Origin of the sequence: Streptomyces specialis, assembly GCF_001493375.1 — a bacterium.
GTDB lineage: Bacteria > Actinomycetota > Actinomycetes > Streptomycetales > Streptomycetaceae > Streptomyces > Streptomyces specialis.
On the sequence record NZ_LN929764.1, the window covers coordinates 1 to 42,516 of the forward strand.

The window sequence follows — 42,516 nt, forward strand, 5'->3', positions numbered from 1 at the left end:
GGCTTTGCTGGATGCGGCGTTGCACGCCATCGGCTTGATGGATGAGGGCGATTCGGCTCGGGTGCCGTTCTCGTGTGCGGGTGTGCGGGTGTTCGCTTCGGGTGCGTCGGTGTTGCGGGTGCGTGTGGCGCAGACCGGCGAGGACACCTTCTCGCTGATCGGAATGGACGCTGACGGACAGCCGGTTGTCGCGGTGGAGTCGCTTGTACTGAGGCCCGTCTCCGCGGAGCAACTCGACGCTGCGCGGAGCGCCCAGACCAACTCGTTGTACCGGGTCGTGTGGCAGACGCTGCCGGAGCCCGAGGCATTGCCCGTGACCGTCGAGGTGCACGCGAATCTCGCGAGCCTGAACGGCAGTTCACCAGGTGCAGTGATCGTTCCCTGGCCTGGGACCGGCGATGGCGACCCCGAAACGGGTGTGTTGTGGGCGCTGGAGTTGGTGCAGTCGTGGCTGGCGGATGAGGAGCGTGCTGCGGCGCGGTTGGTGTTGGTGACGCGGGGTGCGGTGTCGGTGTCCGGTGAGGCGCCGGACGCAGCTCAGGCTGCGGTGTGGGGTCTGGTGCGCTCAGCGCAGTCGGAGCACCCGGGCCGGTTCGTCCTGCTGGACCTCGACGAGGACGGCGATGCCGCCTCGGTAGTCACTGCTGTTCTCGCGTCCGGCGAGTCGCAGGTTGCTGTGCGTGCGGAGGGGTTGTGGGTGCCGAGGCTGGCCCCTGCCCCCGCCCCTGCCCCTGTTCCTGTGGCGGGTGGTGGGTCGGTGTTCGGCGGGGGGACGGTGTTGGTGTCGGGAGCGTCCGGTGCGCTGGGCCGGCTGGTGGCGCGGCATCTGGTCGAAGCGCACGGGGTGGATGACCTGTTGCTGCTGAGCCGCCGGGGTGTCGATGAGGCTCTGGTCAGTGAGCTGCAGGGTGCCGGTGCGCGGGTGGTGTCGGTTGCGTGCGATGTCGCGGACCGTGAAGCGCTGGCCGAAGTCCTGTCCGGGCGGACCTTGGCTGGTGTCGTGCACGCGGCGGGGGTTCTGGATGACGGTGTGGTCACCGGTCTGACCCCCGAACAGGTAGGTAGGGTGTTGCGGCCGAAGGTCGCGGGGGCGTGGAATCTTCACGAACTCACCCTCGGCATGGACCTGTCGGCGTTTGTGGTGTTCTCCTCGGCCGCCGGGATCTTCGGCAGCCCGGGCCAGGCCGCGTACGCGGCGGGCAACGCCTACCTGGACGCCCTGGCCCAGTACCGGCACGCCCATCAGCTCCCCGCCACCTCCCTCGCGTGGGGGCCGTGGGCGAGCACGGAAGGGATGGCGGAGACGGAAGCGTTGGAGCGCATGGCCCGCAACGGCGTGACCGCACTGACCGACACCGAAGGACTCGCACTCTTCGACAACGCCACCAGGAGCGGTGGTGAGCCGTTGGTGGTGCCGGTCCGACTGGAGCTTGGCACGTTGCGAATGCGGGCTGGCAGTGGCGCGTTGCCAGGTGTGCTGAACGGGCTCGTACGCGTTCCGGCCCGTCGTCGGGCAGCGACCACCGCCACGGCGGCCGTCCCCGACCTGTCCCACCGGCTCGCCGCACTCCCCGACACCGAACAACACAAACTCCTCCTCGACATCGTCCGCGAGCAGGTCTCAGCAGTGCTCGGCATTGCGTCTTCGCGTTCCATCCGGCCGGGGCAGGCGTTGCGGGACATGGGCTTCGACTCTCTCACGGCCATCGAACTGCGCAACAGGCTGGCGAAGGGAACCGGGCTCCGGTTGCCGAGCAGCCTGATCTTCGACTACCCGACCCCCCGAGACCTGGTGGAGCATCTGCGCACGGAACTGGCCCCCGATCGCTCCGAAGTCGCGCGCGTTCTCAGCGAAATGGACCGGCTCGAATCGGCGCTCCTCGCCACCGCACCTGACGATGACGGCCGCACGGCCATCACCTCACGGCTTCGCCCGCTGATGACCCGGTGGGCACATACCTCTTCCTCCCCGGCACAGGCCGATGAATCCACGGCTCGCGACGTCGCCGAACTCGAATCCGCCAGCGACGACGAGGTATTCGAGTTCATCGGCAAGGAATTCGGCATCTCCTGACGGAACCGGTCGGGCATCAGCCGGCCCGGCCGTTCCCGCCCTCCCCACACTCACGACTTTTCGTAAGGGGCGACCCTCGTGGACAACGAGCAGAAACTGCGCTACTTCCTCCGGCGCGTGACGACGGAACTGCACGAAGCTCGGGAGCGACTTCAGGAGATGGACGAGGCGCAGCGCGAACCCATCGCCATCGTCGGGATGAGTTGTCGCTACCCCGGTGGCGTCCGCTCGCCCGAGGAATTGTGGGAGCTCCTCGTCAAGGGTGGCGACGCGATCTCGGGGTTCCCGGCCGACCGGGGATGGGACTTGGAGTCCCTGTACGACCCGGACCCAGACACCCGAGGAACAACCCACGTACGTGAGGGGGGATTTCTCGAAGGCAACGACATGTTCGACGCCGGCCTCTTCGAGATATCTCCGCGCGAGGCGCTGAGCATGGATCCGCAGCAGCGGCTGTTGCTGGAGGCTTCCTGGGAGGCGATCGAACGCGCCGGTATCGACCCGGCCTCGCTGAAGGGCAGCCGGACCGGTGTGTTCGCGGGGGTCATGTACCACGATCACACGACCGTTCTCCAGCATGCGGTGGAGGACGTCGAGGGCTACATCGGGACCGGCGGCGCCGCGAGCGTGGTCTCCGGGCGGGTGGCTTACACGTTCGGGCTGGAGGGCCCGGCGGTGACGGTGGACACGGCGTGTTCGTCGTCGCTGGTGGCGTTGCACCTCGCTGTCCAGGCGTTGCGGCAGGGGGAATGCTCCATGGCCCTCGCCGGCGGGGTCACCGCGATGACGACGCCAACGGCCTTTGTGGAGTTCAGCCGTCAGCGCGGGTTGGCGGCGGATGGCCGGTGCAAGGCGTTCGCGGCGGGGGCGGATGGGACGGCGTGGTCCGAGGGTGTGGGGATGCTGCTGGTGGAGCGGCTGTCGGACGCGGTGCGTAACGGTCATCCGGTGCTGGCGGTCGTGCGGGGTTCGGCGGTGAATCAGGACGGTGCGTCGAACGGTCTGACGGCTCCCAATGGTCCGTCGCAGCAGCGCGTCATCCGCCAGGCGCTGGCAAGTGCCGGTCTGTCGGCGGCCGATGTGGATGCGGTCGAGGGGCATGGGACGGGGACGTCGCTGGGTGATCCGATCGAGGCGCAGGCGTTGCTTGCCACGTACGGGCAGGACCGGTCGGAAGAACGTCCGTTGTGGTTGGGGTCGTTGAAGTCGAACATCGGGCATGCGCAGGCGGCTGCCGGTGTGGGTGGTGTGATCAAGATGGTGCTGGCGTTGCGGCATGGGTTATTGCCGCGCACGTTGCACGTGGACGAGCCCTCCCCGCACGTGGACTGGTCGGCGGGTGCGGTGCGTCTGCTGACCGAGCCCGTCACCTGGACGGAGAACGGCCACCCGCGCCGTGCGGCGGTGTCGTCGTTCGGGTTCAGCGGCACCAATGCCCACGTCATCGTTGAGCAAGCCCCGACGCCGACTTCCGCAGCGCTCGGTCCCGTTCGTGCCGGGATGGTGTCCCCCGTTCTGCCGCTCGTGCTGTCCGGAAAGGACGCGGCGGCACTCAAGGCCCAAGCCGAACGGCTGGTCGCACACGTCGAGAACCACCCCGAGGTCAACCTGGCCGACCTCGCGCTGTCCCTCGCCACGACCCGCAGTGCCCTGGACCACCGAGCCGCGGTGATCGCATCCGACCACGGCGACGTACGGCGCGTACTCACCGCTCTGGCCGCGGGTGAGCCAACGAAGGGGCTCGTCACCGGCGTTGCGACGTCGGGGCGTCGGGTCGGGTTCTTGTTCTCCGGCCAGGGGAGTCAGCGGTTGGGTATGGGCCGGGAGTTGTGTGAGGCGTTCCCTGTTTTCGCGGATGCCTTTGATGAGGTGTGTGCGGTGGTGGGTTTGCCGTTGCGGGATCTGTTGGGGTCGGAGGCGGTGAACGGGACGGTTGTTGCGCAGCCTGGGTTGTTCGCGGTTGAGGTGGCGTTGTTCCGGCTTCTTGAGTCGTGGGGTGTGCGGCCGGATGTGGTGGCGGGACACTCGGTGGGGGAGTTCGCCGCCGCGCACGTGGCGGGGGTGCTGTCGTTGGAGGATGCGGCCCGCTTGGTGGTGGCGCGTGGCCGGTTGATGGGTGGTCTGCCTGCGGGCGGTGTGATGGTCGCCGTCCGGCTCCCGGAAGAGGAAGTCCTGTCCCGTCTGGCCGGTTTCGAGGACCGGGTGGGGATCGCGGCGGTCAACGGCCCGTCGTCCCTGGTGGTCTCCGGGGAGGAAGCGGCCGTCGCTGAGGTCACGGCCGGGCTCAAGACCAAGCGGCTAGCGGTGTCGCACGCGTTCCACTCGCCGTTGATGGAGCCGATGCTCGCCGCGTTCGAGGAGGAACTCGCGGGTGTGGTGTTCAGCCCGCCGACACTGCCTGTTGTTCCGGCCTGCTCCGGTGGGGAGTTCACGGATCCGTCGTACGGGGTGCGGCAGATCCGCGAGCCGGTCCGCTTCGCCGACGCCGTGCAGGCGCTGGCGGGGCGGGAGGTGAGTGCGTTCGTCGAGGTTGGTCCGGGTGGGACGTTGGCGGCGCTGGCGCGTGAGCTGGTGGATGAGTCGGCTGTTGTCGTGCCCGTCCTGCGCAAGGACCGGCCCGAGGATGTTGCACTGTCGGCCGCTGTCGCTGAACTCCACGTCCACGGCGTAGAGGTCAACTGGCCGGGCATCTTCAACGGAACGGGCGCCCGCCACGTCGATCTGCCGACCTACGCCTTCCAACGGCAACGCTACTGGCTGGATGCACCACGCCTGCGAGGCGACCTCGCGGAAGCGGGTCTGAGCGCCACCGGTCACCCGTTGCTCGGCGCGGCAGTTGTCCTGCCCGATGGCGAAGGGGCGGTGCTGACAGGGCGGTTGTCGCTGGCCGACCAACCATGGCTGACCGACCACATGGTTCACGGAGCTGTCCTGGCGCCCGGCACGGCATTCCTCGAACTCGCGCTGCGAGCGGGCCGGGAAGTCGACTGTGGACAGGTCGATGAATTGATGATGCACGCCCCACTGGTGCTGCTGCCCGATGCACGAGCGCTGCACCTACGGGTCGCCGTGGGCCGTGCGGACGACTTCGGCCGGCGCACGATTCACATCAGCTCGCGACCCGAGAACGCCGACGCGGACGAGCCATGGACACGGCACGCCAGCGGAACCGTTCTGCCCGACGCCCTCGCCCCGGACAGCACCCCTTCCTCCTGGCCTTCCGCGGGCAACGAGCCCGAGGACATCGAGGCGTTGTACGAGCGTCTTGCGGGTTCGGGTTTGGTGTATGGGCCGGTGTTCCGTGGGGTGCGTGCGGCGTGGCGGGTGGGGGGGGATGTCTTCGCCGAGGTGGCGTTGCCGGAGGGGACGGATGTCTCTGGGTTCGGTGTGCATCCGGCTTTGCTGGATGCGGCGTTGCACGCCATCGGCTTGATGGATGAGGGCGATTCGGCTCGGGTGCCGTTCTCGTGTGCGGGTGTGCGGGTGTTCGCTTCGGGTGCGTCGGTGTTGCGGGTGCGTGTGTCGCGCACTGGCGAGTACTCGTTCTCGCTGGTCGGGGTGGATGCGGCTGGACTTCCGGTTGTTGCGGTGGAGTCGCTTGTTCTAAGGCCCGTTTCGGTGCAACAGCTCTCTGGCGATGCCCTGTACCGGGTGGTGTGGGAGAAGGCTGACCTGTCCGGTGTCAGTGAGGTCCCTTCCGCGGCTTCGGTCGTCTCCTGTCCTGGTGGGGTGGGTGCTGAGGCGGGTGTGTTGTGGGCGCTGGAGTTGGTGCAGTCGTGGCTGGCGGATGAGGAGCGTGCTGCGGCGCGGTTAATGTTGGTGACGCGGGGTGCGGTGTCGGTGTCCGGTGAGGCGCCGGACGCAGCTCAGGCTGGGGTGTGGGGTCTGGTGCGCTCAGCGCAGTCGGAGCACCCGGGCCGGTTCGTCCTGCTGGACCTCGATGAGACCACCGAGTGCGAGGTGGTGGTGTCTGCCGTGTTGGCGTCCGGTGAGTCGCAGGTTGCTGTGCGTGGGGAGGGGTTGTGGGTGCCGAGGCTGGCCCCTGCCCCTGCCCCTGTTCCGGTTCCTGCGGCGGGTGGTGGGTCGGTGTTCGGCGGGGGGACGGTGTTGGTGTCGGGTGCGTCCGGTGCGTTGGGCCGGCTGGTGGCGCGGCATCTGGTCGAAGCGCACGGGGTGGGTGACCTGTTGCTGTTGAGCCGTCGGGGTGTGGATGAGGCTCTGGTCGGTGAGCTGCAGGGTGCCGGTGCGCGGGTGGTGTCGGTTGCGTGTGATGTCGCGGACCGTGAAGCGCTGGCCGAGGTGCTGTCCGGGCGGTCGCTGTCGGGCGTGGTGCATGCCGCCGGAGTCGTCGATGACGGTGTGGTCACCGGTCTGACACCGGAGCGGGTCGAGGGCGTGTTGCGGCCGAAGGTCGCGGGGGCGTGGAATCTGCACGAACTCACCCTCGGCATGGGCCTGTCGGCGTTTGTGGTGTTCTCTTCGGCGGCCGGGATCTTCGGCAGCCCGGGCCAGGCCGCGTATGCGGCGGGCAACGCCTATCTGGACGCCCTGGCGCAGTACCGGCACGCTCACCAGCTTCCTGCCGCTTCCCTCGCCTGGGGTCCCTGGGCGAATGCCGAAGGGATGGCGGACACGGAAGCGTTGGAGCGCATGGCCCGCAACGGCGTGACCGCACTGACGGACTCTGAGGGCCTGGCGCTATTCGACTTGGCCACCAGGAGCGGTGGTGAGCCGTTGGTGGTGCCGGTCCGACTGGAGCTTGGCACGTTGCGAATGCGGGCTGGCAGTGGTGCGTTGCCAGGTGTGCTGAACGGGCTCGTACGCGTTCCGGCCCGTCGTCGGGCAGCGACCACCGCCACGGCGGCCGTCCCCGACCTGTCCCACCGGCTCGCCGCACTCCCCGACACCGAACAACACAAACTCCTCCTCGACATCGTCCGGACCCATGTGGCCGCCGTCCTGGGCCACGCGGTGGAAGGCGTGCAAGCGGGCCATAGTTTCCGTGAATTGGGCTTTGACTCACTGACATCGGTGGAACTGCGGAATCGACTCGGAGCGGTAACTGGCCTCCGGCTCCCGGCCAGCGTCGTGTTCGACTACCCGACTCCTGACGCTCTCAGTGGTCACCTTGAGGAACGGCTGATCGTCTCCGGACGAACTCGTCCGTCCCAGGCGGTCGTTGATACGCGGTCCGCGACCGACGAACCGATCGCGATCGTCGGGATGAGCTGCCGCTACCCCGGTGGAGTCCGGACGCCGGAGAATCTCTGGACATTGGTGACGTCCGGAAGCGACGCGATCTCCGAGTTCCCCACCGACCGGGGATGGGACTTGGCTGCGCTGCGGGGCGTCGGCACCGACAGTGGTCGCGCGAGCACGACCACTACGCGTGGTGGATTCCTCCACGACGCGGGGGACTTCGACCCTGCCCTTTTCGGGATCTCGCCGCGTGAGGCGCTGGCAATGGATCCGCAGCAGCGGCTGTTGCTGGAGACGGCGTGGGAGGCGTTCGAACGCGCCGGTATCGACCCCACATCTGTCAAGGGCACCCCGATCGGGGTGTTCGCCGGGGCGATGTACCACGAGTACGGCTCCTGGCTGCACTCGGCTCCCGAGGACGTCGAGGGCTTCATGGCGACCGGTAGTTCGGGAAGCGTCATGTCCGGGCGGGTGGCTTACACGTTCGGGTTGGAGGGCCCGGCGGTGACGGTGGACACGGCGTGTTCGTCGTCGCTGGTGGCGTTGCATCTCGCTGTCCAGGCGTTGCGGCAGGGGGAATGCTCCATGGCCCTGGCCGGTGGCGTCACCGTCATGGCCAGGCCGGCGGCCTTTGTGGAGTTCAGCCGCCAGGGCGGTCTGGCTCCGGATGGCCGGTGCAAGGCGTTCGCGGCGGGTGCGGATGGGACGGCGTGGTCCGAGGGCGCGGGGATGCTGCTGGTGGAGCGGCTGTCGGACGCGGTCCGCAACGGCCACCCCGTGCTGGCGGTGGTGCGGGGCTCGGCGGTGAATCAGGACGGTGCGTCGAACGGTCTGACAGCTCCCAACGGCCCATCGCAGCAACGCGTCATCCGCCAGGCCCTGGCGAACGCCGGTCTGTCGGCGGCGGACGTCGACGCGGTCGAAGCGCACGGCACGGGCACCACACTGGGCGACCCCATCGAGGCCGAAGCCTTGCTCGCCACCTACGGGCAGGACCGGTCGGAAGAACGGCCGTTGTGGTTGGGGTCGTTGAAGTCGAACATCGGGCACACGCAGGCGGCTGCCGGTGTGGGTGGCGTCATCAAGATGGTGCTGGCGTTGCGGCACAGGTTGTTGCCGCGCACGTTGCACGTGGACGAGCCCTCCCCGCACGTGGATTGGACTTCCGGAGCCGTCAGTCTCCTCACGCGGGACATCGCGTGGCCGGAGCATGGGCAGCCTCGTCGAGCCGCCGTCTCCTCGTTCGGGTTCAGCGGCACCAACGCTCACGTCATCGTTGAGGAGTACAACACCGAGGCCGCCGCCGAGCGGTCACACCGTGGAACGGGCACGGTCCCGTGGGTGCTGTCGGCCAAGGACCCGGCCGCGCTCAGGCAGCAAGCCCAACGGCTCGCCGCACACGTCGAGAACATCTCCTCCGACCGGGCTCTCGTAGACGTCGCGTACACCCTGGCAACGTCGCGTGCGTCGTTGGAGCATCGGGCGGCTGTGGTCGCAGGGGATGTGGACGGGATGCTCGGCGGCCTGCGGGCGCTGGTGCGGGGTGAGTCGGCGGCCGGTGTGGTGCGCGGCGTCGCGGCGTCCGGGCGTCGGGTCGGGTTCTTGTTCTCGGGGCAGGGGAGTCAGCGGCCGGGTATGGGCCGGGAGTTGTATCAGGCGTTCCCTGTTTTCGCGGATGCCTTTGATGAGGTGTGCGCGCATGTGGATGCCTATCTGACGTGTTCCCTACGTGACGTGCTCGGGTCGGAGTCTGTCGACGACACGGTTGTTGCGCAGCCTGGGTTGTTCGCGGTTGAGGTGGCGTTGTTCCGGCTTCTTGAGTCGTGGGGTGTGCGGCCGGGTGTGGTGGCGGGGCATTCGGTGGGGGAGTTCGCCGCCGCGCATGTGGCGGGGGGGCTGTCGTTGGAGGATGCGGCCCGTTTGGTGGTGGCGCGTGGCCGATTGATGGGTGGTCTGCCTGCGGGCGGTGTGATGGTCGCCGTTCCGCTTGCGGAGGAGCAGGTACGTGCGCGTCTTGCCGGTTTTGAGGACCGGGTGGGGATCGCGGCGGTCAACGGCCCGTCGTCCGTGGTGATCTCCGGGGAAGAAGCGGCAGTCGCTGAGGTCACGGCCGGGCTCAAGACCAAGCCGCTGGCGGTGTCGCACGCGTTCCACTCACCGCTGATGGAGCCGATGCTCGCCGCGTTCGAGGAAGAGTTGTCGGGCGTGGTGTTCAACCCACCGACGCTGCCGGTGGTCCCGGCCTCGTCCGGTGGGGAGTTCACCGATCCGTCGTACTGGGTGCGGCAGATCCGCGAGCCGGTCCGTTTCGCCGAGGTCGTCCAGGCTCTTGCGGGGCGGGAGGTGAGTGCGTTCGTCGAGGTCGGCCCGGGCGGGACGTTGGCGGCGCTGACCCGCGAGCTGGTGGATGAGTCGGCTGTTGTCGTGCCCGTCCTGCGCAAGGACCGGCCCGAGGATGTCGCACTGTCGGCCGCTGTCGCTGAACTCCACGTTCACGGCGTGCCAGTGGACTGGGCGAAGGTCTTCGCCGGAACCGGAGCCCGCCACGTCGATCTGCCGACCTACGCCTTTCAGCGACGTCGTTTCTGGCTGGCAGGCGAACCGCAGGCCGGTGACCTGTCGAGTATGGGCTTGGAGGTAGCCGGGCATCCGTTGCTCGGCGCGGCGGTCGCGCTCCCGGAAGGAGACGGTGCCGTTTTTACCGGGCGGTTGTCGCTGGCCGAGCACGCGTGGCTGGCGGATCACGCGGCCATGGGCTCGGTCTTGGTCCCCGGCATGGCTCTCGTGGACCTCGCTTTGAGGGCCGGGCGTGAGGTCGGGTGCGACCGCGTTGAGGAATTGACCTTTCAGAGTCCCATGGTTGTCCCTGAGCAGGAACCGCTGGACATTCGGGCGACTGTCGGCCATGCCGATGAGTCGGCGGCCCGGCCCGTGAAGGTGTTCTCGCGGCGTCCGGGCGGGGAGTGGCTGTGCCATGCCGTGGGCTCGGTGACCGCCGGATCCGGCCTAAGCGTTGATGCGGGTGACTGGCCGGAGGCGCCGGCGTCCGAGGACATCGAGGCGTTGTATGAGCGTCTTGCGGGTTCGGGTTTGGTGTATGGGCCGGTGTTTCGTGGGGTGCGTGCGGCGTGGCGGGTGGGTGGTGATGTCTGTGCCGAGGTGGCGCTGCCGGAGGGGGTGAGCACTGCTGGTTTTGGTGTGCATCCGGCTTTGCTGGATGCGGCGTTGCACGTCATCGGCTTGATGGATGAGGGCGATTCGGCTCGGGTGCCGTTCTCGTGTGCGGGTGTGCGGGTGTTCGCTTCGGGTGCGTCGGTGTTGCGGGTGCGTGTGTCGCGCACTGGCGAGGACTCGTTCTCGCTGGTCGGGGTGGATGCGGCTGGACTACCGGTCGTCGCGGTGGAGTCGCTCGTTCTGCGGCCGATATCAGCCGAACAACTCGCCGCCGTTGTCCAGGAGACGAACTCCGCGCTCTACCGGGTGGTGTGGGAGAAGGCTGACCTGTCCGGTGTCAGTGAGGTCTCTTCCGCAGCTTCGGTTGTCTCCTGTCCTGGTGGGGTGGGTGCTGAGGCGGGTGTGTTGTGGGCGCTGGAGTTGGTGCAGTCGTGGCTGGCGGATGAGGAGCGTGCTGCGGCGCGGTTGGTGTTGGTGACGCGGGGTGCGGTGTCGGTGTTCGGTGAGGCGCCGGACGCAGCTCAGGCTGGGGTGTGGGGTCTGGTGCGTTCGGCGCAGTCGGAGCATCCGGGCCGGTTCGTCCTGCTGGACCTCGACGAGGACGGCGATGCCGCCTCGGTAGTCACTGTTGTTCTCGCGTCCGGTGAGTCGCAGGTTGCTGTGCGTGGGGAGGGGTTGTGGGTGCCGAGGCTGGCCCCTGCCGCTGCCGCGGGTGGCGGGTCGGTGTTCGGCGGGGGGACGGTGTTGGTGTCGGGTGCGTCCGGTGCGCTGGGCCGGCTGGTGGCGCGGCATCTGGTCGAGGCCCACGGGGTGGATGACCTGTTGCTGCTGAGCCGCCGGGTTGTCGATGACGCTCTGGTCGGTGAACTTGAATCTTCAGGTGCGCGGGTGGTGTCGGTCGCGTGTGATGTCGCGGACCGCGAAGCGCTGACCGAAGTCCTGTCCGGGCGGACCCTGGCTGGTGTCGTGCACGCGGCGGGGGTTCTGGATGACGGGGTGGTCACCGGTCTGACACCCGAACAGGTAGGGAGGGTGTTGCGGCCGAAGGTCGCCGGGGCGTGGAATCTGCACGAACTCACTCTGGGTATGGACCTGTCGGCGTTTGTGGTGTTCTCTTCGGCGGCCGGGATCTTCGGCAGTCCGGGCCAGGCCGCGTACGCGGCCGGCAACGCCTACCTCGACGCCCTGGCCCAATACCGGCACGCTCACCAGCTCCCCGGCACCTCCCTCGCGTGGGGTCCGTGGGCGAGCACGGAAGGGATGGCGGACGCCGGGGTGTTGGAGCGCATGGCCCGCAACGGCGTGACCGCGCTGACCGACACCGAAGGACTCGAACTCTTCGACAACGCCACGCGTGAGAACGGCACCGGCGAACCTCTGCTGGTACCGATCCACCTGCATCTTCCGGCGCTCCGCAATCGCGCTGCCGGGGGTCCGCTGCCCGCCGTACTGCGCGGGCTTGTGCCGCGGCCGGTGCGACGCGTCGCGGTCGGCGGGGAGACGCCCGGGGCGCTGGCGGAGCAACTGGCGGACATGACGGGGAAGAAGCGGTTTCTTCTGCTCCAACGAGCCGTGCTGGCCGAGGTCGCCGCCGTGCTCGGGCATACGTCCGCCGACGCCGTCGGGCCCGGACAGGCGTTCCAGGATCTCGGCTTCGACTCCCTCACCGCCGTAGAGCTGCGCAACCGCCTGTCCCATGCCACCGGGCTGAAGCTGCCCACGAGTCTCCTCTTCGACTACCCGAACCCCGCGGCCCTCGCCGAACACCTCGACGCCGCGCTGCCGGTACGCGCGCGGGGGAGTGGCGCCTCGCTCCTGGCGGAGGTCGACCGGCTCGAAGCGGCCTTGTCGGCTCTGGCCCTCAAGGCCCGCGCCGACGAGGGGACGCGGGGAACGGTCGCGACGCGGCTGGAGAGCTTGCTCTCGAAGTGGCGGGCGGACGACGCCGATCCGCTGCCCGGCACTGAGCACGGAAGCAACGGCAACAACGGCAACAACGGTGATGGCGGTCCTGACGATGCCCGCACGTCCGCCAAGACCGTTGAGACGGCGACCGACGACGAACTCTTCGAACTGCTCGACAACGAACTCGGTAGCTGAACCGATCACCCGCCGCCGGAAGTTCACGGTCACGCACCGTGTGCCCCGGCAGGCCGACCCTCCGGCACGCCCTCGGCCCGATGAGGAACCGATCACGAATGACTGACGACAGCAAGCTCCGCGACTACCTCAAGCGTGCCACTGTCGATCTGCGGCAGGTGCGTCAGCGTCTGCGGGACGCGGAGAGCCGTAACCACGAGCCGATCGCGATCGTCGGCATGAGCTGCCGCTTCCCGGGCGGGGTCACGACGCCCGAGGAGTTGTGGCGTCTGGTCGCCGAGGGCCGGGACGCGATCTCCGGCTTCCCGACCGACCGGGGCTGGGACCTCGACGCGCTCTTCGCGGATCCCGAGGCACCGGGCACGAGTTACGCCCGTGAGGGCGGATTCCTCCACGACGCCGCCGAGTTCGACCCGGCCTTCTTCGGTGTCGGTCCACGCGAAGCACTGGCAATGGACCCGCAGCAGCGGTTGTTGCTGGAGGCGGCGTGGGAGTCGGTCGAGCGGGCGGCGATCGCGCCGACCGCGTTGCGGGGCACCCGGACGGGTGTGTTCGTGGGCGTGATGTACCACGACTACGTGTCACGCCTTCCCCGGCGGCCCGACGCCCTGGAGGGGTACATCGGCACGGGGAACTCCGGCAGTGTCGCCTCCGGCCGGATCGCCTACACCCTCGGCCTCGAAGGGCCGGCCGTCACCATCGACACGGCCTGCTCGGCCTCACTCGTCGCGATCCACCTCGCGGTGCAGGCGCTGCGGCAGAACGAGTGCGAACTCGCCCTGGCCGGTGGGGTGACGGTAATGGCGTCACCGAGCACCTTCATCGAGTTCAGCCGTCAGCGCGGACTTGCCCCGGATGGACGGTGTAAGGCGTTCGCGGAGGCGGCGGACGGAACCGGCTGGTCCGAGGGCGTCGGCATACTGCTCGTGGAACGTCTCGCGGACGCCCGCCGCAACGGGCATCCGGTGCTGGCCGTCATCCGGGGTTCGGCCGTCAACCAGGACGGCGCGTCCAACGGCCTCACCGCGCCCAACGGCCCGTCGCAGCAGCGCGTGATCCGCCAGGCCCTGGCCAACGCTCGCCTCACCGCGGCCGATATCGATGCCGTCGAGGCACACGGCACCGGTACCGCGCTCGGCGACCCGATCGAGGCGCAGGCGCTGCTGGCCACCTACGGACAGGAGCGTCCGGAGGAACAGCCCTTGTGGCTGGGCTCGTTGAAGTCGAACCTCGGGCATACCCAGGCCGCCGCCGGAGTCGGTGGTGTCATCAAGATGGTGATGGCCCTCCACAACGGCCTGCTGCCGCGCACGTTGCACGTCAACGAGCCGACGCCGCACGTCGATTGGGAGTCCGGCGCGGTCCGGCTGCTGACCGAACCCGTCCCCTGGCCGGAGGCGGGCGACGAACGGCCGCGTCGTGCCGCGGTGTCCGCGTTCGGCGTCAGCGGCACCAACGCTCATCTGGTCCTGGAGCAGCCCTTGGAGCGGCTTTCCGAACGGCCTGCGGCGCGGACACCGGAACGGCCGGAACGGGCACGGGGGCCGGAGGACGGCCAAGGGGCCGAGTCGCGGCCGGACATCGCCGACGAGGCGGCGGGGGAGGCCCGCCGACCGCTGCCGATCGTCCCATGGGTGCTGTCCGCCCGGGACGAGGACGCGCTCGCCGCCCAGGCCGGCCGGTTGCGGGAGCACTTGGCCGGGAATCCGGATCTCGACCCCGTCGACGTCGGGTTCTCCCTCGCCACGACGCGGTCCGCGTTCCAGCACCGCGCCGTGCTGTTCGTTCCGCCCGGCCCTGTTCCCGCGTCCGGCCCGGCGGATGCGCCCGGTCTGCCGGAACTGGCCGGCGGGTCCCCGGTGTCGGGTGCCGCGACCCTGGTCAGGGGCGCTGCCGAGAACGCCGCCGCACGTCAGGTCGCGTTCGTGTTTCCCGGGCAGGGCTCGCAGTGGCCGGGCATGGCGCTGCGGCTCCTGGACGACTCACCGGTGTTCCGCGACCGGCTGCACGCCTGTGCCGACGCGCTCACCCCGTATGTGGATTGGTCGTTGCCCGACGTGCTGCGGCAAGTGCCGGGCGCGCCGGGGCTGGACCGGGTGGATGTGGTGCAACCGGTCCTGTTCGCCGTCATGGTGTCCCTGGCCGAGCTGTGGCGTCATCATGGTGTCCATCCGGCCGCCGTCGCGGGTCACAGTCAGGGCGAGATCGCCGCCGCCTGCGTGGCGGGCGCGCTCTCTCTGGACGACGCGGCCCGGGTGGTCGCTCTGCGCAGCCGGGCCCTGATCGCGCTGGCCGGGCAGGGCGGCATGATGTCGGTCGCCCTGTCGCCCGAGCTGCTCGCTCCGCGCCTGGAGCCGTGGGGGGACCGGCTCTCCGTCGCTGCGGTCAACAGCCCCGCCTCGGTGGTGCTTTCCGGCGATCCCGACGCGCTGCGCCGGCTCCGCGACGAGCTGGCAGCCGACGAGGTGCGGGCCCGGCTCATCGCCGTCGACTACGCGTCGCACGGACCGCACGTCGAGGCGGTGCGTGACCGGGTCCTCGCCGACCTGGCGGGCATCGCGCCGCGTTCCGCCCCGGATGTGCTGTTCTACTCCGCGGTCACCGGGGGGCCGTTGGACACCACGGAGTTGGACGCCGACTACTGGTACCGGAATCTGCGGCGGACGGTCCGGTTCGAGGAGGTCACCCGGGCGCTGGTCGGTGACGGGCATGGCGCGCTCATCGAGATGAGTCCGCACCCGGTGCTGACCGTCGGTCTGCAGGAGACGTTGCACGCGATGGGCAGTTCGGCCGCCGCGCTGGGCACCCTGCGCCGGGACGAGGGCGGGCTGGACCGGTTCCTGCGGTCGGCGGCCGAGGCCCATGTGCACGGTGTGGAAGTCGACTGGAGCGCGGTGTTCGCGGGAACGGGCGCCCGCGTGGTGGCGTTGCCGACCTACCCGTTCCAGCGGCGGCGGTTCTGGCTGGACGCGCCGCCGGCCGCGGGGGATGCGGCCGGTCTGGGGCTGGGGGCGGCCCAACACCCCATGCTGGGAGCGGTCGTCACACCGGCGGACGCGGACGGCCTGCTGCTGTCCGGGCACTTGTCGGCGCGGACCCACCCGTGGCTCGCGGATCACGTGGTGCTGGACACGCTGATCCTGCCGGGCACCGCCTTCGTCGAACTGGCCGTCCAGGCGGGCGATCACGTCGGCTGCGAACGGCTGGAGGAGCTGACGCACCAGGCGCCGTTCGTCCTCCCGGGTCACGGCCAGGGCGGTGGGGTCGCCGTGCAGGTGTCGGTCGGTGCGGCCGACGCGGCGGGGCGGCGCGCGTTGGGCGTCTGGTCGCGTCCGGACGACGCGTTGCCGGACGCCGCCTGGACCTGCCACGGAACGGGCGTCCTGGCCCCCGGCGACGCGGAAACGGGCGGAGTGGCTCAGGCGGCGGAGCCGGAGGCGTTCACCGCGTGGCCGCCACCCGGCACGACGCCGCTGGACCTCACCGGCTTCTACGACCGGCTCGCGGAGCGGTCGTTCGACTACGGCCCGGCCTTCCGTGGGTTGCGGGCCGCATGGCGGCGCGGTGACGAGGTGTTCGCCGAAGTCGCCCTGCCGCAGGGGGTGGACCCGGCCGGTTTCGCCCTGCACCCCGCGCTGCTCGACGCGGCGCTGCACGCCGTCGGGTTCGGGCCGCTCGGTGATGCCCCGGACGGCCGGCTCGCGTTCGCCTGGGAGGACGTGTGCCTGCACGCCTCCGGCGCGACGGAGTTGCGGGTCAGGATTGCGGCGACCGGGCAGGACCGGGTGGCGGTGACGGCCGCCGACGTGACGGGCCGCGCGGTGCTGTCCGTGTCAGCCCTGACGTTCCGCTCGACGGCGCCCGAGGATCTGCGGGGCCCGGGCGCCGCGCGGCACGAGGCGCTGTACCGCGTCGACTGGACGCCGCTACGGCTGGACGCCACCGCGTCCGGCCCCCAGGACGCGCGCCGCTGGGCCGTTCTGACCGCCCCTGGCGATCAGGACGGTCCGCGAACGGCGGCGCGTGCGCTGCGCGCCCCGTCGTATCCCGATGTGGCGGCGCTGGCGGAGGCCGTCACCGCGTCGGGGACCACCCCGCCCGACGCGGTGATGGCTGAACTACCGCGCACGCACGGCGAGATCGACAGGGACGACAGCGGCAGGAACGGGGAGGGCGGCGGTGGTCCGCAGTCCGTGCGCGACACGGCCGCGCGGGCGCTCACCCTGGTCCGCGCCTGGCTCGCGGACGAACGGCTCGCGGCGTCCCGCCTGGTCCTGCTGACACGTGGCGCGACACCGCCCAACGCGGCGGCCGGGGGCGGCGATCTGGGGCACGCGGCCGTGTGGGGCCTGGTCCGCTCCGCGCAGACCGAACACCCGGACCGGCTCGTCCTCATCGACCTGGATGCACGGAACGACGACGGTGGCGCGTATGACGCCCTACCTGCGGCCGTCGCCACCGGCGAACCCCAACTCGCCCTCCGCGACGGCGATGACGGCGCCCCGCAGATGCTGGTGCCGCGCCTGGCGCACGTCCCCGCCGACGAACCCGGGGCGCCGACCGATGCGGTGCCAACGACGACACCACCGCTCGACCCGGACGGAACGGTGCTGATCACCGGCGGCACGGGAGCTCTCGGGCGCCTCGTGGCCCGTCATCTCGTCACCGCGCACGGCGTCCGCCACCTGCTCCTGACCAGTCGCCGGGGCCCGGACGCCGAGGGCGCGGACGCGTTGCGCGCGGAACTCGCCGCGCTGGGCACCGAGGTCACCGTCGCCGCCTGCGACGCCACCGAACGCGCGGCGCTGGCCGACACATTGAGCGGCATCCCGGCGGAGCGGCCCCTGACCGCGGTGGTGCACGCCGCGGCCGTGGTCGACGGGGGCCTCGTCGCGCCCCTCACCGCCGGCCAACTCGACCGCGTGCTGCGCGCCAAGGCCGACGCCGCGTGGCACCTGCACGAGTTGACCCGCCACCTGAACCTGTCGGCGTTCGTGCTGTTCTCGTCCCTCGCCGGGGTCGTGGGCGGCGCCGGACAAGGCGCGTACGCGGCGGGCAACGCGTGCCTCGACGCTCTCGCCCACCACCGGGCCGCCGCGGGGCTGCCCGCCGTGTCCCTCGCGTGGGGCGTGTGGGCCGAGCGGGGTGAGCAGACCCACCTGGCGGCAACCGACCTGGCCCGGATGGGCCGTTCGGGCATCGTCCCGCTGCCGGTGGACGAGGCGCTGGCGTTGTTCGACACGGCGCTGACCGCATCCGCGACCGACCCGGCCCTGGTGCCCGTCCGTCTCGACCCGGCCGCGCTGCGCGCCCGTTCCGACGCGGCGGGCGGGCCGCCCGCGCTGCTGCGGGGGTTGGTCCGTACGCCCGGGCGCCGCACGGTGGCCCGCTCCACGGCGGGCGACGGACGCGCCGACGCCGAGGCGAAGCGCCTGGCCGCCCTGCCTCCGGGTGAACTGCGCGATCACCTGCTGGATCTGGTCCGCACACACGTCGCCGCGATCCTCGGCCACGACACGCCGGACGCCACGGCCCGCACCATCGCGCCCGAACGAGCCTTCCGGGAGCTGGGCTTCGACTCGCTCGCCGCGATGGAGCTGCGGAACCGGATCGGCGCGGCGACGGCGCTCCGACTGCCGCCGACCGTCGTCTTCGACCACCCGACGCCCGCCGCTCTCGCCGCGCATCTGGCAACGGAGGTCGGCGGCCCGGGCGGTGACCTATCGGGCACCGAAGCAACGACAACGGCCGGGGAGCGGCGAACCGTTGACGACCCGATCGCGATCATCGGCATGGCCTGCCGTTTCCCCGGCGACGCGGACAGCCCCGAGGCGCTGTGGCGGTTGCTCGCCGACGGCCGGGAAGCCATCACCCCGTTCCCCGCCGACCGGGGATGGGATCTCGACGCGTTGTACGACCCCGCCCCGGGCACCCCGGGCCGCTGCTCGGTCCGCGAAGGGGGATTCCTGTACGGCGCGGGCGACTTCGACCCCGAGCCGTTCCGTATCTCGCCGCGTGAGGCCCTCGCCATGGACCCGCAGCAACGGCTGCTGCTGGAGGTCACCTGGGAGGCCGTCGAACGTGCCGGTATCGCTCCGACCGCGCTGCGCGCCACCCCGACCGGGGTGTTCGCCGGCACCAACGGCCAGGACTACGCGGCCGGTTCCGCTCAGTCGGGCGGGGACGACGACCGGGACGGGGTCGACGAGGGGCATCTGCTGACGGCCAACTCGGCGGCCGTGCTCTCCGGACGGATCGCGTACACGCTGGGTCTCGAAGGGCCCGCGATGACGGTGGACACGGCCTGCTCGTCGTCCCTCGTCGCGCTCCATCTGGCCGCGCAGGCGCTGCGGCGCGGTGAATGCGGCCTGGCTCTCGCGGGCGGGGTGACGGTGATGGCCACTCCGGGCGCGCTCATCGGGTTCAGCCGCCAGCGCGGGCTGTCCCCGGACGGCCGGTGCCGCGCTTTCGCCGCCGACGCCGACGGAACCGGACTGTCCGAGGGCGCCGGGATGTTGCTGCTGGAACGGCTGTCCGACGCCCGCCGCAACGGTCACCCGGTGCTCGCCGTGGTGCGCGGTTCGGCCGTCAACCAGGACGGCGCGTCCAACGGCATGACCGCGCCCAACGGCCCCGCCCAGCAGCGCGTCATCCGCCAGGCCCTCGCCAACGCCGGTCTCTCGCCTGCCGACATCGACGCGGTCGAGGCGCACGGCACCGGTACCCGGCTCGGGGATCCGATCGAGGCCGAGGCGCTGCTCGCGACCTACGGCCAGGACCGGCCCGCCGAACGCCCGCTGTGGCTGGGCTCGGTGAAGTCGAACCTCGGCCACACCCAGGCCGCCGCCGGGGTCGCCGGAATCATGAAGATGGTGCTGGCCCTCGGGCACGGGGAGTTGCCCCCCACCCTGCACGCCGGGGAGCCGTCCCCGCACGTCGACTGGGACTCCGGCCCGGTGAAGCTGCTGACGACACCACGGCCCTGGCCCGGACCGGAGACGAACGGATCGCCGCGCCGCGCCGGGGTGTCGTCGTTCGGGGTGAGCGGCACCAACGCCCACGTCATCATCGAGCAGGCCCCCGAACTTCCGGCTCCGCAGCGGCACTCCGGCACCGGCGACACGCCCGCGCCCCCCTCCGGAGCCGTGCCGTGGGTGCTGTCCGCGATGACGCCCGGCGCGCTGCGCGCCCAAGCTGCACGGCTGCACGCGCATCTCGCCACCGAGGTGCCGGGGCGGCCCGCGGTCGACATCGGCCACGCCCTGGCCACCACGCGGGCCGCGCTGCCGCACCGCGCCGCCGTTGTCGCCGCCGACCGTGACCAGCTCCTGGCCGGGCTCACCGCCCTCGCCCGGAGCGAGACACCGCCCGGCACCTTCACCGGAACGGCGGCGCCGGACGGGCGCGTCGCGTTCGTCTTCGCCGGCCAGGGCGGCCAGCGCACCGGCATGGGCGCCGAGCTGCACACCGCGCACCCCGTGTTCGCCGAGGCGTTCGACGAGGTCTGCGCCGCGCTGGACCCGTATCTGGACAGTGAACGACCCCTGCGCGATCTGGTGTTCGGGGACAGCGGTGGTGACAGCGGCACCGGTCAACGCGACGGCGGACCGCTGCACGACACGGGCTGGGCGCAGCCCGCGCTGTTCGCCCTCGAAATCGCGCTGTTCCGGCTGCTGGACTCGTGGGGGGTGCGCCCGTCGCTGCTCACCGGCCACTCCATCGGTGAACTGGCCGCGGTCCACGCCGCCGGAGCCCTTCAACTCCCGGACGCCGCCCGCCTCGTGGCGGCCCGGGGACGCCTCATGCGGGCGCTGCCGCCCGGTGGGGCGATGGTCGCCGTGCGGGCCGCCGAGGCCGACGTGCTGCCGCTGCTGGCCGGGCACGAGGACCGGGTGGGCATCGCGGCGGTCAACGGCCCCACGTCGGTGGTGCTTTCGGGCGAGGCGGAAACGGTCGCGGCGCTCGCCGCCCGCTTCCCCCGCGCCAAACGGCTCGCCGTGTCGCACGCGTTCCACTCGCCGCTGATGGACCCGATGCTCGCGGAGTTCCGCGCTGTCGCCACCGGGCTCACGTTCACCGAACCCCGCGTGCCCATCGTCTCCACCGTCACCGGCGGACAACTGACCGCCGCCGAACTGGCCGACCCCGACCACTGGGTGCGGCACACCCGGCAGACCGTCCGGTTCGCCGACGCGCTCGGCGCGGTCGCCGCCCGGTCCGTCGCGGCCTGCGTCGAACTCGGCCCGGACGGCACGCTCAGCTCCCTCGCCCGGGAAGTGCTGGGTGGGGACGTGGCCACCGTCCCCATGCTGCGTCCCGGTCGCCCCGAGGACCACTGCGCGACGGCGGCCCTCGCCCGGCTCCACATAGCCGGCGCGCACGTGGACTGGCCGCGGTACTTCGCGGAGCGCGGCAGCACCGCGACACATGTCGCCCTGCCCACCTACGCGTTCGACCACAAGACTTACTGGCTCGCCCCAACCGGGCCCGCCGCGGCGGGAACGCTCGGCGCCGGTCCCGCCGACCCGGCGGAGTCGGAGTTCTGGGAGTCTGTCGAACGGGCCGATGTGGCGGCGCTCACCGAACAACTCGACGTGCCCGGTGACACCCCGCTCGACGCGCTGCTTCCCGCCCTCTCCGACTGGCGGCGGCGGCAACGCGACCGCTCCACCGTCGACGCCCTGCGCTACCACGCCGTGTGGCGCCCCATCACGGGCGGCACCAACACCCCCGTGCTGCACGGAACATGGGTCATGGTGACACCGGACGGCAGCGGCCACGACACGGCAGCCGCCGACGCGGTGGCGGCGGCGCTCACCGCCCACGGCGCCGGCATCGTGCGGCTCACCGCCGCACGCGACGACACCCCCGCGACCCTGGCCGAGCGGCTGCGGCAGCACACCGCCGACACCGAAGTCCCCGGCGTGCTCTCGCTGCTCGCCCTGGACGAATCCGACCGGTTCCTCCTCCGCGGGAGCGCGAGATGCGTATAGGAGGCAGCCGCGGGGCTCGCGCTCACCACGGCCCTCGCCCGCGCACTCGACGGCACGCCCACCCGGCTATGGTGCGTCACACGCGGCGCCGTCACCATCGGCCGCTCGGACCGCGTGACCAGCCCGCGCCAGGCCATGACCTGGGGACTCGGCCGTTCCCTGGCTCTGGAACTACCCGCGGTGTGGGGCGGGTTGATCGACGTGCCGGAGGACCGCGAGCTGACCGGACGGGCCGCGGGCCGGCTCGCCGCCGCGCTGAGCGGCACCACCGGCGAAGACCAGATCGCCCTGCGCTCCTCCGCCACCTACGGCCGCAGGCTGGTGCGCGCACCGCGCGTCGCGCACCACCTCGGCCGCCGGGAGTGGCGCCCGCGCGGCACCGTCCTCATCACCGGCGGCACGGGCGCCCTCGGCGCTCGCGTCGCCCGCCTGCTGGCCAACAACGGCGCCCAGCACCTCATCCTGACGAGCCGACAGGGCACGAACGCGACGGGAGCCGGTGAACTGGCCGCCACCATCGAAGCGTTGGGTGCCCGCGTCACCATCACCGCCTGCGACGTGTCCGACCGCGACGCGCTCGCGGCCCTCCTCGACCGCGCCGACGGACTCACCGCGGTGGTACACGCGGCCGGCGCACCCCAGTTCAGCCCCGTCCGCGAGACCGGCCCGGACGAACTGGCCGCCGTGATCGGCGCCAAGGTCGCCGGGGCGGCGCACCTGGACGAACTGCTGGCCGACCGGCCGCTGGACGCGTTCGTCCTGTTCTCCTCCGTCGCCGGAGTGTGGGGCAGCGGCAACCAGGCGGCGTACGCCGCCGCCAACGCCTACCTCGACGCGCTCGCCGAACACCGGCGCGCACGCGGCCTGTCCGCCACCGCCGTCGCCTGGGGCCCGTGGGCCGACGGCGGTATGGCCGGCGGCGACGGCGCCGAGGCACCCCTGCGGCGCCGGGGCCTGCCCGCCATGCCGCCGGACACCGCGCTCGCCGCCCTGCGACAGGCTCTCGACCACGACGAGACGACAGTGACCGTCGCCGACGTCGACTGGACCCGGTTCGCGCCCTCGTTCCCCATCGCCCGGCCGAGTCCGCTGCGGGCCGACCTCCCCGCGCCCGCCACACGATCCGGGCGGCCGGACACCCACACCCCCGGCCGGGGACACCCGGAGGAGGCGACGGAGGAGTCGGCCGCCCTGCGCGAACGGCTCGCGGCGCTCCCCCAGCCGGCCCGCGACCGCGCGCTCCTCGATCTGGTGCGCGCCGGGGTCGCCGCCGTCCTCGGGCACCGCGACGCCCAAGCCGTCGCCCCGGCACGGGCGTTCCAGGAACTCGGCTTCGACTCCCTCACCGCTGTCGAACTGCGCGACCGGCTGACCGCCGCGACCGGCCTGACCCTGCCCACCACCCTCGTCTTCGACCACCCCAACGCCGCCGCTCTCGCCACCCACCTCTCCACCCGCACCGGCGACGACGCGCCCCCGCCGGGAGACGTCACCGCCCGCGCGACGGGCGCGGCCCCCACAGCGGCGCCCGCCGACGAGCCGTTGGCAATCGTCGCGATGAGCTGCCGCTTCCCCGGCGGAGTCCGCACCCCCGACGACCTGTGGCACCTGCTCGCCTCCGGCGCCGACGCCGTGACCGGGTTCCCCACCGACCGGGGCTGGGACCTCGACGCGCTCCACCACCCCGACCCCGAACACCCCGGCACCACCTACGTCACCGAGGGCGGATTCCTCCACGACGCGGGCGAGTTCGACGCCGCGTTCTTCGGGATCTCGCCCCGCGAGGCGCTCGCCATGGACCCGCAACAGCGGCTCCTGCTGGAGACCGCGTGGGAGACACTGGAGCGCGCCCGCCTCAACCCGGCCGACCTGCGCGGCAGTACGACCGGAGTCTTCGTCGGCTCCGGCCACCAGGGCTACGGAGCCGGGCTCGACACGCTGCCCGAAGGCGTCGAGGGCCATCTCCTGACCGGCAGTTCCAGCAGCGTCATGTCCGGCCGCATCGCCTACGCCCTCGGCCTCGAAGGCCCGGCCGTGACCATCGACACCGCCTGCTCCTCCTCCCTGGTCGCGCTCCACCTGGCGGCCCAGGCGCTCCGCCAGGGCGAATGCGCCATGGCCCTGGTCGGCGGCGCCTGCGTCATGTCGAGCCCCAACGCCTTCGTGGAGTTCAGCCGCCAGCGCGGCCTGGCACCCGACGGACGGTGCAAGCCGTTCGCCGCGGCGGCCGACGGCACCGGCTGGGGCGGGGGCGTCGGCATGCTGCTGCTGGAACGGCTCTCCGACGCCCTGCGCGACGGACACCCCGTGCTCGCCGTGGTGCGCGGTTCGGCCGTGAACCAGGACGGCGCCAGCAACGGCCTCACCGCGCCCAACGGCCCCGCCCAGCAGCGCGTCATCCGCCAGGCCCTCGCCAACGCCCGTCTCACGGCGGCCGATGTGGACGTGGTCGAGGCCCACCGCACGGGCACCGCGCTCGGCGACCCCATCGAGGCGCGGGCCCTGCTCGCCACCTACGGCCAGGACCGCCCGGACGAACGCCCTCTGTGGCTCGGCTCCTTGAAGTCCAACATCGGACACACCCAGGCGGCGGCCGGCGTCGCCGGAGTCATCAAGATGGTCCTCGCGCTGCGGAACGGACACCTTCCGCACACCCTCCACGTGGACGAACCCACGCCGCACGCCGACTGGACCTCCGGCGCGGTCCGGCTGCTGACCGAGCCCGTCCACTGGCCCGAAGGCCAACGGCCGCGCCGCGCCGCCGTCCCCGCGTTCGGCGTCAGCGGCACCAACAGCCACGTCATCATCGAAGAGGCACCCACCTGGACCCCCGTCCCCGCGCGGGGCGACGCGGCCGACCCGGGCACGCCGCAACCCGTCGTCGCCTGGCCGGTGTCGGGCTCGGACGCACCCGCACTCCGCGCACAGGCCCGGCGATTGCTGGCCCCCGCCCGCACCCACCCCGACCAGCAATCCGCCGACCTCGCGCACGCCCTCGCCCGCACCCGCACGGCACTGCACCACCGCGCCGTCGTCATCAGTCGCGACCGCGCCGGACTCCTCACCGGGCTGGACGCGTTGACGGCGGAACGGACCGGCGGCACGCCCTCCGGAGTGGTGCGCGGGACCGCCAACGGCGGGCGGATCGCACTGCTGTTCTCCGGGCAGGGCAGCCAGCGGGCGGGCATGGGACGCGTCCTGCGCGCAACGCACCCGGCGTTCGCCGACGCCTTCGACGAGGCGTGCGCCCACTTCGACACCCACCTGGAACGCCCCCTGCGGGACGCCGTGTTCGGCGACGACCAAGCCGTCCTCGACCAGACGCTCACCACACAGCCCGCCCTCTTCGCGATCGAGGTGGCGCTGTTCCGTCTCTTCACCTCATGGGGCGTCCAGCCCGATCTGCTCGCCGGCCACTCCATCGGGGAACTGGCCGCCGCCCACGCGGCGGGCGTGCTCCGCCTCCCCGACGCCGTCGCGATCGTCGCCGCCCGCGCCCGGCTGATGCCGCAACTGCCCGCCGACAAGGGCACGATGATCGCCGTCGAGGCGTCCGAGGCCGACCCCGCGCCCCTCCTCGCCGCCCACGCCGACACGGTGGCCATCGCCGCCGTCAACGGCCCGGCGTCCGTGGTGATCTCCGGCGCCGAAGACACCGTGACCCCGATCGCGCAGCTCCTCGCCGCCCAGGGACGGCGCGTGAAGCGGCTGCCCGTCTCGCACGCGTTCCACTCACCGCTGATGGAACCCATCCTGGACGAACTCCGCGCCCTGCTGCGCCACATCCCCTTCCACGCCCCGACCGTCCCCCTCGTGTCCACGGTCACCGGACGCCCGGCCACCGCGGCGGACCCCCGCGCCCCCGAGCACTGGATCAGGCCCGCCCGCCACACCGTTCGTTTCCACGACGCCGTCCGCGCCCTCGCGGCCGAGCGCGTGACGACGCTCCTGGAGCTGGGGCCGGGAGCCGTGCTCCCCGCCATGGCCGAAGAAGCCCTGGACGACCAGACACCCGCCGTCACCGCGCTCGCCACGCTGCGCCCCGACCGCCCGGAGGACGAGTCCGTCCTCACCGCGCTCGCCGCCCTCCACGTACGGGGACTCCCGTGCGACCTCGGACAAGCCCTTCCCCCCACCGCCCCGCACGGCCACGAGTCGGCGCTGTTCGTCACGCAACTCCTCCAGGCCATGGGCGACATCGGCATGAACGCCCGGCTGTGGTGCGTCACGCGCGGCGCCGTCTCCACCGGCCCCACAGACTCCCTGCATCACCCGGACGGCGCCCTCCTCTGGGGACTCGGCCGCGCCGCCGCCCTCGAAGAATCCCAGCGCTGGGGCGGCTTGATCGACCTGCCCGCCCCACGGCCCGACGCCGGAGCCAACACCGAGGCGCACACCGTGAATCCGCGCGTTCTCGGCCGCCTCGCCGCAGCGCTCGCCAACGGCGACACCGGGGACGACCAGTACGCGATCCGCGACGCCGGCGTGTTCGTACCGCGCCTGACCCGCGCCCGTGCCCGGACCACGCCCCGGCCGGTGGACCCGGACGGCGGATGGCGCCCCCACGGCACCGTGCTCATCACCGGCGGAACCGGCGCGCTCGGCGCCCACGCGGCCCGCTGGCTCGCCGACCAGGGCGCCGAACATCTGGTCCTCACCAGCAGGCGAGGCGCCACCGCGCCCGGCACCGCCGAACTCCGGACCGATCTCGAACAGCGCGGCGCCCGCGTCACCATCGCCGCCTGCGACATCGCCGACCGCGACGACCTCGCCCGGCTCCTCGCCGACCTCGGCCAGAAAGACGCCCCGACCGCCGTCGTCCACGCCGCCGGACTGCCCCAGTTCACGCCGCTCCGCGACACCAGCCCCGCCCAACTGGCCGCCGTGCTCGCCGCGAAGGCCACCGGCGCCGCCCACCTGGACCAACTCCTCGGCGACCAGCCGCTGGACGCGTTCATCATGTTCTCGTCCGTCGCCGGCGTCTGGGGCAGCGGCAACCAGGCGGCCTACTCGGCCGCCAACGCCTACCTCGACGCGCTCGCCCACCACCGACGCGCCCGTGGCCTGCGCGCCACCTCGCTCGCCTGGGGACCCTGGGCCGACGGCGGCATGGCAACCGACCACGCCGGAGCCGAAGAACACCTCCGGCGGCGCGGACTCAACACCCTCGCGCCCGCCCTGGCGATCACCGCGCTCCGCGACGCCCTCGACCAGGACGAAACCACCGAGATCGTCGCGGACATCGACTGGGCCCGCTTCGCCCCCGCTTTCACCCTGAGCCGTCCCAGCCCGCTCCTCGACGGCCTCCCCGACGTCCGCGCCGCGCTCACCCCCAGCACGAACGGCGACGGAACAGGCACGACAACCCCGGCCACCGACCACGAAGCAGCCCAACTGACCGAACAGCTCGCACGGATGACCCAGGCCGAACAGCACGAGACGCTCCTCGGCATCGTCCGCACCGAAGCCGCCGCAGCCCTCGGGCACCCCGAGGCCGACGCGATCGACCCCGAACGCGCCTTCCGCGACCTGGGATTCGACTCCCTCACCGCCGTCGAACTCCGCAACCGTCTTGCCACCACGACCGGCCTGCGGCTCCCCCCGCGAGGCGCTCGCCATGGACCCGCAACAGCGGCTCCTGCTGGAGACCGCGTGGGAGACACTGGAGCGCGCCCGCCTCAACCCGGCCGACCTGCGCGGCAGTACGACCGGAGTCTTCGTCGGCAAGATAGACAACTATGAGATGATGTGGATGTGAGGCATTGCTTATTTGGTTTTTTCAAGCGGAGGACGGCATTCGTGTTTCCTGCCTGGCTCGTGGGCTCGGAAATGTGTATAAGGGACAGCCACCTGCGCGCCCGGCTCGCGCCCCACACCGCCGACACACCACCCGGCCCCGACCACCCGACCGAGGCGGAGGAGAACGACATCCGCCGCGTCCTTGCGGCGATCCCCATCCGGCGCCTGAAGGAGGCCGGAATCATGCCCGCTCTGCTCCGGCTCGCGGACCCCGCACCCCGGCCGAACCGCTCCGACACCGAGGTCGACGCGGACTCCATCGCCGCGATGGACGTCGACGCACTCGTCCAACTCGCCCTCGGCGACAGCGAATCCTGAAGCACGCCCGAACAGGGAGCACACCTTGACCATGTCTGACGACCGCCTCATTCAGGCACTGCGGGCCTCGCTGAAGGAAACCGAACGCCTGCGACGCGAAAACCAGAACCTCACCGACGCCTCCCGCGAACCCATCGCCATCGTCGGCATGAGCTGCCGCTACCCCGGAGACGTCCGCACCCCGGACGACCTGTGGGACCTGGTGGCCAACGAACGGGACGCCATCGGCCCGTTCCCCGACAACCGCGGCTGGGACCTCGACGGGCTCTACGACCCCGACCCCGCCCGCCCGGGCACCTGCTACGTACGCGAGGGCGGATTCCTGTACGAACGGGCCAGCTGCGACCCCGACCCCGCCCGCCCGGGCACCTGCTACGTACGCGAGGGCGGATTCCTGTACGACGCCACCGAGTTCGACGCCGGTTTCTTCGGGATCTCACCACGCGAGGCCCTGGCCACCGACCCCCAGCAGCGACTCCTTCTCGAAGTGGCCTGGGAGGCGTTCGAACACGCCGGCATCGACCCGACGACGCTACGGGGCTCCCGCACCGGCGTGTTCGCCGGGAACAGCGGCCAGGACTACGCCCGGCTGTCCACCTCGCCGGACGACTGCGACGGCTACCTCGGCATCGGCAACATCGCCGCCGTCATCTCCGGCCGCATCGCCTACGTCTTCGGCCTCGAAGGCCCGGCCGTCACCGTCGACACCGCCTGCTCCTCGTCACTCGTCGCGCTGCACCTCGCCGTCCAGGCGCTGCGCCGTGACGAGTGCTCCATGGCCCTGGTCGGCGGCACCACCGTCATGTCGACACCCGGCGCCTTCATGGAGTTCAGCCGTCAGCGCGGCCTGGCACCGGACGGCCGCTGCAAGGCGTTCGCGGCCGGTGCCGACGGAACGGGCTGGTCCGAGGGGGTGGGCGTGCTCCTCGTCGAACGCCTCTCCGACGCCCGCCGCAACGGCCACCGCGTGCTGGCGATGGTCCGTGGCTCCGCCATCAACCAGGACGGCGCGTCCAACGGCATGACCGCGCCCAACGGCCCGGCCCAGCAGCGCGTCATCCGCCAAGCACTCGCCGACGCCGGCCTCTTGCCGACCGATGTGGATGCGGTCGAGGGGCATGGGACGGGGACGTCGCTGGGTGATCCGATCGAGGCGCAGGCGTTGCTTGCCACGTACGGGCGGGAGCGTGATGCGGATCGGCCGTTGTGGTTGGGGTCGTTGAAGTCGAACATCGGGCACGCGCAGGCGGCTGCCGGTGTGGGTGGTGTGATCAAGATGGTGCTGGCGTTGCGGCATGGGTTGTTGCCGCGCACGCTGCACGTGGACGAGCCCTCCCCGCACGTGGACTGGTCGGCGGGTGCGGTGCGTCTGCTGACCGAGCCCGTCACCTGGTCGGAGAACGGCCACCCGCGCCGCGCGGCCGTCTCCGCCTTCGGTGTCAGCGGCACCAACGCCCACGTCATCCTTGAGGAAGACCAACAGCCAGAACCCGAACGGGAATCACCCACGCCCTCCGACGTACCCGGGCCCGTCACCTGGCTGCTGTCGGCACACACCACCGACGCGCTGCGCGAACAAGCCGCCAGGCCCCGCGCGTTCGTAGTCGACCGGCCCGACCTCCGCCCCGCCGACATCGCCCGGTCACTGGCCACCGCCCGCGCGGCCCTTCCCCACCGCGCTGCGGTCATCGGCACCGACCGCGAGGAACTCCTGTCCGGACTCGACCACCTCGACATCCAGGGCGTGGCGAGGCGCAAAGGCAAGAAAACCGCCTTCTTGTTCTCGGGGCAGGGGAGTCAGCGGTTGGGTATGGGCCGGGAGTTGTGTGAGGCGTTCCCTGTTTTCGCGGATGCCTTTGATGAGGTGTGCGCGGTCGTCGGCTTGCCGTTGCGGGACTTGTTGGGGTCGGAGGCGGTGAACGGGACGGTTGTTGCGCAGCCTGGGTTGTTCGCGGTTGAGGTGGCGTTGTTCCGGCTTCTTGAGTCGTGGGGTGTGCGGCCGGATGTGGTGGCGGGGCACTCCATCGGTGAGTTCGCCGCCGCGCATGTCGCGGGTGTCTTCTCTTTGGAGGATGCGGCCCGTTTGGTGGTGGCGCGGGGCCGGTTGATGGGCGGTCTGCCTGCGGGCGGTGTGATGGTCGCTGTCCAGGCGACGGAAGCGGAAGTGCTTTCCCGTCTTGCCGGTTTCGAGGACCGGGTGGGGATCGGGGCGGTTAACGGTCCCGCCTCGGTGGTGATCTCCGGTGAGGAAGCGGCGGTCATGGAGGTGACGGCCGGGCTGAGGACGAAGCGGCTGGCGGTGTCGCACGCGTTCCACTCGCCGTTGATGGAGCCGATGCTCGCCGCGTTCAAGGAGGAACTCGCGAGTGTGGTGTTCAGCCCTCCCACGTTGCCGGTGGTTCCGGCCTGCTCCGGTGGGGAGTTCACGGATCCGTCGTACTGGGTGCGGCAGATCCGCGAACCCGTCCGCTTCGCCGACGCCGTCCAGGCTCTGGCCGGGCGGGAGGTGAGCGCGTTCGTCGAGGTTGGCCCGGGTGGGACGTTGGCGGCGCTGACCCGCGAGCTGGTGGATGAGTCGGCTGTTGTCGTGCCCGTCCTGCGCAAGGACCGGCCCGAGAGCGTGTCCGTCACCACGGCCCTGGCCGAACTCCACGTCCACGGCGTGCCAGTGGACTGGGCGAAGGTCTTCGCCGGAACCGGAGCCCGCCCCGTCGATCTGCCGACCTACGCCTTCCAACGGCAACGCTACTGGCTGGAGCCCGCCACTCCGCCCGGTGCGCGGCCAGATGCTCCGGCCGGTGGCGACCCCGCCGAGGCCGACTTCTGGGCCGCCGTGGAACGAGAGGACCTGGAGGCAGTCACCGAACGGCTTCAACTCCCCGGTGACGCCGCGCTGCCCGACGTACTGCCCGCCCTGTCCACGTGGCGGCGCCGTCGCCGCGAACGCACCACCATCGACACCTGGCGCTACCGCGTGGGCTGGAAACCGGCCCCCGCGCTCACCACCACCGTGCCGAGCGACGGCACTTGGCTCACCGCGCTCCCCGCCGGCTGGGAGAACGACCCCTGGACATCCGCCGTCGTGCACCTGCTTCAGGACGCGGGCGTCGACATGGTTCCCCTGACTGTGGCCCCCGGCACGGACCGTGCCGCACTGGCCGAGCGGCTGATCGCGGCCACCGGGGACATCCCCCCGGCCGGAGTGCTGTCCCTGCTCGCCATGGACACCGATCCCCACCCCGTTCACCAGGCGGTGGCCCCGAACGGACTGGTCGCCACCCTCACCCTGATCCAGGCGCTCGGTGACGCGGATCTGGACGCGCCCGTGTGGTGCGCGACGCGCGGCGCGGTGTGCGTCGGTCCGTCCGATCCGCCCCCGACTGTCGCGCAGGCCCAGACCTGGGCGTTGGGCCGGGTCGCTGCCCTGGAACATCCCCAACGCTGGGGCGGACTTGTCGACTTGCCGACCACGCTGGACACGCGCGCCGCCGGGCGTCTCGTCTCCGTTCTGGCTGGTGGCGCCGCGCCGGAGGATCAACTCGCCGTCCGCACCTCGGGTGTGTACGTCCGCCGGCTCCTCCGCGCGCCGAACGCGTCCCGCGCCCCCCGGGCCCTCGCCCCGCGCGGCACCGTGCTCGTGACGGGCGGAACGGGCGCTCTGGGCGGGCACGTTGCCCGCTGGTACGCCGCGAACGGCGCCGACCATGTCGTGCTCACCAGCCGGCGTGGCGGTGCCGCCGAAGGAGTCGCCGCGCTCACCGCCGAGTTGGAGGCCCTCGGGGCGCGGGTGACGGTGACGGCCTGCGACATGGCCGACCGGCAGGCGGTGACCGCGCTGCTGGACGGGATCGGCGACGGCCTCACCGCCGTCGTGCACGCCGCTGGAGTCGGGACGCCCGGGATGCTGGCCGACACCACCGCCGAGGAGTTCACCGCCGTCCTGGCGGCGAAGGCCGCGGGCGCCGCCCTCCTGGACGAACTGCTCGGCGACCGACCGCTGGACGCGTTCGTGCTGTTCTCCTCCATCGCCGGTGTCTGGGGCAGTGGCGGCCAGGCCGCGTATGCCGCCGCCAACGCCGCTCTCGACGCGCTGGCCGAACAGCGCCGCGCGCGCGGCCTGTCGGCCACCGCCGTCGCCTGGGGCCCCTGGGCCGACGGCGGCATGGTCGCGGACACCGGTGCCGAGGACCGGCTCAGGCAACGCGGCCTGCCGGCGCTGCCGCCCGGGCCCGCGCTGACCGCACTGTGCGCCGCGCTGGAGGCGGACGAGACCAACGTGACGGTCGCGGACGTCGCCTGGGAGCGCTTCGCCCCGTCGTTCACACTGCTGCGGCCGAGTCCGCTTCTGGCCGACCTGCCGGAGGCAGGGGCCGCGCTCGACGCGGCACACGTCGGGAGGGACGGCGATCGGGACGCCGGAACACCGCCGTTCGTCCTGACGCTGGGCGAACTGCCCGAGGCCGGGCGGCTGCCCGCCGTGCTTGACCTCGTGCGGAACACGGCGGCGGCCGTCGTCGGACATCGCGACGCGGCCTCCGTCCCCGCCGAACGGGCCTTCCGCGACCTGGGGTTCGACTCGCTCACCGCCATCGAACTCCGCGACCGGCTGGCCCGCGCCACCGGGCTGCGCCTTCCGGCCACGCTGGTCTTCGACCACTCCTCGCCCGCCGCGCTCGCCACCCACCTGCACGCCGCGCTCACGCCTTCCGCCGCCGCGACGACGCTCGCCACCGTCGCACCGGGCGTCGCGGCACCGGACGACCCCATCGCCATCGTCGCGATGAGCTGCCGCTACCCCGGTGGCGTGACCACGCCGGAGGAGTTGTGGCAGTTGGTCGCCGAAGGACGCGACGCCGTTGCCGGATTCCCCACGGACCGTGACTGGGACCTGGACGCCCTCTACGACCCCGACCCGGACCGGCCCGGTTCCTGCTATGCGCGGGAGGGCGGGTTCCTGTACGACGTCGCGGAGTTCGACCCCTTGTTCTTCGGGATCTCCCCGCGTGAGGCGCTCGCGATGGACCCGCAGCAGCGACTTCTGCTGGAGATCACCTGGGAGGCGCTGGAACGGGCCGGGATCGACCCGGCGTCGGTGAGCGGCAGCCGGACCGGTGTGTTCGTCGGGACCGGTTACCAGGACTACGCCGCCCGCCTGGTCAACGCGCCCGACGACCTCGAAGGCTATGTGGGCACCGGGAGTTCGGCCAGCGTCGTGTCGGGACGCATCGCCTACACCTTCGGTCTGGAGGGCCCGGCCGTCACGGTGGACACCGCCTGTTCGTCGTCGCTCGTGGCGCTGCACCTGGCGGCGCAGGCGCTGCGGCAGGGCGAGTGTTCGATGGCGCTGGTCGGTGGCGTGCCGGTGATGTCCAGCCCCAGCGCGTTCGTCGAGTTCAGCCGCCAGCGCGGTCTTGCGGCCGACGGCCGGTGCAAGTCGTTCGCGGCGGCGGCCGACGGCACCGGCTGGTCCGAGGGCGCCGGACTGCTGCTGCTGGAACGGCTGTCGGACGCCGAGCGCAACGGGCACCCGGTGCTGGCGGTCGTGCGCGGCTCGGCGATCAACCAGGACGGCGCGTCCAACGGCCTGACCGCGCCCAGTGGTCCGGCCCAGCAGCGCGTGATCCGCCAGGCACTCGCCAACGCCGGTCACCGGGCTGCCGATGTGGATGTGGTCGAGGGCCATGGCACGGGCACGGTGCTGGGCGACCCGATCGAGATCCAGGCGCTGCTGGCCACCTACGGCGAGGACCGGCCCGCCGAACGCCCGCTGTGGCTCGGGTCGTTGAAGTCGAACATCGGGCACACACAGGCCGCCGCCGGGGTGGCGGGCGTCATCAAGATGGTGCAGGCCCTCCATCACGGCCTGGTGCCGCGCACGCTGCACGTGGACGAGCCGTCGCCGCACGTGGACTGGTCGGCAGGCGCGGTGCGGCTGTTGACCGAACCGGTCGTGTGGGAGCGGAACGGGCGTCCTCGGCGCGCCGGGATCTCGTCGTTCGGTGTGAGCGGCACCAACGCCCACGTCATCGTGGAAGAGCCGCCTGCCGCGCCCGAGACCGAGGCCCGGACGCCCGGCGGCGTGCCGCCCGTGGTGTGCTGGCCGCTGTACGGCGGCAGCGTTGCCGCGCTGCGGGACCAGGCCGCGCGGCTCCTGACACGGCTGGACGCGGAGTCCGGTGCCGCCCGCACCGACCTGACGCCGTACGAAGCCGCCGATGTCGCCTGGGCGTTGGCCACCGGCAGGGCCGCGCTGGAACACCGGGCCGTTGTGGTCGGACCCGACTCCGCCTCGGCCCTCGACGGCCTGCGGTCCCTCGTGGCAGGAGAGCCCCACACCACCGTGGCGGAGGGCCACGCCGCGCGACCGGCCCGGGTCGGGTTCCTCTTCTCCGGGCAGGGCAGCCAGCGTCTCGGAATGGGCCGGGAACTCTACGCGGCGTTCCCGGTGTTCGCGGACGCTTTCGACGAGGTGTGCGCGGAGCTGGACCGCCACGTGCGACGGCCGGTGCGGGACGTCGTGTTCGGTGACGATGCCGCGACCCTGGACCGGACCGGCTGGACACAGGCCGCCCTGTTCGCCGTGGAGGTGGCGCTGTTCCGGCTTGCCGAGTCGTGGGGCGTGCGACCGGCGGCACTGGCGGGGCACTCCATCGGGGAGTTCGCCGCCGCCCATGTCGCGGGCGTGTGGTCCCTCACCGACGCGGCCCGGCTGGTCGCCGCACGCGGCCGGCTGATGGAGGCGCTGCCGCCCGGCGGCGCGATGGTCGCCGTCGAGGCGTCGGAGGACGAGGTGCTGCCGCTGCTGGCGGACCGGCCGGACATGGTGAGCCTCGCGGCGGTCAACGGGCCGTCGTCCGTGGTGGTGTCGGGCGCCGAGCACGCGGTGCTCGGCATCGCGGGCACCCTCGCCGCCCGGGGGCGCCGCACGAAGCGGCTGGCCGTCAGTCACGCGTTCCACTCGCCGCTGATGGACCCGATGCTGGACGAGTTCCGCGCCGTCGTGGCCGGGGCGGACTGCCGCCCTCCGCGTATCCCGCTGGTGTCCGCCCTCACCGGACGCCCGGTCACCCCGGGGGAGTTGGCCGACCCGGACCACTGGACGCGGCACGCCAGGCACGCCGTACGCTTCCACGACGCTGTTCGCGCCCTGGCCGGTGACGGCATCACCGCCTTTCTGGAGATCGGCCCCGGTGGGGTGTTGGCCGCCCTCGCCCAGAACTCCCTCGATCCGGCGGCCGGTGAGCCGGTCGCCGTGCCCGTCCTGCGTCCGGACCGGCCCGAGGCCGCCTCGTTCGCCGCCGCGCTCGCCCGGCTCCACGTGCTGGGCGCCGCCGTGGACTGGACCCGGCCGCTGGCCGGGCACCGTCCGCGCCGGGTGGACCTGCCCACCTACCCGTTCCAGCGGCAGCGTTACTGGCTGGACAACCGTGCTCCCGCCGGGGACCTCACCGGCGCCGGGCTGCGGCCCGCCGGGCATCCGCTGCTGGGCGCGGCCGTGACGCTGCCGGACGGCGACGGTGTGGTCCTCACCGGCCGGCTCTGCCTGGCCGACCACCGCTGGCTCGCCGAACACCGGGTGGGCGGCGCGGTGTTGCTGCCCGGCACGGCGCTGGTCGATCTCGCCCTGCGGGCCGCGGGGGGGGGGGGGGGGGGACAAGTCGAGGAACTGGTCCTCGCCTCGCCACTGGTGCTGCCGGAACAGGGCGGAGTCCAGCTCCGGATCACGGCCGGCGCCGACGGCGGCCCCGGCCGCCGCGCGATCCGTGTCCACGCGCGCGCCGACAACGCCGCCCCCGCCACGCCCTGGACCCGGCACGCCTCCGGCACGCTCACGGGCGACCCCGACGACCCGGCGCCCGATCCCGGTCTGGCGGTCTGGCCCCCGGCCGACGCCGAACCGGTCCCCGTCCACGACTGCTACGACCGGCTGACGGCGCTCGGCTTCGGCTACGGGCCCACGTTCCAGGGGCTGCGGGGGCTGTGGCGGCGCGGCGACGAGGTGTTGGCGGAGGTCGCGCTGCCCGACGGCACCCCCGTGGACGGTTTCGGTGTCCACCCCGCGCTGCTCGACGCGGCCCTGCACGCCATCGGCCGGGGCGGGTTGCTGCCCGACACCGGCGAGGCGCTGGTGCCGTTCTCGTTCAGCGGTGCGGCGGTGCACGCCACCGGCGCCACCGTGCTCCGCGTCCGCCTCGCCGCGGCCGGGCCCGGGGCGGTGACTTTGCGGGCCGCGGACGCCGCCGGGCGGCCCGTCGCGCACATCGACGCACTCCGGCTGCGTCCCGCCCCCACGGCGGGCGCGCGGCGACCCGCGCCCGGCTCGCTGTTCCACGTGACGTGGACGCCGCTGGTGCTGCCCGACCGCGCCCAGGCGGGCGCCCCGGACAGCGAAACGCCCCAACCACCGCGCCGGTACGAGGAGATGGCGGCGCTGACCGCCGAACTCGACGCTGGCGCCCCACCGCCCGCCGCCGCCGTCATCGCCGAACGCCCCGGCGACCGGGGCCCCGACGCGGCGCACCGGGCGACCCGCGACGCGCTGGCCCTGCTCCACACCTGGCTCGCCGACGAACGGCTGGCCGCCACCCGGCTGGTGATCGCCACCCGTGGTGCCGTCGCCGTCAACGCGTCCGACCCGGCGCCCGATCCGGCGCAGGCCGCCGTCTGGGGCCTGGTGCGGTCCGCACAGTCCGAACACCCGGGCCGTTTCGTGCTCGTGGACCTCGACGGGCACCCCGCGCCCGCCGATGCCCTCCCCGCCGTCCTCGCCTGCGGCGAGCCGCAGGTGGCGCTGCGGCAGGGCGCGGCCGACGTGCCACGCCTCACGCGGCCCGACACCGGCGGGCTCCTCGTGCCCGAACCGGGCGGTCCCGCCCGGCGGCTGACCGCGACCGGCGCCGGAACCCGCGACGCGCTGGCCCTCGCCGCGCATCCCGCGGCCACCGCCCCCCTGGGCGAGGGCCAGGTCCGGATCGCGGTCCGCGCCGCGGGCGTGAACTTCCGGGACGCGCTGATCGCCGTCGGCATGTACCCGGACGACACGGCCCGGCTCGGCAGCGAAGGCGCCGGAGTCGTCGTCGACACCGGCCCGGGGGTGACCGGACTCCGGGCCGGGGACCGGGTGTTCGGGATGTTCGCGGAGGCGTTCGGCCCGCTCGCCGTGGCCGACCACCGCATGGTGACGCGGATGCCCGCCGGCTGGACGTTCGCCCAGGCGGCGTCCGTGCCCATCGTCTTCCTCACCGCCTACTACGCCTTGGTCGATTTGGCCGGGCTGCGGCCGGGCGAGTCCGTGCTGATCCACTCCGCGGCGGGCGGCGTCGGCATGGCCGCCACCCAACTCGCCCGGCACCTGGGCGCCGAGGTCTACGGAACGGCGAGCCCCGCCAAGTGGGCTTCGCTCGCACCGCTCGGCCTCGGTCCGGACCGCCTCGCGTCCTCCCGCACCCTCGACTTCGAGGAACGCTTCCGCGCCGCGACCGGCGGGCGCGGCGTCGATGTCGTCCTCAACTCTTTCGCCGGGGAGCCGGTCGACGCGTCCCTGCGGCTGCTCAACGGGCCCGGCGGCCGGTTCCTGGAGCTGGGCAAGACGGATGTCAGGGACGCCGCCGGGATCGCGGCGGACCGACCCGGCGTGACCTACCGGGCGTTCGACACCATGGACGCCGGGCCCGACCGGATCGGCGCCATGCTCACCGAGCTGGTGCGTCTCTTCGAACGCGGCGCGCTGCGCCCGTTGCCCCTCACCTGCTGGGACGTGCGCGAGGCCCGGACGGCGCTGCGGCACGTCGGGCAGGCCCGGCACACCGGCAAGGTGATCCTGACGATTCCCGCCGGCTGGGACCCGGACGGCACGGTCCTCATCACCGGCGCCCCGGGCGCGCTGGCCGCCCACGTGGCGCGCCATCTCGTCACCGAACACGGCGTCCGGCGCCTGCTGTTGGCGAGCAGGCGCGGTCCCGGCGCCGCGGGCGCCGACACGCTGCGCGGTGAACTGACCGCGCTCGGCGCCGAGGTGACGTTCGCCGCCTGCGACGTCTCCGACCGCGCCGCGCTCACCGCGCTCCTCGCCGCCCACGGCGACGGCCTCCCCGCCGTCGTGCATGCGGCCGGTGTGCTGGACGACGGGCTGATCGGCGCGCTCACCCCCGACCGGCTGGCCCGCGTGCTGCGGCCCAAGACCGACGCGGCGCTGCATCTGCACGAGCTGACGCGGCACCTGGACCTGTCGGCGTTCATCCTGTTCTCCTCCGTCGCCGCGACCCTCGGCAGCGCCGGGCAGGGCAACTACGCGGCAGCCAACGCCAGTCTCGACGCGCTCGCCCAGGCCCGCCGCGCGGAGGGGCTGCCCGCCGTGTCCCTCGCCTGGGGCCCGTGGGCGGACGGCGGCATGGCCGGGACCATGGACGAACGGCAGCGGGAACGCCTCGCCCGCTCCGGCCTGGTGTCGTTCGGCGCGGCCGAGGGCCTCGCGCTGTTCGACGCCGCGTGGAACGGCCCGGCCGCCGTCGCGGTCCCCGTGCGGTTCGCCGCGAAACCCGCCCACGCGCCCGCGCCGACGGACGCCGACGTGCCGCACATCCTGCGCGCGCTGGTGTCCGGCGCGCGGCCCGCGCGCCGCGCCGCCACCGACGCCAACGGCGGGCCGCAGGCGCTGCGTCGGCGACTGGCCGGTCTGGACGACGCCGAACGCGGGCGCACCGTCCTGGACATCGTGCGCACCCAGGTGGCGGCCGTCATCGGACTGCCCGGGCCGCAGAACGTGGAGCCGGAGCGGGAGTTCAAGGCCCTCGGCTTCGACTCCCTGACCTCCGTGGAGCTGCGGAACCGGCTGCCCGCCGCGACCGGCCACCGGCTCCCCGCCACCCTCGTCTTCGACTACCCGCCCCCGTCGGCCCTCGCCGGACACCTCCGCGACGTTCTCGTGCCCCACCCCGCCGGCCCGGTGACCTCCGTGGACGGCGAGATCGACCGGCTGGCATCCGCCGTCGCCGCCCTCGGAACCGGCGACCCCGACGTGCGGGCCCGGGTCCGCGCCCGGCTCGGCGGACTCCTCGCCCTCCTCGACGACCCCGGCCACCCGGACGGCGACGACAGCCGGGGCACGCCCACAGGCGCCGAGGAGGAACTCCGGACAGCCACGATCGACACCATCTTCGCGCTGGTCGACCAGGAAATCGGCAGGTGAAAGGGACCATGCAGGAGCGCAACCAGCAGTCCGGCCAGAACGAGCAGAAGCTCCTCGACTACCTCAAGCGCGTCACCGCCGACCTGAAGCAGACCAAAGCGCTGCTCCAGCAGGCGGAGGCCAAGGACACCGAGCCGATCGCCATCGTCGCCATGAGCTGCCGCTACCCCGGCGACGCCGACACCCCCGAACACCTGTGGCGGCTCGTCGCCGACGGCACCGACGCCGTCACCGGCTTTCCCGAGAACCGAGGTTGGGACCTCGACGCGCTGTACGACCCCGAACCGGGCCGCCCCGGCACGTGTTACGCCCGCGCGGGCGGATTCCTGCACGAAGCCGACCGGTTCGACGCCGCCTTCTTCGGGATCTCGCCGCGCGAGGCGCTCGCCATGGACCCGCAGCAGCGGCTCCTGCTGGAGATCACCTGGGAGGCGTACGAGCGGGCCGGGATCGACCCCGCGACGCAACGAGGCTCCCGCACCGGCGTGTTCGTCGGCCTCGCCTACCAGGGCTACGCGGCGGACGGCGAGAACCTGGACGAGCTGTCCGGGCACCTGCTGACCGGCACCGCACCCAGCGTCGCGTCCGGCCGCATCGCCTACACCTTCGGTCTCGAAGGCCCGACCGTCTCCGTGGACACCGCGTGCTCCTCCTCGCTCGTGGCGCTCCACCTCGCGGTGCGGGCGCTGCGGCAGCGCGAGTGCGCGATGGCCCTGGCGGGCGGCGTCGCCGTGATGGCCGCCGCCGGCATGTTCACCGAGTTCAGCCGCCAACAGGGCCTGGCCGCCGACGGCCGGGGCAAGTCGTTCGCGGCGGCGGCCGACGGCCCCGGCCGGGGCGAGGGCGCCGGGATGCTGCTGCTGGAACGGCTGTCCGACGCCCGCCGCAACGGGCACCCGGTGCTCGCCGTGGTACGCGGCCCCGCCGTCAACCAGGACGGCGCCTCCAACGGCCTCACCGCGCCCACCGGCCCCGCCCAGCAACGCGTCATCCGCCAGGCCCTCGCCAACGCCGGTCTGTCGCCCGCCGACATCGACGCCGTCGAGGCGCACGGCACCGGCACCGCGCTCGGTGATCCGATCGAGGCGCAGGCGCTGCTGGCCACCTACGGCCAGGGCCGGCCCGCCGAACGCCCGCTGTGGCTGGGGTCGTTGAAGTCGAACATCGGGCACACCCAGGCCGCCGCCGGAGTCGGCGGCGTCATCAAGATGGTCCAGGCCCTGCGCAACGACCTGCTGCCGCGCACCCTGCACGTCAACGAGCCCAGCCCGCACGTCGACTGGGACTCCGGCGCGGTGAAGCTGCTGACCGAACCCGTTCCCTGGCCGGACAACGGCCGCCCACGCCGCGCCGGAATCTCCTCCTTCGGCGTCAGCGGCACCAACGCCCACGCCATCGTCGAACAGGCACCCGCCCCGCCCGAAATCACACGGGAACAACGGCGCGTGACCGAGCGGGCCACTCCGCTCGCCTGGCCCGTCTCCGCCCACAGCGCCGCCGCCCTGCGCGGCCAGGCCGAACGGCTCCTCACCCACCTCCTCGCCCTGCCCGCGCCCGACGCCGCCGACATCGGCCACTCGCTCGCCACCACCCGCGCCGCCCTCCCGCACCGGGCCGTCGTCACCGGCCGGGACCTGGACCAACTCACCGCCGCACTCAGTGCCCTCGCCCACGGCGACCCGGCACCGCCCGGCACCGTCACGGGCCGGACCGGACCGGCGGGCGGCACCCCTGTGCTGTTTCCCCGACAGGGCAGCCAGCACCCCGGCATGGGCCGCGACCTGCACGCCGCGTTCCCCGTCTTCGCCGACGCGTTCGACGAGGCGTGCGCCGAACTGGACCGCCACCTCGACCGCCCGCTGCGCGCCGTCCTCCACGGTGACGACGCCGCGCTGCTGGACAGCACCGGATACGCCCAACCCGCCCTGTTCGCAGTCGGGGTGGCGCTGTACCGGCTCATCGAGTCGTGGGGCGTGCGGCCCACGGCGCTGGCCGGCCACTCGGTCGGGGAGTTCGCCGCCGCGCACGCCGCCGGAGCGCTCTCGCTCGCCGACGCGGCGGCCCTGGTGGCGGCCCGGGGGCGGCTGATGCGGGCGCTGCCGCCGGGCGGCGCCATGATCGCGGTCCGGGCGGCGGAGGAGGACGTCCTGCCGCTCCTCGCGGACCATCGCGACACGGCCGCCCTGGCCGCCGTCAACGGCCCGGCGTCCGTGGTGATCTCGGGCGCCGACGAGGCGGTGACGCGGATCGCCGGCGAACTCGCCGCGCGAGGCTGCCGCACCCGGCGGCTCCCGGTGAGCCACGCGTTCCACTCCCCGCTGATGGAACCCGTGCTGGCGGACTTCCGGTCGCTGGCCGGCAAGGCGGTCTTCGCGCCGCCCGCCGTCCCCGTCGTCTCCACCCTCACCGGCCGCCGCCTCACCGCCGACGAACTCGCCGACCCCGCCTACTGGGTGCGCCAGATCCGCGAACCCGTGCGGTTCGCCGACGCGATCACGACCCTCGTCCACGAAGGCGCGACCCGGCTGGTCGAAGCCGGCCCCGGCGGCGGACTCGCCGCCCTCGCCCGCGAACTCGTCCCGCAGGACGCGGCCGTCGTCCCGATGCTGCGCACCGGCCGGCCCGAACCCGACACCGTCACCGCCGCGTTCGCCCGGCTCCACGTCCACGGCGTGCCCCTGGACTGGACACCGCTGTTCGCGGCCCACCGGCCGCGCCGCACCGAACTGCCCACCTACGCCTTCCAGCGCACCGCCTACTGGCTGCGCGGCGTCCGACGCGACCCCGCCGACGCCGAGTTCTGGGAGTCCGTCGAGCGCGAGGACCTCGCCGCCCTCACCGAACGCCTCCACGTCCCGGACGACGCCCCGCTCAGCTCCGTACTGCCCGCGCTGTCCGCCTGGCGGCGCCGCCACCGGGCCCGCGCCACCGGCGACAACTGGCGCTACCGCGTGGCATGGACACCCGTCGGCAGCACACCGGCACCGGCCCGGCTCACGGGCCGGTGGCTGGCGGCCGTGCCCGCCGGGCGGCACGACGACCCCCATGTCACCGCCGCGCTCGCGGCGTTGGCGACTGCGGGCGCGGACGTCGTGCCGCTGACCGTGGCCCCGGGCGACGACCGCGCAGCACTCGCCGCCCGTCTGGAATCCGAAGCCGGAAACGTCAGCGGTGTGCTGTCCCTGCTGGCACTCGACGACCGCCCCCACCCCGGCCACGCCGAGCTGCCGGGCGGGCTCTCCGCCACCCTCGCCCTGGTCCAGGCCGTCACCGATCTCGGCCCGGCCACCGGCCCGTTGTGGTGCGCGACCCGGGGCGCCGTCTCCACCGGCCCGGACGACCCGGTCACCCGCGCGCCGCAGGCGCTCCTCTGGGGCCTCGGCCGGGTCGCCGCCCTGGAACACCCCCAGGCGTGGGGCGGGTTGATCGATCTGCCGGAAAAACCCGACGAACACGCCGCCGCCCACCTGGCCGCCGCGCTGGCGGGTTCCGGCGGTGAGGACCAGCTCGCGATCCGGACGACCGGGCTGTTCGCGCGCCGTATGGTCCGTGCCGAACCCGCACCTCCGGATGGGGCCAGGGCTGGCTCTTTTACACACATGACGCTGCCCACGGAGAGGAAGGTGGCGGTCTCCGCGGACGGCCTTGCCCGTCGAAGAACCGAGAGAAGA

Annotated in this window: 6 protein-coding genes and 2 pseudogenes; all 8 read left to right on the forward strand. The window is 72.7% G+C overall.

The window, feature by feature from the left end; genetic code table 11:
• The coding region (locus tag BN2279_RS04735) for a type I polyketide synthase (protein WP_159037065.1) at positions 1-2,074 on the forward strand (2,074 nt) is incomplete at its 5' end.
• Between the two features lie 78 nt (positions 2,075-2,152).
• Positions 2,153-12,547: a type I polyketide synthase gene (locus BN2279_RS04740; RefSeq protein ID WP_059006774.1), complete on the forward strand. Its 10,395-nt coding sequence runs from the start codon at positions 2,153-2,155 to the stop codon at positions 12,545-12,547.
• An 80-nt stretch (positions 12,548-12,627) separates the two neighbouring features.
• Entirely contained in the window at positions 12,628-21,540 is an 8,913-nt protein-coding gene (locus BN2279_RS04745) for a type I polyketide synthase (RefSeq protein WP_407702187.1), read from the forward strand.
• Between the two features lie 114 nt (positions 21,541-21,654).
• Positions 21,655-27,141: pseudogene (locus BN2279_RS04750) on the forward strand (type I polyketide synthase); the annotation flags it as partial.
• Positions 27,137-27,277 (forward strand): annotated as a pseudogene (locus BN2279_RS31675) (beta-ketoacyl synthase N-terminal-like domain-containing protein); the annotation flags it as partial. The pseudogenes BN2279_RS04750 and BN2279_RS31675, both read left to right, overlap by 5 nt.
• A gap of 92 nt (positions 27,278-27,369) precedes the next feature.
• Positions 27,370-27,657 (forward strand): hypothetical protein, encoded by a 288-nt coding sequence (locus BN2279_RS04755; protein ID WP_159037066.1) that lies wholly within the window; start codon positions 27,370-27,372, stop codon positions 27,655-27,657.
• Between the two features lie 31 nt (positions 27,658-27,688).
• A complete protein-coding gene (locus BN2279_RS04760) occupies positions 27,689-38,845 on the forward strand; it encodes a type I polyketide synthase (RefSeq protein WP_059006783.1) in 11,157 nt (3,718 codons plus the stop codon).
• 8 nt (positions 38,846-38,853) lie between these two features.
• A partial coding sequence (locus tag BN2279_RS04765) for a type I polyketide synthase (RefSeq protein ID WP_159037067.1) occupies positions 38,854-42,516 on the forward strand: 3,663 nt, incomplete at its 3' end.

What these genes read in the sequence shown, in the direction of transcription:
- BN2279_RS04745 (WP_407702187.1), top strand. Translation starts at nt 12,628, where the DNA reads ATGAGGAACCGATCACGAATGACTGACGACAGCAAGCTCCGCGACTAC.
- BN2279_RS04755 (WP_159037066.1), top strand. Translation starts at nt 27,370, where the DNA reads ATGTGTATAAGGGACAGCCACCTGCGCGCCCGGCTCGCGCCCCACACC.
- BN2279_RS04760 (WP_059006783.1), top strand. Translation starts at nt 27,689, where the DNA reads ATGTCTGACGACCGCCTCATTCAGGCACTGCGGGCCTCGCTGAAGGAA.